This window comes from Gottfriedia sp. NPDC057991 (assembly GCF_042886615.1).
In the GTDB taxonomy this organism is placed as follows: Bacteria; Bacillota; Bacilli; order Bacillales; family Bacillaceae_G; genus Gottfriedia.
In genome coordinates, this window is the sequence record NZ_JBHVQN010000007.1 from 59,548 (window position 1) to 117,218 (window position 57,671).

59 protein-coding genes, 1 pseudogene and 2 other annotated features (2 of these 62 only partly in view) are annotated in these 57,671 nt (G+C 32.4%); of the genes and pseudogenes, 17 read left to right on the forward strand and 43 right to left on the reverse strand.

The genetic code is table 11. The features are described 5' to 3' along the window. Window positions 1–358: the start of an SDR family oxidoreductase gene (locus ACFVR2_RS21075; protein ID WP_387366328.1), read on the reverse strand. Its footprint begins 416 nt before the window's first position; only the first 358 of its 774 coding nucleotides appear in the window; its start codon is at window positions 356–358; its stop codon lies beyond the left edge, outside the window. 371 nt (window positions 359–729) lie between these two features. Here ACFVR2_RS21075 and ACFVR2_RS21080 point away from each other — a divergent pair, with 371 nt between their 5' ends. Beyond that, window positions 730–1,053 (forward strand): hypothetical protein, encoded by a 324-nt coding sequence (locus tag ACFVR2_RS21080; RefSeq protein ID WP_387366331.1) that lies wholly within the window; start codon window positions 730–732, stop codon window positions 1,051–1,053. A 45-nt stretch (window positions 1,054–1,098) separates the two neighbouring features. On the opposite strand, the gene ACFVR2_RS21085 is transcribed toward ACFVR2_RS21080, so the two are convergent. From ACFVR2_RS21085 to ACFVR2_RS21105, 5 genes are all read right to left on the reverse strand, one after another. Further along, a complete protein-coding gene (locus tag ACFVR2_RS21085; protein ID WP_387366334.1) occupies window positions 1,099–1,287 on the reverse strand; it encodes a hypothetical protein in 189 nt (62 codons plus the stop codon). A gap of 173 nt (window positions 1,288–1,460) precedes the next feature. After that, window positions 1,461–2,312: an EcsC family protein gene (locus tag ACFVR2_RS21090; protein ID WP_335410959.1), complete on the reverse strand. Its 852-nt coding sequence runs from the start codon at window positions 2,310–2,312 to the stop codon at window positions 1,461–1,463. Window positions 2,313–2,417: 105 nt separating this feature from the next. After that, window positions 2,418–3,608, reverse strand: a complete 1,191-nt coding sequence (locus ACFVR2_RS21095; protein WP_387366338.1) for an acetate kinase — start codon at window positions 3,606–3,608, stop codon at window positions 2,418–2,420. A 93-nt stretch (window positions 3,609–3,701) separates the two neighbouring features. Then, window positions 3,702–4,691 carry a class I SAM-dependent methyltransferase gene (locus ACFVR2_RS21100; RefSeq protein ID WP_387366341.1) on the reverse strand — a complete coding sequence of 330 codons (990 nt, stop codon included), beginning with the start codon at window positions 4,689–4,691 and terminating at the stop codon, window positions 3,702–3,704. A gap of 309 nt (window positions 4,692–5,000) precedes the next feature. Continuing rightward, window positions 5,001–6,044, reverse strand: a complete 1,044-nt coding sequence (locus ACFVR2_RS21105; RefSeq protein WP_387366344.1) for a phosphatidylglycerol lysyltransferase domain-containing protein — start codon at window positions 6,042–6,044, stop codon at window positions 5,001–5,003. Between the two features lie 165 nt (window positions 6,045–6,209). Here ACFVR2_RS21105 and proC point away from each other — a divergent pair, with 165 nt between their 5' ends. Next, a complete protein-coding gene (gene proC, locus ACFVR2_RS21110) occupies window positions 6,210–7,016 on the forward strand; it encodes a pyrroline-5-carboxylate reductase (RefSeq protein WP_387366347.1) in 807 nt (268 codons plus the stop codon). 138 nt (window positions 7,017–7,154) lie between these two features. Here proC and tpx read toward each other — a convergent pair whose 3' ends face one another. From tpx to refZ, 11 genes are all read right to left on the reverse strand, one after another. Continuing rightward, a complete protein-coding gene (tpx, locus tag ACFVR2_RS21115) occupies window positions 7,155–7,655 on the reverse strand; it encodes a thiol peroxidase (protein WP_387366350.1) in 501 nt (166 codons plus the stop codon). A gap of 91 nt (window positions 7,656–7,746) precedes the next feature. After that, a complete protein-coding gene (gene ytfJ / locus ACFVR2_RS21120) occupies window positions 7,747–8,190 on the reverse strand; it encodes a GerW family sporulation protein (RefSeq protein ID WP_387366353.1) in 444 nt (147 codons plus the stop codon). Between the two features lie 12 nt (window positions 8,191–8,202). After that, window positions 8,203–8,709 carry a DUF2953 domain-containing protein gene (locus ACFVR2_RS21125; protein ID WP_387366356.1) on the reverse strand — a complete coding sequence of 169 codons (507 nt, stop codon included), beginning with the start codon at window positions 8,707–8,709 and terminating at the stop codon, window positions 8,203–8,205. 348 nt (window positions 8,710–9,057) lie between these two features. Further along, complete coding sequence (locus ACFVR2_RS21130; RefSeq protein ID WP_387366359.1) at window positions 9,058–10,632, reverse strand: amidohydrolase; 1,575 nt, start codon at window positions 10,630–10,632, stop codon at window positions 9,058–9,060. A 114-nt stretch (window positions 10,633–10,746) separates the two neighbouring features. Further along, the gene (gene mbcS / locus ACFVR2_RS21135) at window positions 10,747–12,321 is read right to left on the reverse strand and encodes an acyl-CoA synthetase MbcS (protein WP_387366362.1); all 1,575 of its coding nucleotides are present in this window, start codon (window positions 12,319–12,321) and stop codon (window positions 10,747–10,749) included. 277 nt (window positions 12,322–12,598) lie between these two features. Beyond that, entirely contained in the window at window positions 12,599–13,471 is an 873-nt protein-coding gene (locus ACFVR2_RS21140) for an aldose 1-epimerase family protein (RefSeq protein WP_387366365.1), read from the reverse strand. A gap of 321 nt (window positions 13,472–13,792) precedes the next feature. Further along, window positions 13,793–13,999: an alpha/beta-type small acid-soluble spore protein gene (locus tag ACFVR2_RS21145; RefSeq protein ID WP_129691790.1), complete on the reverse strand. Its 207-nt coding sequence runs from the start codon at window positions 13,997–13,999 to the stop codon at window positions 13,793–13,795. Between the two features lie 81 nt (window positions 14,000–14,080). After that, complete coding sequence (thiI, locus tag ACFVR2_RS21150) at window positions 14,081–15,310, reverse strand: tRNA uracil 4-sulfurtransferase ThiI (RefSeq protein WP_387366369.1); 1,230 nt, start codon at window positions 15,308–15,310, stop codon at window positions 14,081–14,083. Between the two features lie 4 nt (window positions 15,311–15,314). After that, complete coding sequence (locus ACFVR2_RS21155) at window positions 15,315–16,457, reverse strand: cysteine desulfurase family protein (RefSeq protein WP_387366372.1); 1,143 nt, start codon at window positions 16,455–16,457, stop codon at window positions 15,315–15,317. Between the two features lie 78 nt (window positions 16,458–16,535). Beyond that, window positions 16,536–18,254 (reverse strand): septation ring formation regulator EzrA, encoded by a 1,719-nt coding sequence (gene ezrA, locus ACFVR2_RS21160; RefSeq protein ID WP_387366375.1) that lies wholly within the window; start codon window positions 18,252–18,254, stop codon window positions 16,536–16,538. Window positions 18,255–18,521: 267 nt separating this feature from the next. Continuing rightward, the gene (gene refZ, locus ACFVR2_RS21165; protein WP_387366378.1) at window positions 18,522–19,169 is read right to left on the reverse strand and encodes a forespore capture DNA-binding protein RefZ; all 648 of its coding nucleotides are present in this window, start codon (window positions 19,167–19,169) and stop codon (window positions 18,522–18,524) included. A gap of 146 nt (window positions 19,170–19,315) precedes the next feature. Here refZ and ACFVR2_RS21170 point away from each other — a divergent pair, with 146 nt between their 5' ends. Beyond that, a complete protein-coding gene (locus ACFVR2_RS21170) occupies window positions 19,316–19,804 on the forward strand; it encodes a GAF domain-containing protein (RefSeq protein WP_387366381.1) in 489 nt (162 codons plus the stop codon). Window positions 19,805–20,374: 570 nt separating this feature from the next. Next, complete coding sequence (rpsD, locus tag ACFVR2_RS21175; protein ID WP_387366385.1) at window positions 20,375–20,977, forward strand: 30S ribosomal protein S4; 603 nt, start codon at window positions 20,375–20,377, stop codon at window positions 20,975–20,977. A 967-nt stretch (window positions 20,978–21,944) separates the two neighbouring features. On the opposite strand, the gene ACFVR2_RS21180 is transcribed toward rpsD, so the two are convergent. Further along, complete coding sequence (locus ACFVR2_RS21180; RefSeq protein WP_387366388.1) at window positions 21,945–22,322, reverse strand: spore coat protein; 378 nt, start codon at window positions 22,320–22,322, stop codon at window positions 21,945–21,947. A gap of 414 nt (window positions 22,323–22,736) precedes the next feature. Between ACFVR2_RS21180 and ACFVR2_RS21185 the strand changes: the two genes are divergently transcribed. Then, complete coding sequence (locus tag ACFVR2_RS21185) at window positions 22,737–23,402, forward strand: DUF2642 domain-containing protein (protein ID WP_387366391.1); 666 nt, start codon at window positions 22,737–22,739, stop codon at window positions 23,400–23,402. Window positions 23,403–23,620: 218 nt separating this feature from the next. Here ACFVR2_RS21185 and ACFVR2_RS21190 read toward each other — a convergent pair whose 3' ends face one another. Further along, entirely contained in the window at window positions 23,621–23,842 is a 222-nt protein-coding gene (locus ACFVR2_RS21190; RefSeq protein WP_387366394.1) for a hypothetical protein, read from the reverse strand. Between the two features lie 185 nt (window positions 23,843–24,027). Here ACFVR2_RS21190 and ACFVR2_RS21195 point away from each other — a divergent pair, with 185 nt between their 5' ends. Beyond that, window positions 24,028–24,540: a DUF3231 family protein gene (locus ACFVR2_RS21195; protein ID WP_387366865.1), complete on the forward strand. Its 513-nt coding sequence runs from the start codon at window positions 24,028–24,030 to the stop codon at window positions 24,538–24,540. Between the two features lie 551 nt (window positions 24,541–25,091). On the opposite strand, the gene ACFVR2_RS21200 is transcribed toward ACFVR2_RS21195, so the two are convergent. From ACFVR2_RS21200 to tyrS, 9 genes are all read right to left on the reverse strand, one after another. Continuing rightward, a complete protein-coding gene (locus tag ACFVR2_RS21200; protein ID WP_387366397.1) occupies window positions 25,092–25,418 on the reverse strand; it encodes a sigma factor-like helix-turn-helix DNA-binding protein in 327 nt (108 codons plus the stop codon). A 1,325-nt stretch (window positions 25,419–26,743) separates the two neighbouring features. Further along, a complete protein-coding gene (locus ACFVR2_RS21205) occupies window positions 26,744–26,911 on the reverse strand; it encodes a hypothetical protein (protein ID WP_387366400.1) in 168 nt (55 codons plus the stop codon). A gap of 159 nt (window positions 26,912–27,070) precedes the next feature. Further along, window positions 27,071–27,433 carry a DnaA ATPase domain-containing protein gene (locus tag ACFVR2_RS21210; RefSeq protein ID WP_387366403.1) on the reverse strand — a complete coding sequence of 121 codons (363 nt, stop codon included), beginning with the start codon at window positions 27,431–27,433 and terminating at the stop codon, window positions 27,071–27,073. A 299-nt stretch (window positions 27,434–27,732) separates the two neighbouring features. Beyond that, window positions 27,733–28,101 (reverse strand): hypothetical protein, encoded by a 369-nt coding sequence (locus tag ACFVR2_RS21215; protein ID WP_387366406.1) that lies wholly within the window; start codon window positions 28,099–28,101, stop codon window positions 27,733–27,735. Window positions 28,102–28,235: 134 nt separating this feature from the next. Then, entirely contained in the window at window positions 28,236–28,817 is a 582-nt protein-coding gene (locus tag ACFVR2_RS21220) for a YdcF family protein (RefSeq protein ID WP_387366409.1), read from the reverse strand. Window positions 28,818–29,034: 217 nt separating this feature from the next. Beyond that, window positions 29,035–29,169 carry a hypothetical protein gene (locus ACFVR2_RS21225; RefSeq protein WP_268895674.1) on the reverse strand — a complete coding sequence of 45 codons (135 nt, stop codon included), beginning with the start codon at window positions 29,167–29,169 and terminating at the stop codon, window positions 29,035–29,037. A gap of 57 nt (window positions 29,170–29,226) precedes the next feature. Further along, window positions 29,227–30,606 carry a Na+/H+ antiporter NhaC gene (gene nhaC / locus ACFVR2_RS21230; protein ID WP_387366413.1) on the reverse strand — a complete coding sequence of 460 codons (1,380 nt, stop codon included), beginning with the start codon at window positions 30,604–30,606 and terminating at the stop codon, window positions 29,227–29,229. A 19-nt stretch (window positions 30,607–30,625) separates the two neighbouring features. After that, on the reverse strand, window positions 30,626–31,087 hold the full coding sequence (locus ACFVR2_RS21235) for a GNAT family N-acetyltransferase (protein ID WP_387366416.1): 462 nt from the start codon (window positions 31,085–31,087) through the stop codon (window positions 30,626–30,628). A 183-nt stretch (window positions 31,088–31,270) separates the two neighbouring features. Then, window positions 31,271–31,514, reverse strand: a binding site (T-box leader). Window positions 31,515–31,518: 4 nt separating this feature from the next. Next, entirely contained in the window at window positions 31,519–32,775 is a 1,257-nt protein-coding gene (gene tyrS / locus ACFVR2_RS21240; RefSeq protein WP_387366418.1) for a tyrosine--tRNA ligase, read from the reverse strand. A gap of 66 nt (window positions 32,776–32,841) precedes the next feature. Beyond that, window positions 32,842–33,073: a binding site (T-box leader), on the reverse strand. Between the two features lie 187 nt (window positions 33,074–33,260). Here tyrS and ACFVR2_RS21245 point away from each other — a divergent pair. After that, window positions 33,261–33,836 carry a LemA family protein gene (locus ACFVR2_RS21245; protein WP_387366421.1) on the forward strand — a complete coding sequence of 192 codons (576 nt, stop codon included), beginning with the start codon at window positions 33,261–33,263 and terminating at the stop codon, window positions 33,834–33,836. Continuing rightward, window positions 33,833–34,558, forward strand: a complete 726-nt coding sequence (locus ACFVR2_RS21250; RefSeq protein WP_387366424.1) for a TPM domain-containing protein — start codon at window positions 33,833–33,835, stop codon at window positions 34,556–34,558. The genes ACFVR2_RS21245 and ACFVR2_RS21250 overlap by 4 nt, the downstream gene beginning before the upstream one ends. Before the next feature lie 77 nt (window positions 34,559–34,635). Here ACFVR2_RS21250 and acsA read toward each other — a convergent pair whose 3' ends face one another. After that, on the reverse strand, window positions 34,636–36,354 hold the full coding sequence (gene acsA, locus ACFVR2_RS21255) for an acetate--CoA ligase (protein ID WP_387366427.1): 1,719 nt from the start codon (window positions 36,352–36,354) through the stop codon (window positions 34,636–34,638). 180 nt (window positions 36,355–36,534) lie between these two features. Between acsA and ACFVR2_RS21260 the strand changes: the two genes are divergently transcribed. Genes ACFVR2_RS21260 through ACFVR2_RS21270 form a run of 3 tightly spaced genes read left to right on the forward strand, consistent with a single transcriptional unit; the run spans window position 36,535 to window position 39,016 of the window. Next, complete coding sequence (locus ACFVR2_RS21260) at window positions 36,535–37,167, forward strand: GNAT family N-acetyltransferase (RefSeq protein WP_387366430.1); 633 nt, start codon at window positions 36,535–36,537, stop codon at window positions 37,165–37,167. A 35-nt stretch (window positions 37,168–37,202) separates the two neighbouring features. Continuing rightward, complete coding sequence (locus ACFVR2_RS21265) at window positions 37,203–37,844, forward strand: acetoin utilization AcuB family protein (protein WP_387366433.1); 642 nt, start codon at window positions 37,203–37,205, stop codon at window positions 37,842–37,844. Further along, window positions 37,844–39,016 carry an acetoin utilization protein AcuC gene (locus ACFVR2_RS21270; RefSeq protein WP_387366868.1) on the forward strand — a complete coding sequence of 391 codons (1,173 nt, stop codon included), beginning with the start codon at window positions 37,844–37,846 and terminating at the stop codon, window positions 39,014–39,016. The genes ACFVR2_RS21265 and ACFVR2_RS21270 overlap by 1 nt, the downstream gene beginning before the upstream one ends. A 467-nt stretch (window positions 39,017–39,483) precedes the next feature. Here the strand turns inward: ACFVR2_RS21270 and ccpA are convergent, their stop codons facing one another. The 4 genes from ccpA to ACFVR2_RS21290 form a co-directional block, all read right to left on the reverse strand. Further along, window positions 39,484–40,482 (reverse strand): catabolite control protein A, encoded by a 999-nt coding sequence (ccpA, locus tag ACFVR2_RS21275; protein WP_387366436.1) that lies wholly within the window; start codon window positions 40,480–40,482, stop codon window positions 39,484–39,486. Between the two features lie 259 nt (window positions 40,483–40,741). Beyond that, window positions 40,742–41,812, reverse strand: coding sequence for a bifunctional 3-deoxy-7-phosphoheptulonate synthase/chorismate mutase (locus ACFVR2_RS21280; RefSeq protein ID WP_387366439.1), 1,071 nt, complete (start codon window positions 41,810–41,812; stop codon window positions 40,742–40,744). A 709-nt stretch (window positions 41,813–42,521) separates the two neighbouring features. Then, window positions 42,522–43,355: an alpha/beta fold hydrolase gene (locus tag ACFVR2_RS21285; RefSeq protein WP_387366442.1), complete on the reverse strand. Its 834-nt coding sequence runs from the start codon at window positions 43,353–43,355 to the stop codon at window positions 42,522–42,524. Between the two features lie 24 nt (window positions 43,356–43,379). After that, window positions 43,380–44,339, reverse strand: coding sequence for an acetamidase/formamidase family protein (locus tag ACFVR2_RS21290; RefSeq protein ID WP_387366445.1), 960 nt, complete (start codon window positions 44,337–44,339; stop codon window positions 43,380–43,382). 232 nt (window positions 44,340–44,571) lie between these two features. Here ACFVR2_RS21290 and ACFVR2_RS21295 point away from each other — a divergent pair, with 232 nt between their 5' ends. Continuing rightward, a complete protein-coding gene (locus ACFVR2_RS21295) occupies window positions 44,572–44,961 on the forward strand; it encodes a rhodanese-like domain-containing protein (protein ID WP_387366448.1) in 390 nt (129 codons plus the stop codon). A 221-nt stretch (window positions 44,962–45,182) separates the two neighbouring features. Here the strand turns inward: ACFVR2_RS21295 and ytxJ are convergent, their stop codons facing one another. Together ytxJ and ACFVR2_RS21305 are read right to left on the reverse strand one after the other, a co-directional pair. Next, window positions 45,183–45,512, reverse strand: coding sequence for a bacillithiol system redox-active protein YtxJ (ytxJ, locus tag ACFVR2_RS21300; RefSeq protein ID WP_098426527.1), 330 nt, complete (start codon window positions 45,510–45,512; stop codon window positions 45,183–45,185). Beyond that, the gene (locus ACFVR2_RS21305) at window positions 45,478–45,975 is read right to left on the reverse strand and encodes a DUF948 domain-containing protein (protein ID WP_025671368.1); all 498 of its coding nucleotides are present in this window, start codon (window positions 45,973–45,975) and stop codon (window positions 45,478–45,480) included. The genes ytxJ and ACFVR2_RS21305 overlap by 35 nt, the downstream gene beginning before the upstream one ends. 199 nt (window positions 45,976–46,174) lie before the next feature. Between ACFVR2_RS21305 and ACFVR2_RS21310 the strand changes: the two genes are divergently transcribed. The 3 genes and pseudogenes from ACFVR2_RS21310 to ACFVR2_RS21320 all read left to right on the forward strand — a co-directional run. Continuing rightward, window positions 46,175–47,290 carry an aminopeptidase gene (locus ACFVR2_RS21310; protein ID WP_387366452.1) on the forward strand — a complete coding sequence of 372 codons (1,116 nt, stop codon included), beginning with the start codon at window positions 46,175–46,177 and terminating at the stop codon, window positions 47,288–47,290. A gap of 123 nt (window positions 47,291–47,413) precedes the next feature. Next, window positions 47,414–48,744 (forward strand): IS3 family transposase gene (locus ACFVR2_RS21315; RefSeq protein WP_387366455.1). Its coding sequence is split into 2 segments (ribosomal slippage): window positions 47,414–47,801 and window positions 47,801–48,744, totalling 1,332 coding nucleotides; the frame shifts between segments, so codons are not numbered across the junction. Between the two features lie 107 nt (window positions 48,745–48,851). Next, window positions 48,852–48,965 (forward strand): annotated as a pseudogene (locus tag ACFVR2_RS21320) (NAD(P)-dependent oxidoreductase); the annotation flags it as partial. Between the two features lie 63 nt (window positions 48,966–49,028). On the opposite strand, the gene ACFVR2_RS21325 reads toward ACFVR2_RS21320, so the two are convergent. Both ACFVR2_RS21325 and ACFVR2_RS21330 read right to left on the reverse strand, forming a co-directional pair. Beyond that, a complete protein-coding gene (locus ACFVR2_RS21325) occupies window positions 49,029–50,237 on the reverse strand; it encodes a dicarboxylate/amino acid:cation symporter (RefSeq protein ID WP_387366458.1) in 1,209 nt (402 codons plus the stop codon). A 206-nt stretch (window positions 50,238–50,443) separates the two neighbouring features. Continuing rightward, the gene (locus ACFVR2_RS21330) at window positions 50,444–50,704 is read right to left on the reverse strand and encodes a DUF1292 domain-containing protein (RefSeq protein WP_387366461.1); all 261 of its coding nucleotides are present in this window, start codon (window positions 50,702–50,704) and stop codon (window positions 50,444–50,446) included. Between the two features lie 316 nt (window positions 50,705–51,020). Here ACFVR2_RS21330 and ACFVR2_RS21335 point away from each other — a divergent pair, with 316 nt between their 5' ends. Then, entirely contained in the window at window positions 51,021–51,314 is a 294-nt protein-coding gene (locus tag ACFVR2_RS21335; RefSeq protein WP_387366464.1) for a hypothetical protein, read from the forward strand. A 76-nt stretch (window positions 51,315–51,390) separates the two neighbouring features. Here the strand turns inward: ACFVR2_RS21335 and ACFVR2_RS21340 are convergent, their stop codons facing one another. The 5 genes from ACFVR2_RS21340 to ACFVR2_RS21360 all read right to left on the reverse strand — a co-directional run bounded on the left by ACFVR2_RS21340 (window position 51,391) and on the right by ACFVR2_RS21360 (window position 56,065). Next, a complete protein-coding gene (locus tag ACFVR2_RS21340) occupies window positions 51,391–52,719 on the reverse strand; it encodes a Na+/H+ antiporter NhaC family protein (RefSeq protein ID WP_387366467.1) in 1,329 nt (442 codons plus the stop codon). Window positions 52,720–52,895: 176 nt separating this feature from the next. Continuing rightward, window positions 52,896–53,432 carry a 2'-5' RNA ligase family protein gene (locus tag ACFVR2_RS21345; protein WP_387366470.1) on the reverse strand — a complete coding sequence of 179 codons (537 nt, stop codon included), beginning with the start codon at window positions 53,430–53,432 and terminating at the stop codon, window positions 52,896–52,898. A gap of 26 nt (window positions 53,433–53,458) precedes the next feature. Further along, window positions 53,459–54,133, reverse strand: coding sequence for a GNAT family N-acetyltransferase (locus tag ACFVR2_RS21350; RefSeq protein ID WP_387366473.1), 675 nt, complete (start codon window positions 54,131–54,133; stop codon window positions 53,459–53,461). 48 nt (window positions 54,134–54,181) lie between these two features. Further along, entirely contained in the window at window positions 54,182–55,156 is a 975-nt protein-coding gene (locus tag ACFVR2_RS21355; RefSeq protein WP_387366476.1) for an HD domain-containing protein, read from the reverse strand. A gap of 18 nt (window positions 55,157–55,174) precedes the next feature. Further along, the gene (locus ACFVR2_RS21360; RefSeq protein WP_387366479.1) at window positions 55,175–56,065 is read right to left on the reverse strand and encodes a PhzF family phenazine biosynthesis protein; all 891 of its coding nucleotides are present in this window, start codon (window positions 56,063–56,065) and stop codon (window positions 55,175–55,177) included. A gap of 229 nt (window positions 56,066–56,294) precedes the next feature. Here ACFVR2_RS21360 and ACFVR2_RS21365 point away from each other — a divergent pair, with 229 nt between their 5' ends. Continuing rightward, window positions 56,295–56,768, forward strand: coding sequence for a hypothetical protein (locus ACFVR2_RS21365; RefSeq protein WP_387366482.1), 474 nt, complete (start codon window positions 56,295–56,297; stop codon window positions 56,766–56,768). Between the two features lie 77 nt (window positions 56,769–56,845). Here the strand turns inward: ACFVR2_RS21365 and metG are convergent, their stop codons facing one another. Then, a protein-coding gene (gene metG, locus ACFVR2_RS21370) for a methionine--tRNA ligase (protein ID WP_387366485.1) crosses the window boundary here: on the reverse strand, window positions 56,846–57,671 show its 3' portion. Its footprint extends 812 nt past the window's final position; the window shows 826 of its 1,638 coding nt (coding positions 813–1,638); its start codon lies off the right edge, out of view; it ends in the stop codon at window positions 56,846–56,848.

Below are 57,671 nucleotides of genomic sequence, written 5' to 3' on the forward strand. Positions count from 1 at the left end.
AAAGATAAAACACGCTGTGCAAATTTCCATACAACAAGTAGTCCCACTCTTCATCGGTGTAGTCGGCCAGTTTTTTACGATTAAATAAATACGGACCAGCATTATTGATAAGGCAATCAACCCTACCGAATTTCTCCATCGTTTTAGAGACAATCTCATTAATAAATTGTTTATCGCAGATATCACCTTTTACAAAAAGAACCCGGTCCAAATAATCCTTCCATTCTTCTTTTCGCTCTTTGACAGCTTGTTCATCAGAAAAGTATGTAACAGTTACTGAATAACCTTCGTTTAAAAATGCTTCAGTTACTTTCTTCCCTAACCCCTTCGATCCTGCCGTAATGACAGCATGCCTCATAAAACTCTTCCTTTCAAGTCTAAATAATTTTATATATTTGTGAAAATCATCTAGATAAATCAATCAATTGTATGTATTTGTAAAATCTATTCTCATTAACCTTTTTAATAGGTTATTTAAGCATAAAGCCAATCCTTTAAAAATTATGTCATTATCTTATACATATATCTTTAATTTAGTAAGATTATTTTATTAAAAGATAAGTATGTTTTCTATTATTATGAATTATTTTCCTTTTATTTTAATAATTTTTATTTTTAGATTTTAGGCTATTTACAAACAATCTTTATATCGCAAATCTAGAAATTTAAAAATCAATATGTTTCACATATTTTTTTCAATGTATAATATAGTCAAGAGGTGGAGTAAAAATGTTACAAGATTATTTTTCATACGATGAACGATTAGGTATTTTTCTACCAAGCCTAAAGTTGGATTGGGAAGATTACTCTCGCGATAAGCAACTAATGATTATTACTGAATGGGAATATATCCGTGGTGAAATACCTGATCGAATTAAGCGTTTAGAGTTTTCGATTAATCATAAACAAGAACAATTAAATCATGAATCAGATTTTGCTTTGAGCTGTAAATTTAATTCTGAAATTGCAGAATTAGCATCAATTATTAACGATCTTTGGATTTGGTTTAGAAGTAACCAACAAATGTCGAATGAAACAAAAATACATGGTTAAAAAGCTAACAATAAATTTGTTAGCTTTTTTTTACCTTTATAATACTTATTCATTTTCGCGCTTTTGAATTTGTAAAAGTGTGTCTCCGATTGTTTTTAGTTCTTCTTTAAGTCGGATGGTTTCATTGGCAACTTTTTCGGATGATGTTTCTTTAATTTGCTTGTTTAGTTGGTCAATCACTTTTCGTAACTTCCCGACGGATTGTTCTAGTTGAAAACTTGATGTAGGCTTCATAATTGCCTCCTTGACTGGTTTTCTTTTAGCATACCACATACTCGTTTACAACCAAACGGGTATTCGATTAGCTGAGTGTAAATTACCCAATGGAGGTTCACAGAATCTCGGTTTTCACTCATTCTACACACTAAAAAGCTAACAGTAAATTTGTTAGCTTCTCCAATAATGATTTAATCAGTTGGTTCCTGATTTACCCGTTCAGATAATATACGATATTGATAAAATTTCTTTGTATATTCTAATACGTTTTTTGTAAAAGATTCATTCCATTTTGCCCCTACAGTAACGCCTAATAAAGGAATACCACCTAAAACCCTATTCCGTAATGAATGGATCATTAATAACTTGCACATTTGTAATATGATTGTGTAATAAAAACCTTCCCCCTTAAATTCATTTTCCCAAGTTGCAAATACGTCAGAATCCTCATGCTTTAAAATATCGTTCATTAAATTACTCCAAACAACATATTTTTCAGTTGATGGGAGGATTGCACCTTGTAATACTTTTAAGCTACATTCCATCTCTTTTGGAATACTTACATCATATCCATAACAAAGAGCTATTTCCTGTACCGTTTTAAGATTAATAAATAATAATGCTGGTAAATCGCCAAATAAAGCAAGTTTTGAACTAGTTCCACTTATTCCACCTTGAACACTTGAGACAATTAATGCTTTCGATATTTCTTGCTCAGCTAAGAAATTCAATTGTCTTAATGGTAACTTTCTTAAATCGCTTATTATCTTAATATCACTTCTTAAAATTTGCGCTCGGTTAAGAATATCTAATTTCTTTTCTTGAAACTGTTTTGTTGTTTGTATTAAAGATTGAGTGTGGAAAAAAGCAGTTGAAAAAAATTCATTAAAAGTACTCGAATAACTCTGAGGTATTTTTTGGAGGAGAAAATTAGAAGCATTTTGATACATCAGTTCAAATTTATTTAAATTCTGCTGTTGTTGTTTCTTTTCAATCAAATCGTTGAGTTCAAGCCATAGATTATACTCTTTCATTTGATCCATACTATCACCTCAAATATAAAAAAACGTAGAGCCAAAAAGTGATCTCATTTTAAGAATATGAGTTCATCTATTTTTGTATGCTCTACGTTTATGTTTACTTAAAGATTATTTCATTCCAACTCGTACTACATCTCTTGCGATTACAACTTCTTCATTAGTAGGAATAACGATTACTTTAACTGGAGAGTGATCAAAGCTAATGAAAGCTTCTTTTCCTCTAAAGTTATTTTTACTTGGGTCAAAATAAACACCCATAAATTCAAGACCTTCTAAAACGGCTTGACGAATTTCCGGACCATTTTCACCAATACCAGCAGTGAAAATAATTGCATCTACGCCTTTCATACGAGCAGCGTAAGAACCTAAATATTTGTGAATACGTTCAATAAATACACTTTGAGCGATTATAGCTCGTTTATTACCTTCTTCAGCTGCAGTCTCAATATCACGTAAGTCACTTGAGAATCCAGAGATACCAAGCATACCACTTTGTTTATTTAATACATCAAGTACTTCCTCAGCTGTTTTACCTGTTTTTTCCATAATAAATGGAATTAAAGCTGGGTCTAAGTTACCTGAACGAGTTCCCATTGTTACACCAGCAAGTGGAGTGAATCCCATTGAAGTATCGATTGATTTTCCACCTTCAACTGCAGCAATACTTGCACCATTTCCTAAGTGACATGAAATAAGTCTTAATTCTTCAAGAGGTTTACCAATTAATTCAGCAGCTCTTTCTGTTACATACTTATGAGATGTACCGTGGAATCCATATTTACGAATACCAAATTGTTTATAGTACTCATAAGGTAAGCTATATAAGTAAGACTCTTCAGGCATTGTTTGATGGAATGCAGTATCAAAAACAGCTACTGCAGGAATATTTGGTAATAATTCTTTAAATGCACGAATACCAACTAGGTTAGCAGGGTTATGAAGTGGTGCTAAATCTGAAAGTTGATCAATTTGTTGTTCAACTTCTTCAGTAATTAAAGCAGAATCTGTAAATAATTCTCCACCGTGAACTACACGATGTCCAACACCATGAATTTCATCGAATGAAGAAATAATTCCTAAACCTATTAGCTTTTCAAGAAGCATTTTTACTGCAACAGCATGATCAGCAATATCAGTTACTTCTTTAATTTTTTCCCCGTTTACAGAAATTACAAAAACGCTATCCTTTAGACCGATACGTTCAACTAAACCAATTGTAAGTACTTTTTCGCTAGGCATTTCAATTAATTGAAATTTTAATGACGATGAGCCTGCATTAATAGCAAGAATATTTGCCATGTTTTTACATCTCCTTTAAACATGAAACTGTTATATTTTTTTAGCTGAAATCATTATAACACAAATTAGTTTACGTGTTTAAAAGTTCAATTATTATAAATTTTCTTTAAACCATTCGTTCATTTGAAGCATAATATCTTCAACTGCCTTCATATTCGATAACTTAGGGAAATCAACTAATAAAGCCTCTTTTGGCTTCTTCATATTTTCTGCATTTTTGCGGATTATTAATATACTTTTTTGATGTCTTTCATCCTTAAAGGCAGATACTGGCAACTGTATCAATCCTTGAATAACACCTGTTTCATTAATATAGCTCTGTAATTGCGCAGATTGCTCTGAAGTAAATAAATGATTTGGTACTAGCGAGATGAAAAATCCTCCAGATTTTAAGTAGTTCATACTTTGCTCAATAAATAAATGATGAGCATAAGACACGCCCTCTTTTGCTTTTAAAGTATACTCTTTTGCACGTTCAGCATTTGGATAAAAGCCTATTGGTAGATCACAAACGACAAGATCAACCGGATCTACAAATAAAGGCGCTAAACTGTCTTGATTAAATAGTTCGATCTCATGCCCTAGTAAGTTGCCAATAACAAATGCGATTCTAACAAGAACGTCATCAACATCGATTCCAACAGAATCAGTAAATTTATCCTTTGAAGAATTTAAAATTGTTAATAAAAGATTTCCAGTACCAATTGCTGGATCTAAAATAGTTAAATTTTGTTTACCTTCAGTAAGCTTCCCAACTAAATAAGTAATAATAAAAGCAATACCATCTGGAGTCATTTCATGGGTTGTTTGTACCCCTTGCTTCATACCTTTTAATATCGCTAATTGAAATGCTCTACGAATACTCTCATTATCTTTTGACGCCGATGTAAATTGATGAATTGTATTCATAAGCTGATCTTTTTGTGGCCCATTAATTTCTTCTTGCAAAACTTCCCCTTCAAAGAAATTTTCACCAGTTTCAATTAATGCCTCTAAATAAGAAATTTCTAAATTATCTTTTAAACATTCTGTCGATTCATCTATGTAATTAAATAAAAATTCCACTGAATTCTCTTTTACCATTTTTAATTCCTCACTTTCATTATAGAACAGTCATTGTGTTTCATTATACGTATGGCTTTTAAACGTGTCCACTTTAAAAAATTTCTTCTATTAGAAAGTATTTGGTTTTTTTAATCAATTTTAATCCAGTACTGTTAATTTAATTTTAATTGATGATTGTTTACTTTTATTTAATACAATTTGAACTTTTTATGTAGTTTTAAATTATCAGTACATATTAAAAAAACAAATAAAGACCTCCAATTTTTGAGGTCTTTACTGTGTTGAAATAATTAAGTATATGTAGATCTATTTTTCAAGGTCGTCAGTTTAACTAATTTTTACTTTCTTCTTTTCTAACGGCTTCATAAATCGAGTAATATAGTTCAAAGATTTTGTTCCATGAACTAGGCGATATAAGCTTGTGATAACCGATAGTAATGTATATGGTTTGTATGCTAAGTATTTTGATTCCCATTTATTTGCAAATTTGCTTTTAAAAGTTAATAATCCTTTGAAGTTATAAATTGAGTTACCATATTTAAAGATCATCTTTGCAGATTTTTCGATGATTGATGATTTTGAATCTAGGCCAACATTTGCTAAAGGAGCCATTCCAAGGCTACAGCTTTTAAATCCATTTTCTTTTGCCCAAAACATAATTGAAACAAAAAGCATATCCATCGTTCCATATGGTAATTCTTTTAAATATCTCATTAAATCGATTGTTATATTTTCGCCTTGAATCGGTAATGTCGCAAAAGCAATAACTTGACCATTATTATCTCTTAAGATTCCTATTGGAAAATTTGAAACATAATCAAAATGAAATGAACCAACTGAAAAAGATAGCTCTTCTCTTCCGTTTAGCCATACATCCGAAACTCCTTTTAGCTCTTGAAGTAGACCTATAGAATGTCCAGGCATAGACACTTCAAATTGATATCCTTGTCGAATGAATTTATTCCTTTTTGTTCTAAGTTTTGCTCCTTTTTTACCTGCAATTTCGAAATTTTCTAGTTCAACTATTGCTTCTTCACCTAATTTTAACAATCGATAGCCAGCTTTTTCATATAACAATTTTGAGTTTTCATCTACTTGATAAAAGCACGGAATACATTTTATACTGCTAGAATAATTTTCAAACTCCTTTATTTTTTCAAAAGAAATCTCTCCAATTGGATCACATAGAACAACTAATTTATTCCTCTGTTTACGGTAAACAAATGCAGATTTTTGATCTTCTGAAAGAAATACTTTTTTATCACCAAGTAATCCTAAATGTGTTAATGAAGTTCCACCATATGTTTGAATAAGTTGTTGAATAATCTCAATTGTAGTTTTATGATTTGATTCTTTTAAAATTTGTTTCATAATACCCCCAAAATAAAGAGTCAATTTTCTTTACAATTTCTATTTTACAAAAAATAATTCCTTGTGGATATCCATTCATTATTTTTTTTTAATAATGTATTATTTGGTAATATTTAACCCCTCCTGTATAATTCAATTTATTAAATATAATGGATGTGAGAACAAATGAATAAAAAGATTGGTTTTATTGGTTGCGGTAAAATGGCTCAAGCTATGATTGGAGGGTTAATTGACTCGAATGTAATTGAGAAGCATCAAATTTATGTAAGTGCAAGGTCTAATGAAACACTTGTAAAAGTGAAAGATTTATATAATGTTCAAACATTAAATAGTAATATTGATTTAGCAAAGCAGGTTGATTATTTGTTTTTAGCAGTTAAACCTGATTTATATCCAACTATTATTGAAGAAATTAAAGAAGTTGTTTCAAGTAATACTGTAATCATTACGATTGCCGCTGGTATTACTTTAGAAGGTGTTGAAAAATCATTCGGTAAAGAAGTTAAAATTGTCAGAACGATGCCAAATACACCTTCTTTAGTTAGAGAAGGTATGAGTGCACTTTGTCATAATCAAATAGTTACTCATGATGAGTTAAGCGAAGTAATGGAAATTTTCAATAGCTTTGGAAAATGCGAATTAGTAAATGAAAAATTAATGGATGCGATTCCTGCAGTTAGTGGTTCTTCACCAGCTTATGTTTACTTAATGATCGAAGCTTTAGCAGACGGAGCTGTATTACAAGGGATAAAGCGTGACCAAGCATATAAGTTAGCTGCCCAAGCAGTTTTAGGTGCAGCAAAGATGGTACTTGAAACTGAATTACATCCTGGAGAATTAAAAGACCAAGTTTGCACACCAGGTGGGGCAACAATAGAAGCGATTGCCGAATTAGAAAAACAAGGCTTCCGTTCATCTATTATTTCGGCTATGGAACGTTGTACTGAGAAATCAGAGTCTTTAGGTAAATGATCTTGTAACAGTCTGATCCTTAAGTTTTTTGTACTTTATACACCCTGAGGCATTCATATTTGTGAATGTCTTTTTAATGCAAAAAAACTGCCGAGATCTACTCGACAGCCTTTTACCCTCTTAATAGAGTTATTGTTATTATTTTGCAGCTTTTACAGCTTCGATTGCTGCTTCATAGTTTGGATGAGTTGTACCTTCAGCTACGTACTCAACGTAAGTAACAACGTCATTTGAATCTACTACGAATACTGCACGAGCTAATAAACGTAATTCTTGCATTAAAACACCAAATGCTTCACCAAAAGATGCATCACGGTGATCAGAGTATGTATTTACATTTTCTAAACCACTTGCAGCACACCATCTTTTTTGTGCGAATGGTAAGTCCATTGAAATTGTTAAAACTTCAACGTTTTCTACGTTTGATAATTCTTCGTTAAAACGACGAGTTTGTGCATCACAAATTCCAGTATCTACAGAAGGTACTGCGCTGATTAAACGTACTTTACCAGCTGAAGCCTCTAAAGTTACAGGGCTTAAATCATTTGCTAATACAGTAAAGCTTGGAGCTTTTTCTCCTACTTTTACTTCTTGTCCAATAAGAGTTACTGGATTGTTTTTAAATGTTACAGATGCCATGATATTTCCTCCCAAAATTACAAAATGTTCACAACATTTATCTTACTGGAAGGAAACCTTGAATGCAATTAACTTTACTTAAATTTTATATTTAATCTAAATTTGAATCAAAATCTTCCTCGTGTTTATCTGAATCGTCTTTTTTCTTCATATATTTTTTTACTTTTTCTAACGCTTGTGGGGTTAAATCCATTAGCTTTTCAATTAAATGTGTATTTTGATCTAGGTGAAGTAGTTTAACACCATCTTTACTTACAATTAAAAATGCAATCGGAGTGATTGAGGCACCTCCACCTGTACCTCCTCCAAATGGATGTGGACTTCTTACTTCAGCTTCTTTAACACCATCTACTAAATGGTAATTTCGAAATTCACTTCCACCAGCTGCAAAGCCAACCCCTACTTTTGATACGGTTAAGATTATACTTCCATCTGGTGTTGAAATTGGATCACCAATAATTGTATTTACATTAATCATTGCTGATAAATTTTCCATTGCCGCGTGCATTAAGTCTCCAATAGGATGTTGACTCATTGTTAATCACCTCTAATTAGTTTCGATTGGATGTGTTGCTTTAAAGTCTTTTCTAGTTTTCAAATATGCTTTAAGTAATAATAATCCCGCAAAGACTGCCTTTCGTACCGAAAATGAAAACCGTATCTTTCCAGTAGTTTCCATGATGGTTGTATAATAGTTTGGCGTGATATCTATAGTTGGCGGATGATGTAATATTGTAAATTTCTTTAATAAGTTTTCAAAAATTCCGATCGCACTATAAGCTGTTCCAATAGATATCCCTGTTAAGGCAGAATTTCCGACACCGAAATGAATATGATAAGTTAAATTGTAAATTTGTACAGTGTTTAAAAATTTTGTAATAATAGTATGTCCGTTGGAGTATAAATTTATGAAAAAATCAATTTGTTGTAGGGCAGACAAATCCCTTTTTTTCTCTAAATCTGATACATCTTCCTTTACCTCTTTCGGTCTCTTTAAAGGAATCGTAAAGGCGAAATGCAATAGGTTGTTCAAGATAGACAGTTTAATATTCATAAATCGTTCTTCATTTGTATAAACAGATTTAATATTGACCTTCATATTTATAAAAAGCACGAAAAATATTAACAGTAAAACTACGATCGCAATAAAAATTAGAATAGAGTATATGTAAAGCAAGAAACCACCCTTTTTTGTATCAGTATGGGCAAACCAACTTCTGGATAAACAAAAAAAGAATGGTAAAATTACATACCATTCTTTTCAAGCAGTGAAATATAAGATAGCTATATAGAATTCTACAAATACTTTTTGAACATCATTGATCAATTCTAGTTTTTTTTGTTGATACCAACCAAAATTATCGATAACTTCTAAGACAACCCAGCTTGTCTTTTCTTTAACTTACATCTGTCTTTTATAGACAATATTTCCTCGGCAAATAGTTTCACTACATTTTACATCCAGTAGATCATCTTTTTCTAACTCAAATGGATTTTCATCAAATAAAATAAAGTCAGCAGAATATCCTTCTTTTATGAGACCTCTCTTGTCTTCTTGACGAAACGAAGCCGCACTATCAATCGTATAAAGTTTAATTGCTTCATATAGGCTAATTGCTTCCTCGATATTATATGCGATCTGGTCCTTTGCTTTTCGAGTAACTGCTGTATATATACCTTGCCACGGATTAATTGTATCAATCGGTGTATCTGAACCATTTGCGATAGCGATTGATTCATTTAGCAGTGTTTTAATTAAATATGCATATTCATTTCGGCTTTGACCAATACGTTCAACTAGCCACGGATAATCGGCGTAGATAAATGAGGTTTGTACATCTACAACGATGTTTAATTCTTTCATTTCCTCAACTAATTTTGGAGATAAAAGTGCACAATGTATAAATCGATCGGGTAGCTGAGTTTGATTAGGATATTTTTTAACGACTTCAATCGCTTGCTTTACGGCTAGATCACCAATCATATGAAATGCGACTGGCAATTCATTTTCACGCGCTTTTTTTGTAATAACTTCTAATTTTTCTGGAGAAGTCACTTGTAATCCTGTTATACTTTGATCGTCGTCATAAGGTTTTTCTAATAGTGCAGTGCGACCACCAAATGAACCATCAATAAATGCTTTTACCCCACCAAATGATACATTCTTATTACCTTTATGTAATCTTCCTTTGACTTCATCCAAAGTCGTATGATGAATTAAAACATGAGTATGAAACGGAACTTCATTTAACAATTGCTCATATAAATCAATCACTAGATTTGCGTTTCCATAATAGGATAAATCCTCTGTTACCGCTCCAACGATACCGTATTGGTAACAATCTTTAATAGCCGAAATAATTGCTTTTGACAAATACTGATCGTCAGGTGCCGGCATCGCTTTAATCATTAAATTAACGGCTTCATCATACAATAATCCGTTCAAACGACCATCTTCAAAGCAACCAATTTGTCCTCCTTCGACTTGCATATGTTCATTTATTGTTGCATGACTAAGTGCAATAGAATTTACAAAGTAGACATGTCTACAAGTTCTTTTTAATACAAGTGGATTTGTGCTTGATAAACTATTTAAATCATCAATGCTGAATACTGCTTTTGATTCCCATTCATTTTCATTCCAGCCTTCCCCTACAATCCACTCATTCGGGTGTGCGTCCTTTACAACGCTTTTCATTCGATCAAGCATCTCGTCATATGATTGGCACTTTGACAAATCAACACGATTCATCGCTTCACCATGACCAATTAAATGTAAATGACTATCAATAAAGCCTGGAAAGCCGATTTTTCCATTACAATTAATTTTCTCAAATTGTTCACCTTCTAAAAAAGAAAGTAAAGCTTCATATGTTCCTGTTTTTAAAATTTGTTCATCTTCAGTAATGATTGAGTCTACAGTTTCCCCTTCACTTTCCATCGTATAAAATAAACCATTATGCCAAAGCTTCTTCAATTCACTCCACCATCCGTTCATTAATTAAAAGCTATTTCGTTTATAATTTTTACAAGATAAATTGTCTTAAAATCAAAAAAAGAGGGAATTTCCCCTCATTTTAACATAATTTCTTTAATTCGATTCACGCAATTGTTCCATCGCACGTAATTCTACTCGGCGAATTTTACCAGAAGTTGTTTTTGGTAGCTCTTGGACAAATTCGATTTTACGCGGATATTTATAAGGAGCAGTAATTTTTTTAACATGTTCTTGTAGTTCAGAAACCAAGTCTTCTTCATTTGAAGCATTTTCAGTCAAAACAACAAAAGCTTTAACAACATTACCACGTAATGGATCTGGACTAGCAACAACCGCACATTCTTTTACAAGCTTATGTTGTACTAACGCATCTTCTATTTCAAAAGGCCCAATTGTATAACCAGAACTAATAATAATGTCATCACTACGTCCATCGAACCAATAGTAGCCATCTTCATCTTTCTTAGCTCGGTCACCCGTTAAATAATACTCACCTTTTCTCTGAGCTTTTGTACGTTCCATATCATTATAATAATGTTTAAATAATGCTGGAGAGCTTACATGTACTGCGATATGCCCAACTTCATTAACCCCAATTGGATTTCCTTCATCATCAACGATTTCAACTAAGTTTCCTGGTGTCGGGATACCCATAGAACCTACTTTTGCTTTAATATCCTTCATCGTTCCGATTAATAATGTATTTTCAGTTTGTCCATAACCATCTCTTACATCAACATTGAAATGCTTTTTAAATGTACGGATTACTTCTTGATTTAAAGGCTCTCCTGCTGATACAGCACTTCTTAATGCTGGTAATTGATATTGATCTAGATTTTCAACCTTTGCCATAAATCGGTATTCTGTTGGCGTACTACAAAATACTGTTATATGTTGCTCATTTAGCAATGTAAGGAAAGTATCTGCATCAAATTTCCCTTCATAAAAGAACCCTGTTGCCCCGCTGCCTAATGTCGCTAAAAATGGACTCCATATCCACTTTTGCCATCCTGGCCCTGCAGTCGCCCATACAGTATCATCTTCAGTCACATCTAGCCAATTCGAAGCAACTGTACGAATATGAGCATACCCCCAACTGTGAGTATGTACAACACCTTTAGGATTGCCAGTCGTTCCTGATGTATATGAAATAAACGCTAAGTCATCACTTTTTGTTTCCACAGTTAATACATGTGCTCCACTAATTGCTTGGTCATTCAATGAAGTCCATACAGTTTGTTGATTATGAATAGTAAACAATTTATATTTTCCAGTTTTAGCAATATCGCTAAAAGTACCTATATATTCATCATGCGATACAATCGCTTTTACTTCACTATGTTCAAGACGGTATTGAATATCCTTAATCGTTAACATTTCAGATCCTGGGATTACAACACATCCAATTTTTAAAATAGCTAAATAAACTACATAAGTCTCAATACATCTTGGCATCATGACAAAAAGTTTGTCCCCTTTTTCGATGCCACTATTTTTAAATGTAAAAGCATATTGGTGAACTTTATTATAAAGTTCCTTATATGTTAACTGATGGGATTCTCCGTTTAGGTCAACCCACTTTAACGCCACTTTGTCAGTGGAAGCAAATTTTTCAATTTCCCAAACGAGATTATAAACTTTTGGAGCGATTAGACTTGTACTGTTCATCTTAGTTAGTCCCCCTTTTGATCATTACTAAAATTATATTTTGAATTTTGCAAAATAGAATAATAATGGTTTCGTTAATTGTCTAGTCAATTCCTGCTATTTTTCGACTATTTTTCAGAAGATTTAAACAAAAACTCACAAAAAAAATAAACTACCTAAAAAAGATAGTTTAATTCATAGATAAAAAGTGAATTAGGGTGAACTTGATTTTCAATATAAGATGCCCGCTTTCCAAAAGGGCGAGACCTAAACTCTCGTCACTTACCTTTCCAGTAAATCAATCACTCTCAACTGTAATACTGTATGTACAAGTAAATGTTTCATTTGGATTTAAAATTTGAATACCAAGTCTATTTTTCATTTCTTTTACTGGGCCGATTTCATCTGCAATTCCATACCATGGCTCAATACATAGAAAAGGTGCTGTTTGTGTAGTCCATATTCCAACGTAAGGAAACCCTTCGAAATGAACTTTGATTTTATTACTATGATTTTTCGAACGAATTGTCAGCACGTTTTTATTAAGTTTTTCAAAAATTAATGCATCATCCTTAAACAGTTCACGTGTTAATGGTAAGTTTTTAATATCTTGAGCGATTAGTTCTCTTTTACCACTTCGATATGATCCATCTAATTTAATTGTTTCTAATCTTTCTTCTTCTTCAAATTGTAAGTAATAATCCTCAAAAGTTTCATTTTCCTTCAGAGGTATATTAAACGCTGGGTGAGCCCCTATTGAAAATGGCATTGATTTCTGATCATTATTCGTAACAACATATTTAATAAAAACAGTATTGTTCTTAATCTTATAATTAATATTTAATGAAAATTGAAATGGATATTTTAAAAGCGTTTGTTCACTACTGATTAACTCATAGTTGATATAGTCTTCTTTCATTTCTGTTAATTGAAAATCCATATCTCTTGCAAAACCATGTTGAGAAAGCTCATAGACTTTATTATCCACTTTATATTGATTATCAATTAATTTACCTACATTCGGAAATAAAACAGGTGCATGTCTCCCCCAATAAGCTGGATCAGCATTCCATAAATAATTTAAATTATCTTTTTTTGTATAGATACCCGTCAACTCTGCTCCCTGTGATTTAGTTGTAATTTTAATAAATTCATTTTCAATATATGACATGAACAGGTCTCTCCTTTAATTTTTTCCCTTTATTATAACAAAGATTAATCTCAATATTAAATCAAGCGAAATGTTATAGCAAAATCTCAAAAATTTAAAAAATGGGTAAAGACGATGTCCCATAAATTCGGATTTCAGACTACCTGAAAACGTTTGCCTTTCGAGGCGCGAAGCCTGATGAGGAGCGGAGTTACCTTTAGACGGTAATGAGCACCGCAGGCAGGCGAAGGAACGAAGAAAGCGAGCGTTTTGCAGGTAGTCTGAACAAATAGAAAAGAGGTAGGTTACCCTACCCCTTAATCCATAATTATTTAAAATTCATTATCTTGAATATCCACCAAGGCTTTGTTCAGCCATTTGTACTAAACGCTTTGTGATTTCACCACCAACAGAACCATTCGCACGAGAAGTAGAATCTGGGCCAAGGTTTACACCAAACTCTGTAGCAATTTCGTACTTCATTGCGTCGATAGCTGCTTGAGCGCCAGGTGCTACTAAATTATTACTTGAATCATTTCTATTTGACATGTGTTGTCACCTCCTTGTGAGTATAGAGTGTGATAAAACACATATCTTCATTCATATTTTCACTGGTAATTTTTAGTAATTTTATAAAAGTGCGTCGATATCGATTTCTTCTTCTTTTGTTGACGATTGATTTCGAATCATTTCGTTCTCAAAAATGATTGATTCTCTATTAACAACAGCTTCATTTATTAGTTCTGTAAAGTCAAAACGACTCTCGAAACGAGCCACCTTATCACGTTTTGGTTTTGTAGTTGGATTAGCTGGAGTAAAAATTGTACAGCAATCCTCATAAGGTCTAATGCTGATATCATACGTATCAATTTTTTTAGCAATATCCATAATCTCTAATTTATCCATAGCTAATAGTGGTCTTAAAACTGGATAATTAGTTACTTCATTGATTGTATGCATACTTTCCAATGTTTGGCTTGCCACTTGACCTAAGCTTTCACCAGTTGCTAAAGCAAGTGCTTTTCGATCAACAGAAACTTGCTCAGCAACTCTAAGCATTACACGTCTCATGATTGTCATTGTGTAGCTTGCAGGCATTTCTTTATGAATTGCTTTTTGAAGTTCAGTAAATGGTATAACATGTAAAGTCACTCGTCTACAATATCTAGTTAGTTTACTTGCTAAATCAATTACTTTTTGTTTTGCACGATCACTCGTAAATGGTGGACTTTCAAAATGAATCGCCTCTATTGACACGCCTCTTTTTAACAACATGTACGCTGCTACTGGACTATCGATTCCTCCTGATAGTAATAACATAACTTTTCCGCCAACTCCAACTGGGTAGCCACCTGCACCAAATTCTTCTCCACAAGTAATATAAGTAGCATCATCACGTACTTCTACTCGAACAGCTACATCTGGCTTATGAACATCTACAGTTAAGTGTTCTGTATTTGTAAGAATATACCCACCTAGCTCGCGATTTAACTGCGGAGTATTTAATGGGAATTGTTTATAACTACGTTGTACGTTTACTTTAAATGTTTTAACGCTATCACCTAGCTCGTTAATAGCTTCAAGAGCACCTACTTTAATTGCTTCTAATTCAGTATCAACTTTTCTAGCATAACTAAACGTATGAATTCCGAAAACTTCTTTTAGGTTGGCTGCAACCTTCTCATGGTCTTCACCATTTAATTTTATATACATACGATCACGCGTTGCAGTGATTTTAATTTTTTCAAAAGCTTTTAATCGATTTCGAACATTTTCTCTTAATATACTTGTAAATCGACCTCGATTTTTTCCTTTTGTAGTCATTTCTCCATAACGAATTAAAATATATTCTACATTCATGCTGTTACCTCATTACTTTATATAAATTTTTAATTACTTCTTTAATTATTTTATTAAACTGCTCTACTTCATCCATTGTATTTTCATAAGAAAGACTAATCCTGACAGCACTACTTGCTACTTTTTCGCTTTTACCCATACTTTGTAATACACGGCTTATCTCAAAAGTTTTAGAAGAACATGCTGATTTTGTAGAAATAAAAACATTTTCTTCAGATAGAGCATGGACAATTACCTCAGGCTTTAATCCAACAAATGAAATATTTATTATATGTGGAGCAAAATCTGACTTTGGTGAGTTCAACACAGTGAATTCATTCATTTCTAAATGTTGAATGAGTTCATTTCTCATGTTATATAGATGGTCATTCATTGTTTTTTGTTTTTCTAGTGTGATTCTTAACGCTTTTGCCATCGAAACAATTCCTGCCAGATTTTCCGTTCCTGAACGAATCTCTCTTTCCTGTGAACCACCTGTCATTAAAGATGATAATGTTACACCTTCTCTAATATATAAAATTCCAGTTCCTTTTACACTATGAAATTTATGACCAGAAATAGATAATAAATCGATCGCGGCTTGTTTAATATTTAATGGCACTTTACCTATCCCTTGAACAGCGTCAACATGGAAAAATACTTTTGGATAATCCGTTAATAATCGCCCAATTTCGGCTATTGGTTGAATTGCTCCTGTTTCATTATTTACATGAATTACAGAAACTAATATCGTATCATCTCTTAACGCATTTTTTAATTGGTCAACAGAAATAAACCCATCTTCGTTCGGGGATAAGTAGGTTACTTCAAATCCTAGATCCTCTAATTGTTTATAAGCTTCATAAATTGACGGATGTTCAATTTCAGTCGTAATTAAATGCTTCCCTCTTGAACGGTGCATCATGGCAGTTCCTTTTATTGCTAGATTATTCCCCTCTGTTCCACCTGATGTAAAGATGATCTCTGACGGTTGAACTGATAAAAGCTCTGCAATTTGGTTTCTAGCTTTTGAGAGTAATTGCTCTGAGCGTCCGCCTAACTTATGAATTGAAGAGGGATTTCCAAAAAACTGGTCTGAAACAGTAATATATGTGTCTAAAACCTCTTTATAAGGTTTAGTAGTCGCGCTGTTATCAAAATAAATCATATTTTTTCCGTACCTCCATACTGCTTGAGTCCATTTTTCATTATATCTGAAAACAGACGAAACCCCTAAGATTTACATCTATAGGGGTAGTGTGTACTTTTGTTCATTTAGTATTTCTTGTAATTTATCGATTGCACCAGGTTCAATTTTTTCAATTGAAACGGCAGCTTCTTCTAGAGCCTCGTTATATTGGAATTCTCTAAACAATTGCTCTGCCTTGTCCATTGACGTTGCCATTTGCACATTTTTACTTCTATAGCGATTTCCATATTGTATCACTTTTTCTACGAAATATCCTTGTTCAATCATATATTTCGTATCATTATAGCAATTATGTACAGTAGTTGCTGCTTTTTCTAGTAAAAATGAAACGTGCGTCATTTTTAATGGCTTTTTCTCTAATTCCAAATAAACAATTTGCATACTTTCTTGGGCATCTTGTATTTGTTTCATAGAAGAAACTGGCATACCAGGTAAATTAGAAATTTGAACAAGACGTTTGACCTCTAACATTAATCGTTTCATTTCAATTAATTGATCACGAGCTTGTAATTCATCTTTTCGAAGTGCTTTTAACATTTCAACATACATCAAATGAGATTCTTTAACATCTTCCATTTGCTTTTTTAGTAAATCTAATTCTTCTCTTATGACAGAAAATGCAAGATCTTGTTCTGCTACACGAATCTGCAATAATTCAAAGCGTTTTGTAATGATACTTACTTGCTTTTCAACCATTTTTTGAGCTTGAGTATCTTCATCACTTAATTCATAAATTTGCTGAACTAATTGAGTCTCTTCTTTTGTTTTTAAATTATCTTCTCGAATACTTTGAATTTCTTCTTGAGAAGTCCATATTTCTTTTTCTACTACAAATTTACTCTCTACTTCTTTTTCTAATAAATCATAGATTGAATCGACTTTTGCTTTCACAAATTCAAGCTTGTCATTCGCTTCTGTGATTTCTAGTTTTTTAATTAATTCGACACAGTCGATACATATTTTAGAACAATCAATTGTTTCATTTTCTAATGCTTCAAAATCAAGCGCATATCCTTCTGCCTTCATTTGCTTTAAACCGTCAGCTAAATTATGTATTTGAGATGGCATTGTAGTAGAAGATTCAATATATAAATCTGGTATGATTTGCATATTTGTTTTCAATATATGTACTTGATCAGCGATTTCTTTCACTAAGCCTCTTGCCTCTAAATAGTTTCCTCTTTCAGTTGTTTCATTAAATAATTGGACTTGTTGTTTGATTTCATCCATCTTTTGTTCCAACTGAGTTTCAGAAATTGAATATAGATGACGATGAGTTAATAAAAGCTTTCTTTGCTCAAGATACTCTTGGTTTAACATTTCAATATCCGAATTATTTTGTTCTTCACTACCTACTAAGTCGCTTACCTCATTTAGAATTTTTTCGACGCTTGATTCTGCTTCAGTTAAGCTTCCCTCAATTTCACTAATCCCTGCTTTAGCTTTCATGAAATGATATTTATTAATTGCCTCATCTATTACTGAGATGGAATCAGTTACTTTCGGTAAAAAAGTTGTAACTAGTTCATCCCAATCGGTTCTCCATTTATCAAAAAGCTCTTCCGTTTGGCCGGTCATATTTAAGGCCTTTAGCTTTGAAAGTTCATCCGTAACGGGCTTACTCATTAACTGCATTCTCCACGCTTCAAGTTCATCAAGTTTTTTGTATAAACGTTGTCGAATTGTTAAGGCTACAATCATTAATGCGATAACAATACCTATTACGACTAAAATTACATAGAATGTCATTGTCATTTTTCCTGATGTACCTCCTCTACTGCCATCTGAATCTATTTTAGAATCTATTATTTGTACGTTATTTTTTGAATTAATAAATCGCTCTTTATTTAGGTCATAGTTAATAATAACATGAGAAAGTTGATTTTTGGCTTAATTTTTTCAATTTTTTCATATTTTTATCAAACTATAATAAATACTGTAAAAGCTTGTAGAAATTTCAGATTTTTAAGCAAGGAAAAACGCCTTTTCATTGTGATTTTCCACAATGAAAAAGGCGAACTTTTAGGATGAAAGTTCTACTCGACTAACTAGACTCACATCCATGCCGATTAGTGATTCGATCCACTTCTCTACATACTCTTTGTATCTCTCAAAAAAATACATATCATTTTGCTGTATATACAATACTTCATTTAAATAGCCTGGAAATAAGTACGGTGTTGAAAGGAAGGATTTTAACTGGACGAAAAAGACTGAAAATGGCATCGTTAGTTTCGTATTGGAAATACGAATGGCATCATAAATTTGAGTAAAAGTATAACGCTCTCTTGCTAAATAGGTCATCATAATTTCACGAATGAAGACAGAGTCGATTGTCAACTCTCTGTAAAAAATCGAAGCATATTCCTTTTTTAAAAAGTAATAATTAAGTACTTCATCAACAAGGTTCATTAAAATTAAATTTGCGTTTTTATCATACAATGGCAAACAATGTTTATCTAAAATTTCAACGTATCCTTCTAAAAACTCTACTATGATATGTTCAAGTAAACCTTGTTTACCTTTAAAATAATATGAAATCGTCGCAATATTTACATTTGCCTTTTTAGAAATATCCCGTACTGAAGTACCATGGTATCCATTAATTTTAAATAACGTAAGCGCTGTCTCGATGACTTTCTTCTTTGTTGCAAGTTTATCTTGCTCCATACTCGTCACCCTCTTTTACAACATCAATTCCTTTATTAATTAGCGAAATAATGATAATTTCCTCTACAAATCGGTCGACAAAATTACCAGTATTCTTTCGAAATATGCTATGATATTTCACATGAAATAGGGAAAGGGGTCTACAAATGTTTCAAAAAGTCGAATATTCAGGTACGAAAGAACAACAATATAATACTCTAACAGCTCAAGTTAAAGCTTTAATAGATGGTGAACATAACCTAATTGCTAATTTAGCAAATACATCTGCCTTATTAAATCAGTTTTTGCACCAAATAAATTGGGTTGGATTTTATTTAAAAGATGGAGATCGTAATGAATTAGTTTTAGGCCCATTTGTAGGTCTTCCTGCGTGTGTGCGTATACCATACGGCAAGGGAGTTTGCGGTACATCTGCCCAAACAAAAACAGTTCAAAGAATCGATAATGTTCACGACTTCCCTGGCCACATCGCTTGTGATGCAGCATCAAATTCAGAAATCGTTATTCCTTTAATGCATAACGGTGAATTAATTGGAGTATTAGATATCGATAGTCCGGAATTCAATCGTTTTGATGAAATGGATCAAAAATATCTTCAAGCAATCGTAAATTTAATTGAAGAAACAATTAGATAAGTAGTATTAAATTTAAAAGGCTATCTCAAAAATTAGTGAAAACCCGCAAGGAATATTGGAATCCTTGCGGGTTTTTTGAGTTTTTTCAAGAATTGCGGTCTTATTTTACCTGTTTCAATAGGATGCGACATTACTGCAATTAGGTTTGAAAATGATTTTAACCATCAATAGTCAATTAATAAATTGGTTTAGTGATATATGAGCGAGCTTAAGCGATAATTGAGCCAGATTTAAGGATAATTAAGCAGGTTTAAGCAATAATTGAGCCAGTTTTAGAATATTTAAGCGGCGTTCCCACATTTTTAGTGTTTCATTTTCTTTATAGATAAAGTAAGTAATTAAACTGACCTTGACTATTTTATACTATCTTGTTATACTATTTTTTGTGTAAAATAACGCAGCGTTGTAAGCACAGGCTTGATATATATTTTGTTCCTCTACTATTTTAGAGGTGTCATCGCGTAACTCCGGCTGCTGGGGCGAGGATACATGAAAGCAAAATATACAAACTGGAGCTACACGAACGTTTTTATTTTACTCCAAAATAAAAACTTAAGGAGGAGACTATCAATGTCTCGTTATACAGGATCTACTTGGAAATTATCTCGCCGTTTAGGCATTTCATTAAGCGGAACAGGTAAAGAATTAGAAAAACGCCCTTACGCTCCAGGTCAACACGGACCTAACCAACGTAAAAAATTATCAGAATACGGTTTACAATTACAAGAGAAGCAAAAGCTTCGTCACATGTTCGGTGTTAATGAGCGTCAATTCCGTCGCACTTTTGATATCGCTGGTAAATTAACTGGTAAACACGGTGAAAACTTCATGATCTTATTAGAAACTCGTTTAGACAACGTAGTTTACCGTATGGGTCTTGCTCGTACTCGTCGTGCTGCTCGTCAATTAGTTAACCACGGTCACATCTTAGTTGATGGCAAACGTGTAGACATCCCTTCTTTCCGTGTTAAAATTGGTCAAACTATCAGCTTACGTGAAAAATCACAAAACTTAGCTGTAGTTAAAGAAGCTGTTGAAGTTAACAACTTTGTACCTGAGTACATCACTTTCAACGCTGAAAAATTAGAAGGTACTTTCAACCGCTTACCAGAGCGTTCTGAATTACCAGCTGAAATCAACGAAGCTCTTATCGTTGAATTCTACAACCGTTAATCAAAATGCTATGTAAATAGCATTTATAGCATTTATAAAATCCCTAGAAACGTTGATATATCAACACTTCTAGGGATTTTTATTTTATCTCTGCTTTAGAATAAGTTATTCTCCCCCAATTAACTGGGGGATGTTTTGGGGGAACTTTTAATTTAAAAAAGTGGACAGGCGTTAATGAGAAATTAACTAAAGACTTCTATATGGTCATGATCCGCAAATTCGGCTTTCCTTATTCAATAAAATTGCGGATTAGTTTAATTAGAGAATATAAAATAAGAAATTTCCTATCCTCCAATAAGAGGTTGTTTTTTGTCTATTAATAAAAAAGGATAATAACTATTGGTAAATTTTAACATTTTGGTTTTGGTTGAATATATTATATTGAGCACATTCTTCTTGCTCAATATCACCTATATTATTCAAAAGAGAGACGCCTTCCCGAGGTTTCTCTTTTTTATTTTTAATCCTTATGCAATTATGAAAGTACAATATAGACTTCCATTCACTGTTGTGAATCTGAGGTTTCATGGATAGCTAATGCATGCGTATGTTGAACAAGAACTAGCCTACTCTCGCATGATTTCGTATGTGAATTTAGTTTACATAAATTATGTTTAGAAAATAAAAAAAGAATCTTCTATGAAGTTCCTTTTTTTATTTTTGAACTTAACAGTTCAACCATCTGTCACTACGACCACCGAAATTATAGGTTGTATATAGCTGTTTTATGTTGGTTATTGGGTTATAAACTTAGTTACAGAAATACCATCTTTTCTTGTAGTTTTGACAAAAAAAGATGGTATAGAAGAGCGAAAATGAATCTAAATCATGATAACTTTTTTGAAGACCAGTAACCACAACACTTCAAAAAAATCATAAATTCCAGCAAAAAATCATCAAACAAATTTGAATAGAGCTAAGAGGTGTTAGGACATATAAGCTTTCTCTTTTGCTTTTCCAAATATTATTAGCCGATTTTTGCTACTAATTGTGCTAATAGTTGAATTGCAGCTTGGATGACTACTTCAAGTTGCAGTTCAGTTTGAGTTACTACAATCGTATCTGCTTTTTCAATTAAAACTGATTGTGATTGTAATTGAAGGTTTTCTAAAGATTGTGCAATTCTTTGAAGTTGACTAATTCTTGGATCATCACCAAAGATAAGAATTACTGCTTCAATTGCAGCTTGTAGTGAAGCTTGTACTAAAACTAAAGCTTGAGCTTCAGTCTGAGCAACTGTAACGTTGTGTGAATCGCGAATTACTAATCTTTGAACTTCTGCTTGTGCGTTTTCTAATCTATTAAAAGTTCTTTGTTTTTCCAATATACTAGTAACAGGACGCATGTAAATCACCTCCTTAATAGGTTTGATATAATTTATTCGTTAAATTGAAATTAGATTGGACAAGATACCTAGTGAACATAGAAATTTTAATAGATTTAACAGGTTTTAATAGATTTAGCACCATCAAATGTTCTTACTGACATATGTTTTTAATGTAATTAATACATTCTTTAATTCAATAAGAATTTCTAAAACCACTTTTTGTGGTCTTTTTTCATTTGTTCAAAAATCAGTAGCAAAAACGGTATTGTAATTAAAAAAATAATTAAATAAATTGGAATAATTCAGGCGAATTAGATATTTAAATTTAACAGAATTTATTTTTTAATAGGCTTATGTTATCTGCAAAAATTAAAGATAAGAATATATATGGTATTTGGTCAAGCTGCTTTAAATTATGTGGAGGAGGTAAAATTGAGTATTTTAACAAATTTAATGGGAAAACAAGTTTATATAACATTAGCTGGAGATAAATCTTTTGAAGGAATCCTTACTGAAGCAGGGCAGAATATTTTAGTTATATACAATGGTCAAGATTATTATTATATTCCTTTAATTCATGTCCATAAGATAAGGATAAGTAATATGACTAAAGAAAAAATAGCAAATCCAATTGAAGATTCAATCGTGAAAGAAATGGATGTTATATCTTATCGTAAAATATTAACAAATATAAAAAGAAATTTTGTTGAAATTAATGTGATAGGTAATCTAACTTTTCATGGATATATTTTAAGAGTCGTTAGTGACTATTTAGTTTTTTATTCCCCTGTTTTTAAAACTATGTATATTTCTTTAGCTCATATAAAATGGCTAAAACCCTACGGTCAAATAAGAATCCCCTATAATTTAACTAAAGAAAGCTTTCCTGATAATCCGATTTATGGATCAGTGTCGCTATCTCTTGAATCCCAATTAAAAAATGTAGAAGGAAAGATAATTGTAATTGATGGTGGAACTGATACTTTTAAAATTGGGTTGCTTAACAAAGTAGACAATAATTTGATCGAATTAGTACAAGCTAGTGGAGAAATAACTTATATTAGACTTACTCATATAAAGTCTGTACATTTCCCATAGTCATTTCCCATAGTGCAAAAACAAAAAAGAATCTTTATAAAAGATTCTTTTTTAATAAGCAAAAGGTAATTTATTGAAATAAAAAAATATCGTCTGTATCGTCTCTTTAAGTTTGTGATTGATTTTGACTAAATTTTTAAAATAATAATATGTTATTTTCGGTCGTCACGATATTTCCTTCTTATTCCTAATAGACCAACTAGCCCTAATAGTCCAAGTCAACCCCAATCATGATCGTTATTATCATTATTAGTAGTATTATTATATCGATTATCGGTCATTTTACTTGGATTGTATCGATTACTGTTCATATTATTGTTAGAAATAAATCGATTATTTGTATTATATTCGTCAGAAATGACGTTTGCAGCTGAAGCCATATTAGTTAAAAATAAGATCGATAATACTAATGCAAATAAAACTAAACAGAATCTTTTCATTACCACCTTTTTTAGGATAGGAGCATTAATATTTTTAGTAGTTAAAGTGCAAACCGTCATGGTAAATAAATAATATAAATAAAAATTGAGCATAATTTCTATTTTTTGTTAAAGAATATTGTTTGTACTTATTCCATGAAAAGGAGAAAAGTATGAATTTATTAACGAAAGGAAGTAAAATAATTATGGGTATTTTAAGTGGGAATCCTCAAAATGAACCATTACATTATGGAGAAGTATTTGGATTATGGAGCGCTGTATCAGTCGCGAAAGCAGCACTTGATGGATATCAAGTCTATATAAATCATACTGGTGATCAAGAATTAAAGGCATTTTTAAAACAAGTAATTGAATCTTCAATTAAGCCTTCAATAAAGGAAATAGAAGAAATTTTACTACATAACGATATCCCGGTACCACCTACACCAGCAGAACGACCTGAAGCAGATCTTGAACAAATCCCAGCTGGGGCAAGATTGCAAGATGCGCAAATAGCTTATATAGTAGCAGCCGATATAGCAGCTGGAGTTGTAGCAAGTAGTCAAGGAATGAGCCAATCAATTCGTGAAGATGTTGGTTTATTATATGGACAAATGGGTGCGAAGAAAGCCAAAGATGGTGCAGAACTATTACTAATTATGAAAGATAAAGGCTGGCTAGTACCACCACCACTTCATCATGAAACCAAACAACAATAATAGTAAAGTCCACTGAATAATCAGTGGACTTTGTTGATAGTTATTGAAATTAACATTATTTTATTACGTCGAAAATCACTTGATGAATTAAAGAAATGAGGTCTGGTTTCCAGAGTTCTCTCTTTTTTATTTATAAAATATTGTTCAGCTAACGGTTCCGTTAGTTGAACAACATCATGAGTCGCAAATGTGATTTTTTTTGACTGTTCATTAATACAAGAATTCATTCTCATTTTCAAAAGACTAAAAATCCTCTTTTAAATTAAAGAGGTTTTTACTTTTGTAATTATTTAGTTTATAAAGAGCTCCAACAATTGGAAAATAAAAGCTTTAGTACTGGCAAGTTAAAAAATTTTTCAAAAGAATGCTAAAAAGAATTTATTAGAAATAAATACCACTATATCAAAAGATACAGAGGCAAAAAGAAAAAGGCCTCCTATTCAAAATACCTTAAAGAATAGGATAATTTTTGGGGTTCAAAAGCACCTTAAACTTTAAAAATTAGTAATATTCAAACTAAAAAAATTATACAAAATATGATATTTTGAGGTTTATTTAATATCTAAAATATTTAAACAATATTCTTCAACGAACTTGATGGTTCTCACTAATTCAGAATGCTTCTTTTTAATATGACTTGCACTATAATTCAGTTCCTCAGCAATCTCTTCTAGAGTACAATCATAGATATACTTTAATTTAAGAACTTTATGATCTAGTTCTTTAAAAGTGCTTACTAGTATCATTAACTTTTCTTTTTGTTCAACTTTCATAGTAAGTTCATTCTTAATCCGTTCAATACGTTCTTCTAATTTTGCTCCATTCGACTCAACTTGTAGTTTTATATCTGATAAATAACCATATACCCATCTTTTCAATTCTCTTTCAGATTGTTATAAGTTGAATTCAAGATAGGATATTTCTTCTTATAATCTTTGATAATCTATAACCATTCATACAAAGAACAATCACCTACCTTTTCTCTCTTCGTTTTAATAGTTTGGTAAAACTTATTCGCTACAAGACATTCAAAAGGCAATATGTAATTCAGTAGGTAGATTTTTAACAACTTACTAATTCTCATGTTAAGACTAAAGGATTTTATTAATAGCTTGTCTTCTTGTAAGGCGTTTTCATTGTTTATTTTCTATTCTTAAAATCCAGTAAACATCTCCTCATTTGAAACATATCATGTACTAAGCAATTCATATCATGTTTGCTAATATCACCTTTTTTAGAGAAGATTCTTCCCAGATCTTCTCTTGTTTTTATCTAAAAATAAGCCATACAACAATTATCTAAAATGATACGGTAAATAGTGATATGAAAATGCATCCTCTTTATTTCCATCGTTATCGACATTAATTAAGTTAGTAATTTCATTAATTAGATTATCTTACATCGATCATTTAGTTCTCTCCAATTATCTTTGTATTTACCTACCTAAATTATAATACATAGTATAAAAAACTTTTGTAATATCCATACTTTATATATGGGTCAGCTCTGCCTAGCTCCCAAACTTTTGGCAGAACGAATGGCCCATTTTATTTTTCATTCATAACATATCTTGAATATTTTTTCCTCAATGATAAACCTATATTAAGGGCTACTACTTTCCCTGTTTTTTAATACCTATAACAATTAGTAGTCCCCCCGAGTTCTCCTTCTTCTGCCTTTTTCTTGGCAGGAGTTCAAGACCTACCTTTCCTACCTGTTCTCTGACAGAAGGAATCTATTTTTTGCACAACTCCTGTCTTTTTCACAACAGGAGTTGCTTTTTATTATGAATAAAGATTTTATTAATTCGTTAAACTATATTCTATGGTGGGTCAATCAAAATGAAATAGCGAACTAAAATCAATCTTCCTGACAAATACATTAATTGTCCTACCTGTACTTAATTTGACATTCGTCCTTTAATCTAACCTATATCCACAGGCTATGCCCGCAATTTGAGCAGATGCCTGGACGAACAATTTCTTTTTTATCCTGTTCAGTATCTACTTTATTAAATAAATCGTTCCAACTTTTCTTTTTCAAATAAATAAGAATACACTCATTTCAATTTGAAACGTATATATATATTACATTCTTGTTCTATTTTCATTTCTTTTAAGAAACCTTTTTATGGTTTCTTTTTTGTTAGAATAAATTCTAATAGGTGACATATATTTAAAATAAAAACATCCACCGATTTATCTTAAGCTCCATTATTATTTGGAGCTTTTTTTATTTGAAAATCTGCATATATTGCATCAAATTTAAGATAAAATTCTTTAGTTGCTTCTTTCTTCGCAAAACACACACTACACGAACATGATTGAAATTGAATTACTCCTGGATAAACTTCGATTACTTTTGAACACATCGCTTAACCCTCTTTAACGTTTTCATTCGGTTATTTTCACCGTACATTTCTAAAATCGTTGTATGTTGTATCATTCGACTGAAATCCCGTTCACCATACATCTCTAATAGATTGTTAGGATCATAGTTACTTGTATAAATTGTTGAACGACCAACTCGGCTATCTATCTAATGCCCACGAATCATCTTCAACCAATTTATTACTCCTGTATTCAGTACCAATATCATCGATTACAAGACAATCAATTGTACCCAAGGACCTTAAAAATTCCGATTCACATAAATTCGAATTCTTTGACCACGATTCTTTTATCTTGGTAAATATTTTAGGAGCTGGAATGAATGCAGCTGCAATTCCTTTTTTCATTAACTCTTTAATAATTGATACATACAAATGACTTTTACCAATACCAGGTTTGCCATATAGAAATAAATTTTCAGGTTTTGCGCCTTTAAAACGACTTACATAGGATTCAAAAAACTTATTTACTACAAATGATATTAGATATTTATGGTCATTCATTTAAGGATCTAGAAAAAGAGTCAGTTACAGCTTTTGAACAGGCATTAAATTTGTAATTGGGGGGACATTTGGGGGAGGTTTTATATTTTACTCTTCCAAACCTTACTATATATAGGGATTTTTAACGCTTTGAATTCTACAACCGTTAATAATATCGCTTCTTAGAAAGCGATGAAAACCCTCAATCAAATTTGATTGAGGGTTTCTTTTTATTATTTTACAACATAAAAAAAGCCCTCGACTTTACTCGAAGGGCTACTTATGCGGAAATAAGAGGTGTATTAAAATAACTTTTTATACTATTTTAATTTCACTACCGCTAAGTCATGTTGCAATGCATTATTACCTTCTTGAGGATCAAATGCAATGTCACTAAGTCCAAATACATTTACTACAACATCACGATCTTTTGGATGGTGAATTCTTACTTCATAAGCAAAAAGATTTACTGGAAGTTGGAAAGATCTAAATGTTCTATATTGATTTGGTGGAATTGAAACAGTAGATGGGTCAACCATAGGAAGAATTACAGGTAAACCACTGGACCAGTCAAACATTAAAACACTCACAGTACGAGCATCCTCCGGGTCAAGATTAACTGCTTCAACTGTTAAAAACTGAGTATCTGAATGTCTTCTTAATACGCCAGTTGACAAAAATTTTGACATCAACGTCACTCCTTTCATATTATTTGGACAAGCAAATCCATATAATATAAAATGTTTCAATCATAAGAAGTGAAACGGACATTGGTACAAATTAAATAATAGTTTTTATAAAAATGATAGATTGCCCACAATCATTACATTTGTTTATAGTAAATAGCTTTTAATATAGATAAACATTCTCTAAAGTATGCTGTCGGTATGATTACTTTTGGTGTTTTTGCAGGAAGACCGACTACATTTAACCCTTGTTTTTTAGCCAATTTTAAAGATCTAAATAAATGATAATCATTTGAAACTACGATTCCTTTTGCTTGATCGTTGTGTATGAGTTTTTTAGAGTATTTTATATTCTCATATGTATTTGTTGATAAATCTTCTTTCACAATTCGATCTTCTTCAATTCCTAATTTGATTAATTCAATCCTCATACATTCAGCTTCTGATATCAATTCATCGTTACCTTTTCCACCTGAAACAATAATTTTAGCACTTTTATTTTCCTTAGCATATTTAGCTGCTGTTTCAATTCGATAACGTAAAGCTCTAGTAGGCTTATCCTTTTTCAAACCAGCACCTAACACAATGACATAATCGGCGTTTTTAGGTACTTTATGCTGATATTGCAAAATGCTATTAACACCGATAAAAACGATACATAATAAATAACTTAGTATTCCAATAATAATTATATATATAATTATTTTAAAAAAGCTCATTACCTTTATCCCCTTAAATAAAATTACTTTTAACTAATATTTTATCGAATAATTAAGTGGATTTCACTAAAATTTGGAATATTCCACAAATTTTTAACATTATTCTTCATAAAAATTTCGACTTGCCAGTTAAACTGCAAATAAAAAATCCCCTATACGAAAAGAATTGGATGTCCTTTCTTTCGTATAAGGGATTGATTCAAAATTATTTATTCAATTATCTAGGATACTTATAGTCCATAGGATTATGCTGATCCTTCGAAAGTCTCTTTTGATGAGCTTTCGTTTTTGCATCTACATGATTTGCGTCACTAGGACGATTTTTCTTTGAACCACCTGCTGCATGACTCATTTTTTTCCCTCCATTAACCAGTTCGTACAAAAACTAGTTTACGTAGAAACAATTTGTTTATGCGACTTTTCTTGAACTTTCAACTTTATTTTCAACTTCTAATCCTTTACCGAATAAAGCAGCTAATATACTGAATAATGGTGTAATAAATAGTACGAATGAAAACGGTAAGTAATCAATAACAGGTACTCCTAATGTTGAAGCAAAAAATGCTCCACTTACACTCCAAGGAACGATTGGATTAAAAAGTGTTCCCCCATCTTCTAATGCACGTGATAAGTTTTTAAGTGGAATATTTTTTTTGATAAATACATCCTTTAATAATTGCCCAGGAAGTAGAATTGATAAGTATTGTTCACCTGTTAAAAGATTTACACTCATAGCAGATAATGTACTTGCAATAACAATATTCCCTTTACGTTTCAAATTAGATAATGACTGTATTAATGTCTCGAATACACGTAGCTCTTGTAATAATCCGCCTAAAGCAAGTGCAATAAATATTAATGACACAGACCACATCATCGATTGTAATCCTCCACGGTTAACAATCGAATTAAGCATTTCATTTCCTGTATCCGTTTGGAAGCCATTTTGTAATGTTGCAAACACTTTTGCAAGCGTAATACCCTTTTGAATGAAAAATGCTAAAACTAATGAACTAACAATACCAGCCGACATCGTTGGTAAAGTTGAAAAACCTCTAAATGCCATAATAAAAACAATTAAACATGGGATTAATAATAACGGATTCACTTCAAAGCTAGATGAAATTGCTTTTTTCATTTCTGTAACTTGCGCCATATCCGTATTACTATGGCCCATACCAATGATTAAGAATAAAATAACTGTAACAATTAATGCTGGAATTGTTGTATATGCCATGTGTCGAATATGCTCATTAACCTTTATCCCTAAAATACTTGGAACGAAATTCGTTGTATCTGAGATCGGTGACATTTTATCACCAAAACATGCTCCACTAATAATCGCACCTGCTGCAATTGCTGGTGGAATCCCCATAATATGGGCAATACCCATTAACGCTACACCAACTGTAGCGATTGTTGTAAACGTACTACCTGTAAAACTAGCAACGATGATTGTAATAAAAATTGCACTGATCGCAAACCATTTCGCTGAAAGAACAGAAATTCCGTAAAATAATAATGTAGGAACTGTCCCACTTAGCATCCAAGAACCAATCAATAAACCAATCATCATTAAGATTAATGTAGGTGACAATCCATTTTGAATTCCCTTTTTCATACCATTTTCAATCTGTTCCCATTTAAATCCTTTAAATAATCCAAATACAGCTAAACAAACAACACATAAAAGAAGCGGAATTTGTGGATCTGATTTTACCATAACTAGACAACTAGACATAATAACTGCAAACAGTACGATTAACGTACCTAATTCAATATTTTTCATTTTATATACTCTCCCTTATTTATACATCCATATATACGTGTTCACGAAACTTTACGAACCCTAGTTTCTCATAAAAGCTTCTTGCATTTTTATTATCAATCCAATAATCTAGCTCAATTCTAGAAAGATTATTCTCACGAGCAAATGAAGCAATTTTATGGATTAAGAATGAACCGTATCCCTTATTTCTTTTTTCTTCATTAATACTGACCTGATGAACATAACCTAACCGAAAAGCCTTTTTAATAGGTCCTTCTGGAATATTTTTTATTTCAATCCAAGCATAACCGACTAATTCTTCGATATCTTTTACGACGAAAAAATGATGCTCTGGTTTATCAACTACACTCTTGAAAAACTCAGTTATTTCAGCCAGATTATGAACTTTAAAAAACTCTGGAAATAAATCCGCATGTAGGTTTTGAACACCCTCATTAAGTTTTGCCAATATTCTGTAATCTTCTGTTGCAAATATCTCCATGATTTTCACCCTTTCAAAAATAGATAAAGAAAACTCGTTGATTGACGAGCCTTTTAGGCGATGGCAGAGACGTAGTTGCACTTATACTTTATTCCTAGAATTGGCTACTATGTCGAGCAAGGATCATCGCTGCAAATTTATACCTCTTAAAGTGCAAATAAAAAATCGAGGATCCCTATAAAATATAGGGACGACCTCGATCGCGTTACCACCCTAGTTATAAGAAATAAATACTTATAAAAGAAAAATTCCTTATCACTCGAATCTGTAACGTAGACTTACGTTCTTCCCTTCATTAGATCAACTAACTACGAAAAGAAAACTCCCGAAATGTAATTCATTTGATTGTGTAGACGAGTTTTCACCAACCACTCGCTCTCTGAACTACTACCAATCAAACTACTGCTTTTTCGTTCATTGTTTGTTCGATATTATAATGTAACCAAGTGGTATTTCTTCTTACCACGACGGATAATAATAAATTGCTCTTCAATTGCATCTTGTTTAGTTAACACAGTTGCAACGTCCTGTATACGATCTCCATTTACATAAACCGCACCATTTTGCACATCTTCACGTGCTTGACGTTTTGATGGAGAAATTTTTGCTTCAACTAGTAAATCTACTAATCCTTTTTCTGCTTCACTTAAATTAAATGAAGGTACGTCTTTAAAACCTTGTTTAATCTCAGCAGCCGTCAATTCTTTTACAGATCCACTAAATAATGCTTCTGTAATTTTAATTGCTTGATCAAGCGCTTCTTCACCGTGAACTAGTTTTGTTACTTCAGCAGCTAATGCTTTTTGAGCAACACGTTGTTCAGGTGCTTCATTAAATTGTTTCTCAAGTTCTAAAATTTCCTCTTTTGATAGGAAAGTAAAGTATTTCAAGTATTTAACTACATCACGGTCATCTGTATTAATCCAGAATTGGTAGAATTCGTATGGAGTTGTTTTTTCTGGATCTAACCAAACTGCTCCACCTTCAGTTTTACCAAATTTAGAACCATCAGCTTTAGTTACTAAAGGTACTGTAAGTCCAAAAGCTTTTGAATCTTCTTCTGTCTTACGGATTAATTCCATACCAGCCGTAATATTACCCCATTGGTCACTACCACCAATTTGTAATTTACAGTTATGGTCTTGGTATAATTTTAAGAAATCATATGATTGTAAAATCATGTAACTGAATTCAGTAAATGAAATACCTGCTTCTAATCGAGATGCAACTGAATCTTTAGCTAGCATGTAGTTTAATCCGAAGTTTTTACCGATATCACGTAAGAATGTAATAACATCTAATTCGCCTGTCCAATCAAAGTTATTAACTACTTTAGCAGCATTTTCACCTTCGAAGTTTAAAAATGGTAATAATTGTGTACGAATTCGTTCACTGAACATTTTTACTGTATCAGCAGTATTTAACGTACGTTCTGCCTTCTTACCACTTGGATCACCGATCATTCCAGTTGCTCCACCTACTACACCAATCGGTTTATGACCTGCAACTTGAAATCTCTTTAACATTAACACTGGTAATAAGTGACCAATGTGTAAGCTATCACCAGTTGGGTCAAAACCACAATATAATGAAACAGATTCTTCGCTTAATAATTTTTGTAGACCTTCTTCATCTGTCATTTGATTAATTAATCCACGAAATTCTAAATCTTGTAAGATATTTTCCATTTTTAGCCCACCCCTTCTATGATCTATACGTCGTTTAAACAAAATAAAAAGTCCCTACTGATAAACAGTAGGGACGAATAATTATAATCGCGGTACCACCCTAGTTGTAGCTAATAAATCTAGCTACCTCTCATACAATTAACGGTTGTTAACCGTTCTAATCCTAATTTGCATTAAACAAATTTCGAAAAAGAATGCTCCAGGGTGTAATTCATGTCAATGTCTGTGCTAATTCTCACCAACCATTAGCTCTCTGATCCAATACCATTCACACTACTAAGCCTTTCAACGCTCACTATTAAAATGTTATGAAACATTTATATCACAATTAAAACGTTTAAGTCAAATAGATAGTTAAATTTTTATTAATTTTATTTAAATTGTCATTCAATTTTTGAATAAAAATGCTTTCTATCAAATAATATGGTTAAATATTAATACTAACATCTTTAAAAATACATATTTTGGAAATGGAGTGTTTTTTCTTGAAGAATAAAGGAATATGGATTGCTTTAATTATTGTAGTCGTTCTAATCTTTATGGGTGTCGGAAGCTATAATAGCTTTGTGACTCAGGAAGAAAATGTAACAAATAAAATGTCGCAAGTTGATAACCAACTAAAACGTCGTTCAGATTTAATACCAAACTTAGTAAATACAGTAAAAGGATATGCTACACAAGAGAAAGATGTGATTGCTTCAGTAACAGATGCACGTGCAAAATTAGCTGGTGCTCAAACGACTGCTGATAAAAGTAAAGCTGATGCAGAATTGTCTGGAGCATTAAGTCGTCTATTAGTAGTCGTAGAAAACTATCCAGATTTAAAATCAAATCAAAATTTCCAAGCATTAATGGATAGCTTAGAAGGAACTGAAAATCGACTAGCTATTGCTCGTAAAGATTACAATGATGCAGTAACTGTTTATAACCAAAAAATCAAAAAATTCCCGGGCGTACTAGTAGCTGGACCTTTTGGATTCGAGAAGAAGGATTACTTTGAAGTATCTGAAAAAGATAAAGCTACACCAGAGGTTGACTTTAGTGGCGCTGGTAATAAATGAGAAAATTTCTCTCATCAATATTCCTAATAGGATTTCTTTTTTCATTTGCTACAGGAGCAAATGCTGAAATTAAAGTACCTGCTCAAGTAGGAGACATTTATGTACAAGATTATGCAAATGTTCTTAACAGAGAAGATACGCAAACTCTAATTCAATTAGGGAAAAAATTGGAAGACACTACCTCTGCTCAACTTGCGGTATTAACAATCCCAAGTCTCGAAGGAAATGATATTAAAGAATATGCTAATACAGCATTTCGAAAATATGGTTTAGGTAATAAAGAGAAAAATAATGGTGTTCTTTTGTTATATGCTAAAAAAGACAGACAAATAAGAATCGAAGTAGGATATGGTTTAGAAGGAGTTGTAACAGATATTAGATCTGGTAACATTCTGGACCAGAGTGCTATACCATATTTGAAAAAAGGTGAAGAATCCCTTGCATTAACAAACACATACAAATCACTATATAATGTTATTTTAAATAGCTCTGAACAAACTGGTCATTCTAAAACAAGTCATTTATGGGACAATTTAAAAGTATTCATCATCATTGCGATTGTGATCGCAATCATCATCATTGATATGATGTTCTTTAATGGTGTACTTACTTATTTCATTTTGAATTTATTACCTGCATTATTAAACTCATCGGGCGGCGGTGGCCCAAGGGGCGGTGGCGGAGGAAGCTCCGGCGGTGGTGGCTCCGATCGAAAATTTTAGAACAACAATAAAACCATTGGATTTTTTCCCAATGGTTTTATTTATGTAAACAAAATTCTACAAACTTGAGTTTTTTATTAATCTTCCATCGTTGATAAATCACCAGTTGGAAGGTCTAACTCCCATGCTTTTAATACTCTTCGCATAATTTTTCCGCTTCGAGTTTTTGGTAATTTATCACGGAATTCGATTTGTCTAGGTGCTGCATGAGCTGCTAGTCCCAGTTTTACAAAGTTACGGATTTCTTCCTTCAATTCATCTGAAGCAACATACCCATCTCTTAGTGCAACAAACGCTTTAATAATCTCACCTCTTACAGGATCTGGTATACCAATTACACCAGCTTCTGCAATCGCAGGATGCTCGACAAGCTTACTTTCTACTTCAAATGGCCCTACTCTCTCACCAGAAGTCATAATTACATCATCTACTCGACCTTGGAACCAGAAATATCCATCCTCATCCATATATGCTGAATCACCTGAAACATACCACTCATCATTTATGAAATATGATTGGAATTTTGCTTCATTATTCCAAATTGTGTTCATCATCGATGGCCAACCCTTTTTAATTGCGAGATTTCCCATCGTATATGGAGCAACTTCATTACCGTTATTATCGACAATAGCTGCCTCGATTCCAGGGAATGGTTTACCCATTGAACCTGGGCGAATTGGCATACATGGATAGTTACAAATTAATGAAGCTCCAGTTTCTGTCATCCACCAATTATCATGGATTCGTAAATTAAATACTTTTGCTCCCCAACGAACTACCTCTGGATTTAAAGGCTCACCAACACTTAAAATATGTCGAAGTGAATTTAAATCATATTTCTTAATAATGTCTTCCCCTGAACCCATAAGCATACGGAATGCTGTTGGAGCACTATACCAAACTGTTACTCCGAATTCTTGAATAGTTTCATACCAAGCATCTGGACTGAAACGACCTCCTAATATCACGTTAGAAGCACCATTTAACCAAGGTCCAAAAATACCGTAAGAAGTTCCAGTTACCCAACCTGGATCCGCTGTGCACCAATATACATCATCTTTTTGAAGATCCGTTACCCATTTACCAGTTTGATAGTGTTGGATCATCGCTTGTTGAACGTGAAGTACACCTTTTGGTTTTCCAGTTGAACCAGAAGTATAATGTAAAATTAAACCATCATGGCGATTTAACCATGTAATCTCAAAATCTGATTTTGCCTCTTTATAACGAGCTTTAAAATCAACAAATTTACCGCCTTCCTCAACATCATCACCAATAAGGAAGATTGTTTTTAATGCAGGTAAATCATTAACTGGAACACGTGATAATAATTCTGGCGTTGTTACTAATACCTTTGCCTCACTATCCTCTAAACGATCCTTTACAGCTCCTTCCATAAATGCCTCGAATAAAGGCCCAACAATAGCACCTAATTTTAAAGCTCCTAAAAGCGCAAAATACAATTCTGGTTGACGAGGCATGAAAATAAATACTCGATCACCTTTTTCAACGTCACCGAATTGTTTTAAAACATTTGCAGCCTTATTTGAATTAATTTTCATTTCTTCAAACGTATATTTTTCATTTCGCTTATCATCTTTGTAATACAACGCAACTTTATCTTTTCGATCAGAATTTGCATGACGATCGATAGCTTCAAAAGCTACATTATACTTTTGTGTCGTATACCAAGAAAACTCTTTTTCTACATCTTCCCACTTAAAATTTTTATAAGTTTCCTCATAGTTTTTTAAATTAAATTGTCCGTTTTTTACAGGAAGCGCTTCCACCTTCATCTAAATCCCTCCTTGATATTCTCTACTATCATTATACAATGATAAGATTTAATTTTCAGTATTTTTAATAAATTAACCATTTATATGTATTAGACACCTACTGTTTTTTTTCCTGTATGTCTTTCCTGCATTTTTTAGTATGATTATTAAAAAGGTGTTTTCTAAAGGGAGTGAGAAATATTGGATCACCCAAAAAAATATTTTTCAAAAACAATCCAAACTGTGCATGGTGGATTAATTATAGAGGGACCAGTCGAATCTGCCTTACTTGAAACATATCATTTTCATGAAAATTTAACATCTTTTAGACAACCAGCACAACAACATAAAGCAATAGTTGAAATTGCTAGTCTACCTGAAGCTAGAATTATTATTGCTAGACTAGATCAAACAATAGTAGGTTACGTAACTTATTTATATCCAGACCCACTTGAAAGATGGTCAAAAACAACTCTAGAAAATTTAATCGAGCTTGGAGCAATTGAAGTAATACCTGAATTCCGAGGTTTTTCAGTTGCTAAAAACATGTTAATTCTATCAATGCTCGATGATGCAATGGAAGACTATATCATTATCACAACAGAGTATTATTGGCATTGGGATTTAAAAGGTACTGGTTTAAATGTATGGGAATATCGAAAAATGATGGAAAAAATGATGAATGCCGGTGGACTCATCCAATTTGCAACTGATGATCCTGAAATCTGTTCCCACCCAGCAAACTGTTTAATGGTAAGAATGGGAAAAAGAGTTACAACTGAAGAAATTCAAGCATTTGACGCACTACGCTTTTTACAAAGATATATGTACTAACTGAACTTTACTCTCGAAAGGTAGGATTCAAAATAATGCTTATTCAAGATATTATGCGCAGTTCAAACATTACTTTAAAAAAAGAAAATACAATTGGTGATGCAGTAACAATTTTTCGAACAGGTGATGTTCGTCATATTCCAATTATTAATGAAGATGACCAAGTGGTTGGAATCATTTCTGATCGAGATGTACGTGATGCCCTACCTTCAACATTATTTCCACAAGCATTTTCATCTGTCCTTGAGGTTCCTGTTGAAAAAATTATGACGACTAACGTCATAACTTGCAGTCCAATTGACTTTGTTGAAGAAGTAGCAACTTATTTCTATCAATATAAAATAGGCTGTTTACCAGTCGTATCTAGTGGAAAATTAATCGGACTTGTAACCGAAATAGATGTATTACACACTCTAGTAACTTTAACAGGAGCATATCAACCTAGCTCCCAAATAGAAATCTTAGTCCATGATCATCCAGGCATTTTAAGTGACGTTGTTAACGTATTTTCAAAAGAAAACATTAATATTGTAAGTGTCCTTGTTTACCCTGCAAAAGAAGCGGATCATAAGGTACTTGTATTTAGAATTCAAACGATGAATCCACTTACGATCATTCAAACTTTAAAAACTGAAGGATATAAAATTCTTTGGCCAAATGAAGCGAGTGAATCATGATGAAAAAGGATGCATACTTAGTTTATAGTGAAGAATACCATGCCTATCAATTCAACGAAAAACATCCATTTAATCCGATTCGCTCTCAATTAGTTTATGAATTATTAAAATCCAGTAATCTATTAAATGATGCTGATATTATTCCACCAAGATTAGCAACAGATGACGAGCTGCTCCTTTTTCATGATTTACAATTTATCAATCAAGTTAAAAAAGCAAGTCTCGAACCAGTTAGTGCAAATATTGCTGAACAATTTGGGCTTGGAACTGAAGATACACCCATTTTTAAAAATATGCACGAGGCCAGTTCTTTAATTGTTGGCGGCACATTAACAGCAGTAGATGCCGTTTTAGAGGGAAAATCCAATCATGCTTTTAATTTAGGTGGTGGGCTACATCATGGTTTTAAACGAAAAGCCTCTGGTTTTTGTGTTTATAATGACTGTGCAATCGCCATAAAATATATTCAACAGAAATACGGATTAAAGGTGTTATATGTAGATACGGACGCACACCATGGCGACGGAGTTCAGTGGGCATTTTATGATGACCCGACTGTTTGCACACTCTCAATCCATGAAACTGGTAGATATCTATTTCCCGGTACAGGTGCGGTAACCGAAAGAGGACAAGGTAAAGGTTTCGGATACTCATTTAACATTCCAATTGATGCATTCACCGAAGACGAATCATTTCTATTAAGCTATAAAAAAGCAATAAACGATATAGCTGATTACTTCAAACCAGACGTAATTCTCACCCAAAATGGCTCTGATTCGCACTGTTACGATCCATTAACTCATCTATGTACGACAATGAAAACATTCGAGGAAATCCCAAAAATCGCTCATGAAATCGCTCATAAATATTGCGATGGCAAATGGATTGCTGTTGCTGGCGGGGGATACGATTACTGGAGAGTAGTACCAAGAGCTTGGTCTCAAGTATGGCTAGCTATGACAAATCAACAACCACCTTCAAACCTAATATCGGATAGCTGGCTAGAAAAATGGCAGAAAATTGCTAATGTTAAGTTACCTACAACCTGGACAGACAATCCATCAATCGTAAAACCTATTCCAAGGAAAAAGGAAATAGAGGAATACAATGAACAAGTATTATACCGTGCACTTGAGCCACTGCACATTCAGCAAAAGAGGCCTTTTATTTAAATACTACGCGCCGCTTGAGAGGGTATCTCGACGGCGTTTTTTTTATTTCGGGTAGATTTTGATCAAGAATTAGTAGAATTCAATTCCAATATGGTTCGTTTTTAGATAGATTTAGAACAAATTTGCTAACCTACTACTAAAAACTATCTAATATCTGTTAATAAAGGTGTGAAATACGATTACCGGTATATGTATACTATTGCTTTATTTGCGATTTACAAAGTTTTAATTGCTGTTTTACTAATTTTAATTGCGTTTCTTGGGTTTTAATTGCAGTTTTACTTTTATTTGCACTTATTTAAACTTTAATTGCGGACCCTTCAAGTGTATTTGCAGCTCAACGTTTATCCCTTATTGCCCTTTTGCACAGATTCAGCACTGATTTGCGAACTCCATCCTTCCACCCAAAAATCCCCATAAAAACAAAAAAGCCTAGAATCACTAAAATTCTAAGCTACTTTCATCATTTACTTTGTTGATTGTCTAATTTGAAGATGATGCGGAAGAATGACTGTATGATCTTCCACTGTCTCTTTATTCATATACTTCGTTAATAATCTCATTGCAACTGCACCAATATCATACATTGGTTGAGCAACAGATGATAATTTTGGACGCACCATTAATGCCAGCCTTGTATTATCAAATCCGAAAACCTCAAGGTTATTCGGTACTAATATTCCATGGTCTTGGGCACTGTGGATTACACCAATCGCCATTTCATCAGATGCTACGAAAATCGCGCTTGGGATAATATTACGCTCATGAAATGCTTCAAAAGCTTCACTGCCTGATTCATACGTATTATCACCATAAGTTACTAAATCTTCATCGAACTCGATTCCATTTTCTTGTAAAGCACGTTTATATCCTTCTAACTTACTTAATCCGATAATATTCGTTTCAGTAGGACCGTTTACGAATGCTACCTTTTGGTGACCTTTTTTAATTAAATAATCAACTGCATCAAATGCCGCCTGAGTATAGTCGATATTTACTGAAGGGATCTTATTAGCTTGATCATATGTAGCCGCTAATACGATTGGAACTCCAGCCTTTTCGTACTCTTCTTGGTGAATATCCGTAATTGTTCCACCAATAAATAAAATTCCGTCAACTTGTTTTGCTAACATATTATTTATTAATGTAATTTCTTTCTCAACATTCTCATCTGAGTTACTTAAGATAATATTGTATTTATACATTGTTGCAATATCTTCAATACCACGTGCTAGTTCTGCATAAAAAGTATTTGAAATGTCTGGAATAATTACACCAACTGTAGTTGTTTTTTTACTTGCAAGTCCTCTTGCTACTGCATTTGGTCTATATCCTAAACGGCTGATTGTTTCGTTTACTTTTTTTCGTGTAGTAGGTTTAACATTTGGATTACCATTAACTACTCGTGAAACTGTAGCCATGGAAACGTTTGCCTCTCGTGCTACATCATAAATCGTAACCGTCATTTTCATCACTCCTCTATTTTATTCTATCTATTATGTAGTTTGTTTTTTATTTAGGTAAAATAGTCATAAAACGTAATATTCCACAAAAATAGTGCTTCATTCTATCTTATAGTGAAACGAATATTCGTTCAATAGACCTATTAGAAAAAAATGTAAATTTTTCGTAGTTTATCACTATATATTGCTAATTTAAAACAAACGTTCACAAATTATTCAAAAAGCGCCGACTGATTTTGTTCAGCCAGCGCTTTTATGTTGATTATCGATTTATGAAAGAATTAACTTCAGACATAAATTGGTCAAATTGATCAAAATTCATTTGCTGAGATGAGTCACTTAAAGCAGTAGCAGGATCAGGATGAACCTCTGCCATAATACCATCAGCTCCAATAGCTAGTCCCGCTTTTGCTGCAGGTATTAGCAAGTCTCTTCTACCTGTTGAATGTGTAACATCAACTAATACTGGTAAATGTGTTTCTTGTTTTAAAATTGGAACAGCTGTAATATCTAATGTATTTCTCGTAGCTTTTTCATAAGTTCTTATGCCACGTTCACATAAAATGATTTCTTGATTGCCTTCTGACATAATGTATTCAGCTGCATAAATGAATTCTTCGATTGTCGCAGATAAACCTCTTTTTAATAAGATTGGTTTATTTACAGAACCTGCTACTTTTAGCAATTCAAAGTTCTGCATATTTCTTGCGCCGATTTGAATGATATCAACATAATCTAATGCCATTTCAATATGTTCTGGGCTTACTATTTCACTAATAATTGCCAACCCATGGTTTTGGCCAACCTCTTTTAAAATCTTTAAGCCCTCTTCACCTAGTCCTTGGAAGTCATAAGGCGAAGTACGTGGTTTAAATGCACCGCCACGCATAATTTTTATTCCTTGTTCCTTTAACACTTTCGCTACAGAATCGACTTGTTCATAGCTCTCTACTGCACATGGGCCTGCAATAATAATTGGGCTTCCATCACCAATATTAACACCATTTACATTTACGATTGTGTTTTCTGATTTTCTTTTTCTTGAGACAAGGAGAACTTTTTTATCGTCTTCTTCTTGAAGTTCTAGGCTACTTTTAAAAATTTCTTTAAAAATATGTTGAAGGGTAGCCGTACTAAAGGGACCTTCATTAATTTCGGCAATATGATCTAGCATCTTACGTTCCCTAACTGGGTCATAACGTTTAACGCCTTGATCAATTTTTGCTATTCCAATTTTCTTAGCGATTTCGCCTCTTTTATTTAATAACTCAAATATTTGATGATTAATCTCGTCTATTTCAATTCTAAGTTGTTCTAAATCATTTTTAGTCAATTTAAATCCTCCTTGCAAATACCAATATCTCATTTGTTATTATGACACTTTATTAAAAGCTAATCAAAAGTTGAGCATTATTTTAAAAAAATGTTTTTTTAGTGAATATTTTGTATTCTCTTTGGGAAAAGTTGCAAGATTAAATAAAAAAGAAGAGTTATAAAAAATAACTCTTCTTTCATGCTGTTGAAAAAAGTATTTGTCAATAGAATTTGGACTGATCATTGATAAGTAAGTAGTGTGATATTGATTTCCACTACAGGGTGCTCGCTTTCCATGGGGCGAGATTCTTTAGCCTCCTCGGCTCCGCCTGTGGGGTCTCAGCCTTCCCGCTTATCCCATAGGAGTCGAGCACCCTTTCGTTCCAATCATGATCTTAATAAAAAAAGATTAACCATAAAAACAATAGACTAGTCAAGTGAACGAATGTATTACTCTTTATTAATCAAATTGTAACTTATGATGACGAGTAACACATCTTTACAAATAATGATCGTCAAAAGAAGATATTTTAATTTTCGGCAAGTTAGGTAAAACATTTATATATCAACCAAATCATTTGTTTATCAATAAGATGACAGATAAAACAATAACAAATAGACTCTTTTTTCATAGAAATTCATTTAATATTTGTATTTATCAATATTAACTACACTATATTTCAACACACTAAAAAGAAGAGTTAGCAAAGTAACTCTTCTTTTTTATCTTAATTAATAGTACTTCCTTCTTCAACTTTCAATACTCTATCTAACCATTCAATGATCAGCGAGTTGAATAGATTATCTTGTTCTATTTGAAGATTATGGCCAGCTTTATCTAAAATTGCAAATGTTGCTCTTGGAAATTTTTCAAGAATAGTAAATGCGTCTTTATATCCTACGACCGAGTCTTGTAATCCTAATAAAAATAGACTAGGTTCATTAAACTTAATTTTATCTATTTTAAATGAAAACCCGTAGTTATTCCTTATTTTAGATAAAAAATCCTGATCGGCGATTGAACATCCGCTTGCAATTTCATTTTTATAACGATCCCAAGTTTTTTTATCTAAAACAACATTGTTTGAACGAAAATCAGTTTCTTCATATTCATTTAATTGAGTCAAAAAAGTTTTATCTTCCACTATGATCGTATGACTTGGGAGCGACCTTTTCTCAAATTCAGGAATAATCACCGGACAAATAAAAGCAGCACCTTTTACTTTTTCGGGTCTATTAGCAATAATTCCTCGTGCTAAATATCCCCCATATGATTCTCCGGCTAATAAAAATGATTGACCCGGTATAATCAAATCAATAAACTTCAATACAATACTCAGCATATCATCTGTCGTATTAATGCTTGCCCCGCCTTTTGTTTTACCCATTCCTGGTAGATCAAAGTAAATTCTTTTATAACCATTTTTCTTAGTAAAAATCGGTTCCATGCAACCTTGCATTAACCTAGAGTCTGGGGTAAATCCATGAATCATAACAATTGGTTTCCCTTCCCCCATTATTTCATAGTTTATATCAACATTATTTATAGTACAAAACGGCATTTTATTAACCTCCAATTTTCAAATCTATTCATTTTTATAAATTGAAGTGATATTAATATTATGAGGCAAAACAGCATGGACACCCTTAACATGGTTAACAATTTGAGTTATTCTCAAATCAACACAAACACTAGCTAAAGCAACCGCTTCTGTTTTATCAATATCGTGTAGCTCTTGAATTAACTCGACCATCCCATTTAATGCAGTTTTAGTTGCTATATTTAAATCTTCATCAAAACCAAAAGTAAGCCACCCTACTGGTGTGTTAGCTCGTGGCATCTTAATGTGCATGTCCTCTCTTAATGTAAGAGTAAGATTCACTTTATCAAAAGGAGCTTCAATCGCTTGGCCAGATACTTCCCCATCTCCTTGTGCAGCGTGTCCATCACCTGCGGAAAAAAGCGCTCCTTCAACGGCTATAGGTAAATACAAAGTACTACCTTCTACCAACTCTTTACAGTCAATATTTCCACCACAATATCTTGGCGGTATAGTTGAATGAACACCTGATTCAGAAGGCGCTGTAGCTAGGACTCCTAAAAATGGGACTACTGGTACTGTAACTTCCCTATCTCTAATTTTTGTCGTCGCTGTATTATTTTTTTCATTGATTAGCCAATTTAAAGTTACTTCTGGTTCTTCAGAAATATCTAATGCATTATTTTGCCAATTCTTTTTACCACCAGCACAATTCCAACCGTACCAGCCAGACCTTAATTCATTTATTTTAATTTCAAGTGTCATCCCCGGTTTAGCACCTTCTACAAAAATTGGGCCAATCATAGGATGCCCCCATTCTTCTTCCTTTTCCCTTGACTCGAATCTTACTCTTTCTCCATTTTGATGCGAATAACCCCACCCGATATCAATCGTATCAAATTCAATTGAATCACCAGAACGAATCATTTGAATAGGTTCATATTCGTTACTAAAAGATGCATGTAAATGCTGATTAGTTGTTTTAAATTTATATGTTTCTTGCATATTTACTCCTTCTTTCAACGCTCAATTTTAATATGTAAAAATAATTTAACTATAATTAATTTCTGCATGTAACTTAATTTCCCTTGTTTTAATCTTTAATTTTCATTACTTTTTCCCTATAAACCCTATGATCATTTCCATCAATTTGAATTACATAAGACTTTCGGTGTATTGTATAGATGAGATTTCCAATTTAAGGAATTTCTAAATTCATTATACTGGAGGAGTAAAAATGGCAATTACATTTAAACAAATGGTTGCGGAAGCACGCGAAAATGTAGAAGGAATAAGTTCAGCAGATGCTCGTGAAAAAATTAATGCTAATCCTGAAACATTAGTAATTGATGTACAAGACGCAGCTGATGCAGGTGCATGCGGATTAATACCAAGCAGTCTGAATATCTCACTTGGAATGCTACCAATCCGTGCTGATTTAGAATTACCAGAACATTTACGTGAGCCTAAGTTAGCAGATCGAAATCGCCCTGTTCTTGTAACATGTGGTGCAGGTGGCCAAGCATCTTTAGGAGCATATTTACTAAAAAAAATGGGATTCACTGATGTTGCATATATCGATGGTGGTACTGCTGCGTGGAAAGCTGCTGGTTTTGACGTAGAATAACTCTCAGTCTGCCCGCCAAACGCTCGCTTTCTTCGTTGCTTCACCTGCTGAGCGGTGCTCATTACCGACAAAGGTAATTCCGCTCCTCATCAGGCTTCGCGCCTCGAAAGGCAAACGTTTTCAATCAGTCTGAGTATCGTCTCCAGTAGCAAACTTTATGTGTATTTTTCAAACAACATAAAAAAACTGCACCTTAAGTTACGATTTAAGGTGCAGTTTTTTTATTTTTTTAGTAAAGCATTTTCAATTGAATCTTTCTTAATTGAAAAATGAGAAGTATTATAAACTGCTTCTCCATTTTCAAAAATAAATAATTGAGGAGATTCGTGTTTTATTGCCGTTTTCTCAGCAATATAGTTAGACAATTCTCTGTCATCTTGAACTTGTAAAAAATACAATGGTACATTCTCATATGCAGATGCAAATGCTAAAAATTCAGTATAAGCTGCATGACTAATTGGGCATGTTGTACTATGCTTTAAAAACACAAATTTCTCTTCGTTGTTAATAAGTTCATCAAACTGTTGAATCGTTGATATTCGATTTACCATTTCTCTTTTTTCCCTCACGCTTCGTTTTGTACTTTTCCCATAAATCCATTGCTGTATTTCCCCAATTTACTAATTGGGACATTTTTTCAGTACTAACTTTTACAGTATTCGATACATTATTAGCAGTATCCCGTACTTTTTCATTCATTTCTGAGATTGTAACTCCGACTTCTTCGACTGATTTAGCTAATACATCAAGGGATTTTGCTCGTTCACGCATATCTTTCGTAAGTTCATTCGAATTATTCACAAAAATTTTAGCCTCATTTGCTAAATGATTCGAAGTATGTACTAATTGAACGGCTTCAACACAAACATTATGTAAATCCTTTTGTGTTTCAGCAATAGTAGACTCTACACCTCTAAATACCCTTTCTAGTCGGAATAAAGTACGACTAATAAATACAACTAAGATCACAAATGCAACAGCTGCGATTAATGCACTAATAGAAATTAAATCCATTCGAAAAAACCCCTTTCATTCATAGCTTTCCACAAATTTAATCACTTATTTCGTATTATACTACAAATTTTACCAAACACTAAACTAGTCGTAAAACAAGTTTTCAAATTCTTTAGTAAAAAAAGAATACTTTAGTAAACAAAACCGACTAAATAGTTTACAATAGGTATATAGTTATAATTATTGGAGGGAATTTTCAATGAAAGATCCACGTATTTCAAAATTAGCTAAAAACTTAATCAATTACTCTGTAAAATTACAACCAGGAGAAAAAATCTTAATTGAAAACTTTAAGCTAGAAACAGAATTAGTTACAGCTTTAGTTAAAGAAGCATATGCTGCTGGTGGTTTTCCTTTCGTATCAATCAAAGATCATAAAGTAGATCGCGCATTATTAATGGGTGCTACTGAAGAACACTTTAATAAAGTAGCAGAATACGAAGCAAATGTAATGAAAGATATGGACGCATATATCGGTTTACGTTCAGGTGTTAATATTAACGAACTTTCTGATGTGCCAGACGAAAAAACTAAAATCCATGGTAAAACTGTAGGCCAAAAAGTACATAGAGCAATTCGTGTTCCAAAAACAAAATGGGTTGTACTACGTTTCCCAACTGATTCAATGGCTCAATCAGCAAAAATGAGCACTGAAGCATTTGAAGATTTCTATTTTAATGTATGTAATTTAGATTACGGTAAAATGGACAAAGCAATGGATGCTCTTGTTGAATTAATGAACCGTACAGATAAGGTCCAAATTAAAGGTCCTGGAACTGATCTTACATTCTCAATTAAAGATATCCCAGCTATTAAATGTGCTGGTGAAATGAATATTCCTGATGGTGAAGTATTTACAGCACCTGTTCGTGATTCAGTAAATGGTACACTTTCTTATAACACACCATCTCCTAACAATGGTTTTACATTTGAAAATGTTCAACTTAAATTCAAAGATGGTAAAATTGTTGAAGCAACTGCTAACGACACTGAGCGTATCAACAAAATCTTTGATACAGATGAAGGTGCACGCTTTATCGGTGAATTCGCAATTGGTGTAAATCCTTACATCTTACATCCAATGGGAGACATCTTATTCGATGAAAAAATCGATGGAAGCTTCCACTTTACACCAGGTCAAGCTTATGATGAAGCTTATAACGGTAACAACTCAAATATCCACTGGGATATGGTTTGTATCCAACGTCCTGAATACGGTGGTGGAGAAATCTATTTCGATGACGTTTTAATCCGTAAAGATGGTCTTTTCGTAATCGAAGAATTAAAAGGATTAAACCCTGAAAACTTAAAATAATTTTTAGAAAAAAAGAACACATACTAAGTAAAATGTACCCTATAGAGTAGACACTTAAAAAAAGTGACCTCTATAGGGTACTTTTGTTTATAATTAGAAAAAACGGGATCGGGGAATATTTAAATGAGTAATAAAACATTTACTGACAAAGAAATAAATCTACTTTCTAAAAACCAATATGTAAAATCAGTTAGTTCAAAAGGAATTACTTATACTGATGAATTTAAACGTATTTTTATTTCGGAAAATGAAAAAGGAAAATTAGCGAGAGAAATATTTGAAGAGTACGGTTTTGATATTGATGTGATTGGAATGAAGCGCGTTAAATCTGCTAGTAATAGATGGCGTACGGCCTTTAAAGAGAACGGTGAACTTGGTCTTCGTGACACTCGATCGATTAATTCAGGAAGAAATGTGGAAAGAGAGCTAACTTTGGAGGAAAAGAATACTCGTTTAGAAGCAGAAATAAATCTACTTAGAGCTGAAAATGAACTATTAAAAAAGATTCGTTTCTTAGAAGGGAGGATGAGGAATTAGTTATTTCTCCTAGCCAAAAATATACTCTTATACGTTCTATAATTGAAAAATTCAGATTAAAACATATGGTAACTTACCTTTGTAAGATTGCCGGCGTTTCAAGAAGTGGTTTTTATAATTACTTTTCTATTAAGTCACAAGAGCGAAGAAAACAACAGGATAAAAAGGATGAAATTTTAAAAGAGAATATATTAAAAGCATATCGCTTTAAACGTTATAAAAAGGGGGCACGTCAAATCAAGACTACATTGGCGGGTCAATTTAAGATTGTCTACAATTTGAAACGTATAAGACGAATCATGAAAAAATACGGTATAGTTTGCCCAATTAGAAAGGCAAATCCCTACAGACGAATGATGAAGGCTACTAAAGAACATAGAGTAGTGCCAAACCGATTGAATCGTCAATTCAAACAAGGCGTACCTGGGAAAGCTCTTCTAACTGATATTACATATCTAAAATACGGTAAGAGTCAGAAAGCATATTTATCAACAATATTAGATAGTTCAACTAATGAAATAATGGCTTACCATATTTCAGACCGACTTACAATGGAGTTAGCTACAGATACTCTTCGAAAGTTAAAAAAGAATCGTAATTATAGGAAAGTAAAAGGTGCACTCATTCATTCAGATCAAGGAACACATTATACACACCCAGACTTTCAAAAACTAGTGAAAAAACTAGGTTTAATTCAATCAATGTCTAGACGTGGAAACTGTTGGGATAACGCACCACAAGAATCATTCTTTGGCCATTTTAAAGATGAAGCCTCTATTAAGTCATGTCAAAATTTAGACGAGCTCAATAAAGAAATAAAACATTATATGAAGTATTACAATCATTATAGATATCAGTGGAAATTAAAGCAGATGACCCCTGTACAATACAGAAATCATCTGCTTAAAACTGCATAGCCTTTTTATCAATGTCCTTTACAAAGGGTACATACTAAAGCTATGTGTTCTTTTTTATATCGTTTGATATGATTCTGACTTGAAAACATTTGGTTTGAAAACTGCTTATGAAACGAGCCGGTCAACCATTCGAACTTGCCTCAACCTATATATATCGTGACTCTTCTTTTGTAACAGGCCAAGTACTTCATGTGAATGGCGGTATTATGACTGAAACATAAAAAATGAGAAGGAATAATACTTTTATAAAAATAAAAGACTGGGAGATTCCCAGTCTTCATTATTTATGCGGCTTTTTTACCGTTAGTTAATCTCTCAACTAACATACTCACAGATAAATCACCTGTTGCATTTAACATTGTTGCAGGTGGATCTATTAGCGCACTAATTGCTGCAAGAATTGGTAAAGATTCTACTGGTAAACCAAACAGAGAAAGAATTAACATTTCCCCAATCATTCCACCATTCGGAATAGCTCCCATTACCATACCAACTAGTAATGCAATACCGATTGTTACAAGATAAATATTCAAACCAGAGAAATTCATTCCAAATACACCAAAGGCAAATGCAATTTTTACGACTCCACCCATAACAGATCCATCTTTGTGTAATGCACTAGCTATAGGAATGACAGCTTCTCTTACATTTTTAGATACACCCATTTTTTCAGCATTGTCAAAATTTGTTGGAATCGTTGCGGCACTACTACAAGTTCCTAAAGACGTAAATGTTGATGGCCATACATTTTTCCAATAAATTTTAAATCCATTTCTACCACCGGCCATATAAGCAACAATACTATAAAAAATAAAAAAGAATAGAATAGCAGTTACATAATATAAAATAAAAACTCTCTTATATGAACCTAGTAATTCCTCGCCATATGTTGGAACAAGATATGCAAAATACGCTCCAAGTCCTACAGGTGCAAGATACATAATATAGTTAACCATGTTCATGATTACTACATTACCACTTGATAATAATTTTTTGACGATGTCTGCTTTATCGCCAGCTTTATTCGTTGCTAATCCAACTAATACAGCAAATACGATGATCGCCAACATATTGCTTCTTGTAAACAAGCCAGAGAAATCATTAACTGTAAATGTGTTTACAATTTGTTCCGCTACTGATACTTTATCAGTTGCATCAGGCTTAACGATCGGGATATGAACCCCATGTGCAGGTGGATAAAATTTCATAACAACAAGCATTATGATCGCTGCAATAATACCTGTAAATAAAAATACCCATGACATATTTCGCATAATCTTACCGAATTTTTCTCCTCCACCATTTGCAAAGCTTGAAGATACAGAGAAAAACACAAGCGGTACAACTACTACGAATAATAAATTTAAAAATAAATCCCCTATAGGTTTAAGGGCAACTCCTACGCTTTGGTTAGTGTAACCGATGACTGAACCTATGATGATACTACTTAGTAAAATCAAAGGGAAAGCGTAATTTCTAAATGAAAATTGCATAAGCTTCCTCCTAATATAATTGCTACTTGTAGTATACCGAAAATTTAATAGTTTGTACTCCAAATTTTTAATAAAACCTACAAATTCCTACATAAACATACAAAAAAGAACACATAGTATTATCTACTAGTGTTCTCTTCAAATAAAAAATACGAAATACGTCCTATACCATTACCCGTATCCCTATTCTTTAATCCTATTTTAAATTATTTTAACTTTTCATCAAAAGCCGAAGATACTTTTTCAAACTCTTCTTCTGTTTCAATATCGTAAAACTCGCCATCTTCTGCAACTCTTAAGAAGAAAACATCAATATCCTCTTCACTTTCTTTTTCTACTTCTTCTAGTAAACCTACAGCTATGTATTCATGACCTTCAATCGTAATTGAGCCCAGTACTTCGTAATCTTGCTCGTCTCCTTCATCATAGCTAAGTGTAAGAATTTCGCCTACTTCAATCTTTTCCATAAATCTTTACCTCACTTATTTCGAATTCATTTTGCATAAAGAAAAACCTTTATGTTCCTTTAGTGTAACAGAATAATGCAAAACGTTAAATTGTAAATACACTTAAAGCTTTTCTAAATCGTTCTACTTTTAAACCATTTTTTCTCATAAACAATTTTAGTAAAAAAAATTATTTAAAAATTTCATGAATATTCTTACCAACGCCGTAATAAGATTTAGAACAATCAATTCTTATGTTTCTTTCAAGTTTATTAAGTTGGACAAGCTCTATGTCTTCAAATAGTAGATATTTTCTATATTTAGGGAGGATTACTGAATGTCAAAATTAATAACAGGTCAAGAACAAATAATAACTAGAAGAAAAACTGTCAATTTCAAATCTTTCTTTCAACGTTTTACTAAAAACCAATTAATTGATGAAACGCCATCACAACTTTTACATAATGAGTTAAGAAGCTTACAAAAACTTTTAGAGCTAAAAGAAATTAATTTTATTTATGCCGATCCTGAATACATTGATGTGGCTATTATGGAATTAGAAGCTATCCGTACAAAATACAGTATTACTGTTAGACAATTGAAGGAAATACAATCTACTAGTGTTGTATGAAAAAAAAGAGATAAATAGCATTTAGCTATTTATCTCTTTTTCTATGTTATTACCCTTGAATTACAATTTATCCTGATTAGGAACTGACCTCATACTTCGTTTCAAAGGTCTTAACTTTTTTAAACACATTGATGAAAATCGTTAAGCATGGAAGAAGCCATAAGAATATTGCATAAGGTAAATACTCATGTAATTTCATATTAATGACTGTACTACTCATGATTGCAAGAACATTCCAAGGGATCATCGCTGGAAATAATAAAGTTGTATCCGCCATTAACCGAGCCAATTCCTCTTTGTTATATTTATTTGACCAATGAGCTAAAAAAGATCGTCCTGTTAAAATAATAGGCATTGTTTGGTTACCTGCTATTACACAGATAACTGCTGTTGCACCGATTGTTTTCAAAGAATCGGATAACATTGAAGTTGAGGTTTGAAGCCATTTATCTAACATAGGCTGAATGATATTAAGCTCCTCCAATAACGCATTATAAATTCCTGCTACAGCAATAAATAATAACAAGCTATACATATGACTTAGCCCTCCACCAAGTCCATTAATTCCGTGCCAAAAAGAATTCACAATTTTACTAAAAGAAATTCCATTAAACAAAGCTATTAAACTACCAGACAAAATACTAATGACATACGAATAAATAATATTGATTTTAAATAAAACAAGTACAACTAATAAGATCGGTGGAATAAATTGAATGAACGAAATGCCCTTATTGCTCACAATTTCATGATGTGTCGGAGTAATTCCTTGCGTAAACTGTAAATCCATTACGCTAAAAAATAAGATTGTTACGATTACAGCAGTAATTGATGTAAAGAGCATCGCTTTACCTTGTTTTTTGACAGTTGTTTCAAGAATATTAGCTAAAAGTTGATGTGCGCTTGAAAAAGGTGACGTTCGATCACCGACAAATGCGCCCGAAATAACCGCTCCAGCCGATATTTCCACAGGTATATGCAGTAATATAGCACTACTAATAAGAGGAACTCCTAAGGCACTTAATGTTCCAATTGACGAACCCAAAATCATTGAAAAAATCATCGTCGTTAAAAAACAAAATACAAAAAAATGATGTGGATTTATTGCCTGTAAAGTAATCGAAACCATCGATGTTATCGTTCCTGATAAATACCATGATGGAAGTAAAAAGCTAATTAAAAATAAGATAAAGAGTACAATTTTAACTTTTCCCATTCCTTGGTAGCTTAACTTCATAATATTTCTAACTTCATATCCTCTTTTTAAACTTAATACGATTAAAAAAATTAATCCTGGTAAAATTCCAAATACGAGAGAGATATGTAATATGACGGAACTAATAATTCCAGTCAAAGTTACTAATATTAGGAAACTTGCCTGTTTAACTGAATATTGATTTCCCATCACTTCCCCTTCTTTCAAACAGATTTATTACACTAAAATTGTTTAAATGTCATTCATAATTATATAAGCTTTCAAGTAATAATACACTTATAATTCAATTAAAAAGCACTACTTCAATTTAAGAAGTAATGCTACTTATTGTTCTTAAATAATTGATAGCCACTTCTTTAGTCACTTTACATTTCCTTTAGATGAATATCTATAAATTTTAAGTATTTACCCGTTTCTGTCGATTCATAAACTCTAATGAATTCTACTTTAAATGTTTCAGTAGGATTTAGTTCTTGTTTAGCTTTTATTGCCATATCATTTAACTCTAAATTTGTTAAGCCAAAGTGCGTTTGACCAAGAGTTAAATGTGGGATATATTCATCAAGTTCGAAATAAGCTTTAATTAATTCCTTTGAAGGTGAAATGGTTTCAACTAATATTTCATGCAATTTAATTAATTCATCTGACTCAACGCTTAAATATAAAATATCTTCACCAAAAAATTTTGGATCCCTAATATTAACTTCAAAAGATAAAAAGCTTTCACATATCTTTTTTACCCTTTCTAACCATGCCATATCAGGGGTAATTCCCCCTTGAGCTTTCACAGTAATATGCGGTTCGACCCCATCAACTATTCTATTATTCTCCCAATGCTGTTGGAATTTCATTATTTTTTTCTTTAAATCATCTGGTGGTACAATTCCGATAAAGTATTGCATTTAAATCCTCCAAATTTATACATTCTTTAACTAAAATGTAAATCCGTTCCATATTGAACTAATTGTAATTTTCGCGCGACGGCTTGAGATGCATAATTATCCCAAGAGGTACTATACAAAGCAGTTCGTCCCTGGCCTTGAATATCCGCAGCCCATGCATTTGAAACGATTAAACCATACTCTTTTCCACGAAAATCCTCGAGTGTATATACGCTTGCTTCAGCAGCTTCGGCCGATTGTCTGGCACTACAGCAAATCGACACAGCTATGTCATTTTCAATAATTGCATAACATGGTTCTTTCCATTCTAGCTCCTCATATGTATAAGGAAAGTTTGGTAATAAATATTGTTTATTCGCCTCGGTAATTTTTATTGCTTTCGATGATGCTTTCCCAGCTGTTTGAAATACATATGCCGGACCCATCCATAAACTGTCTATCTGATGATTTTCACTTAAAATCTGCATGATCTTTACTAATGGTATACTAGAGTTTGTATCTAAGGCTTTCTCTAATTCAATTAGTTCCTCTTTTTTAAGACAATCTAAAAACCTTTTCACATTTCCCATTTTGGTGCTTCCTATATAAAATCGTGGTGCTCTTGTATATGGTGGTTCATTTATTTGTGTTATTTTTCCAAATTCATTGTGTTTAAATAATACGTTAATATGCATTTCCATAAGTTCTAGCTCTGATTTCAAAAGGCTTCCCCCTAGCATAAAAACTAGTTAGTTTTCAAACTTTTTACTCTATCTTTTAATTTTTACAAATGTTCCTTTTTCAGACTTTTCAATTGCGACCTTATTCATTTTAGCAATGTTGTCTGATAAAAGTGATGATTGTTGCAAAGTTTTTCCGTCCAATGATACAGAAACATCGATAATCCTTCTTTTACCTTTTCGATGAATATCGTAATCCTGCTCATTTTCTTCAAGCTCAACTTTTGCATATAAACTGTTTATTAATTCTTGAATTTCTTTATCATTGCTTTCTTTAATTAATGTCATTAACTGCATATCGTCCAATAATAAATCGTTTAACTTAATAATTTCTTTTTGTAATGCCAGTTTAATAATCTTTGCAAGTGAATCATATGAATAAATACTGATCGGACCTAAAAAATAATCGATAGCAAGCTTATAATAAATCATTGTAAACCACTCTGCCATTTCAATAGAGTTTACACAGATTTCTCCATTTACAAAAACTAATGAATTTAAAAATGCTTCAATTTCTTTTTTAGGTGTTCCAAAATATGTATGCATATCTCTTAATGTATAATCTATTCGATCTGCACATAGCTTCGGAAGCTCTTTTTCAAGTAGTTCCCATTTATCTATATCAAAAATTTCTTTCATATCGATTTGATATTTTTCAAGTATTGAAGGGATCTCCGAATCTAAAATTACTTTTTCAAAGATTGTTTCATGATAATTTTCTTCGCTAATATCAAAAACATAATCAATAACATGAGAAAATGCCGTATGAGAGACATCATGTAATAAACCCGCTATTTGTTCCTCAAGAGAGCCCCCTAACCTTTTTATTAACAACATAACACCAATAGAATGATCATATCGAGTTCCATTATAATGATGATCCACTAAAAAGGTAGCACCGGCTTGATGAATTTTTTTTAACCGTTGAATTGGTTTTGTATCGATTAATTCAACAAGTACTTGATCAATATTGTATTGGCCATATAGTCTATCGCTCAAAAACATACTGTACTCCTTTTCATTTTATATTTGAAATTCCATCTCTTTAACATAAACAGCGTTTCCAGTAATTTCTATGTCATAAGTCGAATTTACTTTTTTAACATTTACTTTTACACGTCCGTCTTTCTGAATTTCCGTTCCTTGTTCAACAACTAATTCAATTACATCATTAACATCATTATTAATATATTTAGCATAATAAGCTCCCATTATCCCAGAGGCAGTACCTGTAACCGGATCTTCAATCGTTCCTGAAAACGCCGAAGAAAAATGGCGAGCATGAAAATCTGCATTTGAATCGTATGTTTCTAAGCAAAACGGATGAACGGACGCTTTTGGAATTTCATTCAAAATACTAGGAAAAAGTAAATTATTAGGTTTCATCTTTTCAAATGAAGATAAATTTTTTATCGGTAAAAGTAAATTCCAGGCACCTGTACTCCCATAAAGAGTTGGTAGACTTTTATCGATTTCTTCTACACTAAGACCAATTGAGGACGCTACATCATCAATCGAGCCTTTAAACTCTACAAACTCTGGTGCTTTTTGTTTCATCGTTATGTAGATCTCATTATTCGAATGATGAATCTTAATTGGCAAAATCCCAGCCTTTGTTTCAATTGTTAACTCACTTTTAAACTCAATGACCCCTCTAGTGACCAAAGCATATATTACTGCCATTGTCCCGTGACCACATAAATCCATTTCATGACCTGGTGTAAAGTAACGAATTTTATGATCAGCAACTTTCGAATTTAATAGAAAGGAAGTTTCATTAAATCCTACTTGTTTCGCAATATCCTGCATTTCATAATCACTCAAAAAATCGCAATCTAAAACGACTCCAGCTGGATTACCTTTATTGGGCTCTTTACTAAAAGCATCGTAATGGTATACAGTAATATTTTTCATTTTCTCACCTCATTTAGTTTTTATACTCTTTTCTCTTCTATCAAATCAAACATAAACTAATTTTATGAGATTGTTAGAGTAGTAATTATATTCAATTATTTAATAATATACATTATTAAACTGATTAAATGAAACGTTTACATTTTCTTTATGATTTTGCATTTTCCCAATATTTTTATTTTGAAAGTTTGATAAAATAATAATATTCATTAAAATTTTGGAGGAAAATATGTCATTATTCATAACAGCTTTCGGAGGAAAACTTCTACTATGTTTAGTCTTTACCTTATTCTGCTTCTTAATTGCATGGCCAGTCGGATTATATTTTCGATACAAGGATGCACAGAAAATGAAAGAAGTATTGCGTGACCAACCAATTAATCGACGCAATTACTGGCTTAAACAATTCTTAAAATTAAGTGTATCGATAGTAGTTTTATATTTTATATCTTTTTTGATTGCACTTTATTTTGATATGCCATTTTCATCTACTGCACCGTTTGTCGGTCTATTTGCTCTATTAATCATGCTTTATATTAAATTTGCCCCACGTACAACTGGTGAGGCAACACCTGATATTGATGGATGGCATAAAACATCTGTAATCATCGATCCTGATGAATATTTCACTTCAACAGGAGCAACTATTATTTTTGGATCTTTTATATTTACTGCCTTTGAATTTATAAGCGTTCTATATTAATTATCTTTAGCCATTATTTTATATTTTTCCATAAGAAAAGCATTAATGATCAAACTGATTATTAATGCTTTATTTTATTACTTTTTAGATTGGTTATTTAACTGTTCTAATTCTTCCTCTATTCTACCTACATCAATTCTTTCAAAAAGAGGTTTTACTTCGTTAATTTTTACTAAAACCGGAGATATTTCCTTCCATTCAAAGTTTGATAAATTTAGCATTTCTTTTATTTCATTACTCGAAAAAGGTAGGATTGGATGTAAAATTTGCGCTAGGTTGGCAATAGCATATATACAACTCACCATCGTGTTATGACACTCGATCAAATTCTCCTTAACTTGTTTCCAAGGCGCTGCTTCATCAAAATATTTATTTGCAGATCGAATAAATTCAAATACTTCCTCCATGGCCTTTTTGAAATTAGCCGATTCAATCTGTGAACCAACATCCTTATAAAGCCTTTTAATCTCAAATCTAATTGATTGTTTAATTTCCCCTTCTGGGACTACACCATTATAGTACTTTTCAAGAAACTTTAATGTTCGGTTTACAAAATTCCCATATGCGCCTAATAGTTCACTATTATGGCTATAAATAAATTCCCTCCAAGAAAAATCAGTGTCTCTATTTTCTGGAGCATTTATTGTTAAAAAATATCGTATTGAATCTGGATGATATTTTTCGATTAGATATGGTACCCATACAGCCCAGTTTTTACTAGTGGACAGTTTTTTCTTCTCAAGCGTCAAATATTCGTTTGAAACGATATGAGTTGGAAGAGCCTCATTTTTTAAACCTTTTAAAATAGATGGCCAAATAATTGAATGGAACGGTATATTGTCTTTACCGTGAATATAATATGATGTTGCTTCTTTTTTCCAAAAGCTAGAGTCATCTTGATTC

Coding starts and splice junctions, on each gene's coding strand:
- ACFVR2_RS21080 (WP_387366331.1), top strand. CDS start 730: ATGTTACAAGATTATTTTTCATACGATGAACGATTAGGTATTTTTCTA.
- ACFVR2_RS21085 (WP_387366334.1), bottom strand. CDS start 1,287: ATGAAGCCTACATCAAGTTTTCAACTAGAACAATCCGTCGGGAAGTTA.
- ACFVR2_RS21090 (WP_335410959.1), bottom strand. CDS start 2,312: ATGGATCAAATGAAAGAGTATAATCTATGGCTTGAACTCAACGATTTG.
- ACFVR2_RS21095 (WP_387366338.1), bottom strand. CDS start 3,608: ATGGCAAATATTCTTGCTATTAATGCAGGCTCATCGTCATTAAAATTT.
- ACFVR2_RS21100 (WP_387366341.1), bottom strand. CDS start 4,691: ATGGTAAAAGAGAATTCAGTGGAATTTTTATTTAATTACATAGATGAA.
- ACFVR2_RS21105 (WP_387366344.1), bottom strand. CDS start 6,044: ATGAAACAAATTTTAAAAGAATCAAATCATAAAACTACAATTGAGATT.
- proC (WP_387366347.1), top strand. CDS start 6,210: ATGAATAAAAAGATTGGTTTTATTGGTTGCGGTAAAATGGCTCAAGCT.
- tpx (WP_387366350.1), bottom strand. CDS start 7,655: ATGGCATCTGTAACATTTAAAAACAATCCAGTAACTCTTATTGGACAA.
- ytfJ (WP_387366353.1), bottom strand. CDS start 8,190: ATGAGTCAACATCCTATTGGAGACTTAATGCACGCGGCAATGGAAAAT.
- ACFVR2_RS21125 (WP_387366356.1), bottom strand. CDS start 8,709: ATGAATATTAAACTGTCTATCTTGAACAACCTATTGCATTTCGCCTTT.
- mbcS (WP_387366362.1), bottom strand. CDS start 12,321: ATGAACAGTACAAGTCTAATCGCTCCAAAAGTTTATAATCTCGTTTGG.
- ACFVR2_RS21140 (WP_387366365.1), bottom strand. CDS start 13,471: ATGTCATATATTGAAAATGAATTTATTAAAATTACAACTAAATCACAG.
- ACFVR2_RS21145 (WP_129691790.1), bottom strand. CDS start 13,999: ATGTCAAATAGAAATGATTCAAGTAATAATTTAGTAGCACCTGGCGCT.
- thiI (WP_387366369.1), bottom strand. CDS start 15,310: ATGAATGTAGAATATATTTTAATTCGTTATGGAGAAATGACTACAAAA.
- ACFVR2_RS21155 (WP_387366372.1), bottom strand. CDS start 16,457: ATGATTTATTTTGATAACAGCGCGACTACTAAACCTTATAAAGAGGTT.
- ezrA (WP_387366375.1), bottom strand. CDS start 18,254: ATGACAATGACATTCTATGTAATTTTAGTCGTAATAGGTATTGTTATC.
- refZ (WP_387366378.1), bottom strand. CDS start 19,169: ATGGAGCAAGATAAACTTGCAACAAAGAAGAAAGTCATCGAGACAGCG.
- ACFVR2_RS21170 (WP_387366381.1), top strand. CDS start 19,316: ATGTTTCAAAAAGTCGAATATTCAGGTACGAAAGAACAACAATATAAT.
- rpsD (WP_387366385.1), top strand. CDS start 20,375: ATGTCTCGTTATACAGGATCTACTTGGAAATTATCTCGCCGTTTAGGC.
- ACFVR2_RS21180 (WP_387366388.1), bottom strand. CDS start 22,322: ATGCGTCCTGTTACTAGTATATTGGAAAAACAAAGAACTTTTAATAGA.
- ACFVR2_RS21190 (WP_387366394.1), bottom strand. CDS start 23,842: ATGAAAAGATTCTGTTTAGTTTTATTTGCATTAGTATTATCGATCTTA.
- ACFVR2_RS21195 (WP_387366865.1), top strand. CDS start 24,028: ATGGGTATTTTAAGTGGGAATCCTCAAAATGAACCATTACATTATGGA.
- ACFVR2_RS21205 (WP_387366400.1), bottom strand. CDS start 26,911: ATGTGTTCAAAAGTAATCGAAGTTTATCCAGGAGTAATTCAATTTCAA.
- ACFVR2_RS21210 (WP_387366403.1), bottom strand. CDS start 27,433: ATGAATGACCATAAATATCTAATATCATTTGTAGTAAATAAGTTTTTT.
- ACFVR2_RS21215 (WP_387366406.1), bottom strand. CDS start 28,101: ATGTCAAAATTTTTGTCAACTGGCGTATTAAGAAGACATTCAGATACT.
- ACFVR2_RS21220 (WP_387366409.1), bottom strand. CDS start 28,817: ATGAGCTTTTTTAAAATAATTATATATATAATTATTATTGGAATACTA.
- ACFVR2_RS21225 (WP_268895674.1), bottom strand. CDS start 29,169: ATGAGTCATGCAGCAGGTGGTTCAAAGAAAAATCGTCCTAGTGACGCA.
- nhaC (WP_387366413.1), bottom strand. CDS start 30,606: ATGAAAAATATTGAATTAGGTACGTTAATCGTACTGTTTGCAGTTATT.
- ACFVR2_RS21235 (WP_387366416.1), bottom strand. CDS start 31,087: ATGGAGATATTTGCAACAGAAGATTACAGAATATTGGCAAAACTTAAT.
- tyrS (WP_387366418.1), bottom strand. CDS start 32,775: ATGGAAAATATCTTACAAGATTTAGAATTTCGTGGATTAATTAATCAA.
- ACFVR2_RS21250 (WP_387366424.1), top strand. CDS start 33,833: ATGAGAAAATTTCTCTCATCAATATTCCTAATAGGATTTCTTTTTTCA.
- acsA (WP_387366427.1), bottom strand. CDS start 36,354: ATGAAGGTGGAAGCGCTTCCTGTAAAAAACGGACAATTTAATTTAAAA.
- ACFVR2_RS21265 (WP_387366433.1), top strand. CDS start 37,203: ATGCTTATTCAAGATATTATGCGCAGTTCAAACATTACTTTAAAAAAA.
- ACFVR2_RS21270 (WP_387366868.1), top strand. CDS start 37,844: ATGAAAAAGGATGCATACTTAGTTTATAGTGAAGAATACCATGCCTAT.
- ccpA (WP_387366436.1), bottom strand. CDS start 40,482: ATGACGGTTACGATTTATGATGTAGCACGAGAGGCAAACGTTTCCATG.
- ACFVR2_RS21285 (WP_387366442.1), bottom strand. CDS start 43,355: ATGCCGTTTTGTACTATAAATAATGTTGATATAAACTATGAAATAATG.
- ACFVR2_RS21290 (WP_387366445.1), bottom strand. CDS start 44,339: ATGCAAGAAACATATAAATTTAAAACAACTAATCAGCATTTACATGCA.
- ACFVR2_RS21295 (WP_387366448.1), top strand. CDS start 44,572: ATGGCAATTACATTTAAACAAATGGTTGCGGAAGCACGCGAAAATGTA.
- ytxJ (WP_098426527.1), bottom strand. CDS start 45,512: ATGGTAAATCGAATATCAACGATTCAACAGTTTGATGAACTTATTAAC.
- ACFVR2_RS21305 (WP_025671368.1), bottom strand. CDS start 45,975: ATGGATTTAATTTCTATTAGTGCATTAATCGCAGCTGTTGCATTTGTG.
- ACFVR2_RS21310 (WP_387366452.1), top strand. CDS start 46,175: ATGAAAGATCCACGTATTTCAAAATTAGCTAAAAACTTAATCAATTAC.
- ACFVR2_RS21325 (WP_387366458.1), bottom strand. CDS start 50,237: ATGCAATTTTCATTTAGAAATTACGCTTTCCCTTTGATTTTACTAAGT.
- ACFVR2_RS21330 (WP_387366461.1), bottom strand. CDS start 50,704: ATGGAAAAGATTGAAGTAGGCGAAATTCTTACACTTAGCTATGATGAA.
- ACFVR2_RS21335 (WP_387366464.1), top strand. CDS start 51,021: ATGTCAAAATTAATAACAGGTCAAGAACAAATAATAACTAGAAGAAAA.
- ACFVR2_RS21340 (WP_387366467.1), bottom strand. CDS start 52,719: ATGGGAAATCAATATTCAGTTAAACAGGCAAGTTTCCTAATATTAGTA.
- ACFVR2_RS21345 (WP_387366470.1), bottom strand. CDS start 53,432: ATGCAATACTTTATCGGAATTGTACCACCAGATGATTTAAAGAAAAAA.
- ACFVR2_RS21355 (WP_387366476.1), bottom strand. CDS start 55,156: ATGTTTTTGAGCGATAGACTATATGGCCAATACAATATTGATCAAGTA.
- ACFVR2_RS21360 (WP_387366479.1), bottom strand. CDS start 56,065: ATGAAAAATATTACTGTATACCATTACGATGCTTTTAGTAAAGAGCCC.
- ACFVR2_RS21365 (WP_387366482.1), top strand. CDS start 56,295: ATGTCATTATTCATAACAGCTTTCGGAGGAAAACTTCTACTATGTTTA.